We start from the raw sequence: 57,671 nt of genomic DNA on the forward strand, positions 1-57,671 counted from the left end.
CTTAGTTGCTGTTGGGTTAGCGTCTTCTACTGCTTTCTTAACGGCATCTTTTTCTGGTTGAGTTAAGGCTGATGTGTTTTGAACTGGTGTCTTAGCTGCTGGTTCTTGAACGCCCTTAGAATCTGCTTCCTTAACAGTCTTATCGCCTGTTAGGGTTGCTGTTGTTCCATCTGGGAACGTTACAGTTGCTGATCCATCGTTTCCTACTTCAACCTTAGTTGCTGTTGGGTTAGCGTCTTCTACTGCTTTCTTAACGGCATCTTTTTCTGGTTGAGTTAAGGCTGATGTGTTTTGAACTGGTGTCTTAGCTGCTGGTTCTTGAACGCCCTTAGAATCTGCTGCTTTAACAGTTTGTGCTGGTGTCAATTTAGCTGTTGACCCATTTGAGTAAGTTAATGTTGTTGAACCATCATTTCCAACTACTACTGTTGTCGCATCTGGGTTCTTTGTTCTTACTGCTGCTTCTACAGCTTGTTTTTCTGGTGTAGTTAAGGCTGACGTATTCTTAACTGGTGTTACTGTAGGTGCAGTTGGTTTAATTGTAAATACTGAGTCTGCACTTAGAGTATCTGTACTTCCATCCTTATAAGTAACCTTAACATTCGTACCATCTAAAGTAACACTTCCGATCTTGTCACTGAATGTTGGATTGGCATCTTTAACAGCTTTTTCAATAGCACTTGCTTCTGGAACAGTGTTTGATGTAATAGGTGTTGATGGAGCTACTGCAGTATACTTGAATGTTTGTGGTTTCCAAACAAAGCGAATACGTCCAAGAGCACCTTTATCCATGTTTGCACCAACATGCTCGTATGAGGTGTTACCTGCTGCGTCTTCTGCAAATAGATAACGTGTCATACCAGTTCCATCAGTGTAAGATCCATTTGGAATATTTGCTGTTAATTTAATAATAGCTGGATTTGTTTCTGTAGCTGTTGTTTCTGAACCAAATCTATTTGCTTTTAAATATAAAGCACTTTTCGTTTTACCATTTAAATATCCAGTATCTTCTGTTCCTAAACCTGTACGATTATCTTGAGCAAATACTAAATACGCTTTAGAAATTTTCCCTGAGTTATCAGTAATTTTTAGTTCTATATTATTTTCTTCACCAGAATACACATAAATTACTTGATTCTCAGCATCATCGTAAGGAATGTTGAGAACTGGACGAACTGTTTCTTTTACAGTAACTTTAGTTGGAGTTGATGTATTATTTGCAGCATCTGTTGCTGTAACACTAATTTGATCATCAGCATTCAAAGCTGGAACTGTGATTGAAAACACACCATTGTCACCTGCTTTTGCAGAGGCTTTTTGTCCATTTGGAAGCGTCACTTCTACGGTTGAGCCTTCTTCAGCTGTACCAGTAATACTAGTAGCACCTGCCTTAACTGCATTTACAGTTGGTGCTACTGGAGGTGTAACGTCTGCCTGACTGACAGTTTGTGCTGGGGTCAATTTAGCTGTCGAACCATTTGAGTAGGTTAGTGTTGTTGTACCATCTGTACCTACTTCAACCTTAGTTGCACTTGGATTCGCTGTTTCTACAGCTTTCTTAACGGCATCTTTTTCTGGTTGTTCCAGGCTTGATGGATTTTTAACTGGTGTTACTGTAGGTGCAGTTGGTTCAATTGTGAATACTGAGTTTGCTGGAATAACATCTGTACTTCCATCTTTGTAGGTCACTTTAACATTAGTACCATCTAAGGTAACACTTCCAATCTTGTCACTGAACGTTGGATTGGCATCTTTAACAGCTTTTTCAATAGCACTCGCTTCTGGAACAGTGTTTGATGTGATAGGTGTTGATGGAGCTACTGCAGTATACTTGAATGTTTGTGGTTTCCAAACAAAACGAATACGGCCAGGTGCACCTGTATCACCAGCAGCTCCTACGTTATCATAATTTGTATTTCCAGCTAAATCTTCAGCATAGACATAACGAGTTATTCCTGTACCATCTGTGTAAGATCCATTTGGAATATTTGCTGTTAATTTAATGATAGCCGGATTTGTTTCAGTAGCTGTTGTTTCTGAACCAAATCTGTTTGCTTTTAAGTATAAAGCACTCTTCGTTTTACCATTTAGATATCCAGCATCTTCTGTTCCTAAACCTGTACGATTATCTTGAGCAAATACTAGATATGCTTTAGCAATTTTACCTGAGTTATCAGTAATTTTTAGTTCGATATTATTTTCTTCACCTGAATATACATAGATAATTTGGTTAGTTTTATCATCATACGGAATATTTACTACTGGACGAACTGTTTCTTTTACAGTTACAGTTGTAGCATCTGATTTGTTATTTGCAGCATCTGTTGCTGTAACACTAATTTGATCATCAGCACTCAAAGCTGGAACTGTGATTGAAAACTCACCATTGTCACCTGCTTTTGCAGAAGCTTTTTGTCCATTTTGAAGAGTTACTTCTACGGTTGAGCCTGGCTCAGCTGTACCTGTTACTGCTGTAGAGGCTGCTGTCACTGGGTTTACTTTTGGTGCTGCTGGTGGTGTTGTATCTGCTGGTTTTGCTTCTACATTAATTTCTTTCCAACCAACAGGACTTGTGTATTTATCTTCTTTAATGTTTGAAACTACCTTAGCCTTACCTGGTTGGATTTGCTCTTTCATTTCAAGGACAATAGTATCAAAGAAACCATCAGTAGAGTATGACTTAACAACTGCTTTTGATTCGTCTTTTGAAGTCCATGCCCCTGGAATTGAATCGCGTTTAATAGCTACTACACTTCTAGCGTTACCAGCTTTAGGATAATCAAAGTAAGCAATTCCCGCATCATGTGGCACTTTCAAAGTAACTGTAGTAGTTTCTGCAACAATACTTTGTTTATCAGAAGAAGTTTCAGACGGTTGAACAACTGATTCACCAAGTCCAACTTTAACCTCTGTTTCAGCACTTTCTTCACCATTGATCGTTTGGGTAACTGTCAATGTATCTCTTGGAACCAACTGATCTTGCTCAGTGATATTACTGTTTACACCAGTTGGAAGAGTTGCAGACCAAGAACCATCCTCAGCAACAGTCACATTATCAACAATTGTCTTACCAGCAACAGCAATTTTGATTGTTGCGCCTTTTTTACCAATTCCTGAGATGGTATTGTCTGTTGACTTGATACCTGGCTCTGTCATAACACCGCCAACTTGTAATGTTGGAGTGACAGTAGGTCCAGCTGGTGCAAATACATAAGTCAACAACTGCCCACCTGGAGTTAGGGTAACGGTATTGTTTCCTTCGTTATATGAAGGTGCTTTGCTTGCATCGATTCTCTTTAATTTATAACCTTTAGCTTCGACTGCTGCAATTTTGCTGTCTTGGGTGCTAAGGTTAATAACCTCATTTTCATCACCTGGAATCGCACTACTTGCTTCAATTTCATTACCTTTTGCATCAACAAATTTCATGTGGACGATTTGTGGCGCTGTAAACTCAAATCTTTCAATCTGAACGCGTTGCAAGTTAGTACCAGAACCTGTACTTCCTAAGAACGAAAGGGCAAAGGTTGGATTATTTTTAGTCAAGGCATTCTTAGCGTCAGTTGTCATGATGCTAGTGTTAGCATTTTTTAAGTTCGTTGTCCAAGTTTGTGAGCCATAAGTTACTGTAAAGTTTTTATTTTCATCGTATTCAATTTTAAAGTCTACCCATTGGCCACTTGGAGCTGGATTTAGAGCTTTGGCTGCTGAGCTACTTGTCGTTACCCTACCAGCATTATTTGATGAGTAGAATGAACCGAAGGCATTTGTTTTCCAGGCTCTCCCACCATATTGTGGATCGGCTGATGCATTTTGGTTGGCATTTGGGTTAGAAGTGTTGTGCCATGAGTCTAGTTTGAAACCAAAGGCATTTTTGATAGTACCCATACCAATAGAGGCTCCAGATTGACCAATAGTATTTACCTTACCTGTATGGAAGACGAAACCAACTCCATCACCACCTGGTCGGCCATCTGCATCAGTTTTGCCTTCGTATTTATTACCAATATCTACCTTACCAGTGAAGGTAAAAGGTTGTCCAGAGTTAATTTTAAAACGTAGGTAAGCACTACCAACTTGACCTGAAACGTCATCTGTCAACTTAATAGTACCTGTTGATTTATCATAGGATGCAGTTCCACCTTCTTGGAAGAAACTTTCAAAGTTATCTTTGGTTACGATAGCACGAGCAAGGTTAGTTTCATCAATTGAACGTGTTGTACCTTCAGCAACAGCACGTTTGCTTCTGACTTTAGGAGTTGCTGAAGATTCTGTAGTTGCTTCAGATGTTGTTTCAACTGTTGTCTCAGCTGCTTCAGTAACTTCCTTCACACTTGCCACAGCATGAGTCAAACGTTCAACACTTTGGTTGATTTGATCTTGGCTTGCTGAACCGTTCGCAACTAATGCTTCTGCTTCTGCAATTGCAGCTGCTACTTCAGCTTTAACTGAAGCTTCTTGACCATCCAAGTTTTTAGCTTTAGCTTGTGTCAAAACAGCTTCTAGTTGAGATTTGTCAGCTGAAACGACAGTTGTTGCTGAATTTGCTTCTACTGCTTCAGTCGCAACTGGGCTAGTTGCAGCTGGTGCAGCATAGGTAGGTCCTTCAGCATTAGGTTCTGCTTGAGCTGTTCCTACTGTAGCATCCACTTTAGCTTCTGCAGTGTCAGCTTGAACTGTTGGAGTAGCTAGGGCAGCTCCAATCGCAAAGACAAGCGAACAACCAAACAAGAAATGTTTTCCTTTTTTAATCATCCGCCAGTTCTTTTGTTCCGCATTTTTACGATTAAAATACATCAAATGTTCTCCTTTTATGTTTATGTAGTATTATATATACAGCTTTATTATAATCTTTTTACTCAGATAAATCAAATTTATTCTTTCAGTTTATTACATTCCAAATATATACATATAAGTTTTTATAATATCTAAATATAGTTTTTCTCTATTTTGTTAGTTTTTTTCTTAAAAACTTGATGTTCTTTTAAAATCAAAAAGAGCAGAAATTTTCACCACACAACCATATATATTGTATGTTTTATTAGAAACTCTTTCCTTAGCTTCCTAGAATACATTGATTAGCTGCTAGAATTCCAAATTTATACACGGACTTAGATATTTCTTAAGCAGCCTGCTAACAAAAAAGGGCAATTTTATTTTATAGTGAAATGAAATAAAATCTGAACAAATTGACTAGGGAAATCAAATCAATTTCTATCCATATTTTAGAAGCAACAGTGTACTATAATATTTGATTGAAATAAGGTATGAACAATTCGATTAGGAAAGTCAAACTAATTTCTAGAAATATTTTTAGCAGTCGTAGTGTACGATCTTAGATTCAATCTACTATATTATGGATTCAATCCATTATACAAAAAAGATACTTGGTAAAAAGGGCATTACAATAAAAAAACGCATAATACCAGACTTGCAAAAGTCTTGATATTATGCGTTTAATGTTAGAGAGCGCTATTGGCCTTTCTTTTCAAATTAACCTTTGGGCTACCCTCGCCATTTTTTACTTTTATTTTACTTCAAATCCTTCTGCGACTGCATCCGCAAAGTTTTCTTCTACGATGCTTGCACAGTGGTCACAGATAACTGCCTGGTAGCTGCGTTCTGCTGTTGTTAGGTCGATACGACGGCAACGGTCACATACTTCACCTGCAGCGCGTTCTACTGTGAAGGCTACATCTTCGAAGCTAACAGCAGTTTCTGGAGCTGGTCCCTCTGCGATAGTCAATTCAGACACGATCAAAAGTTGTGCTACATTGCTGTTTACTGCTTCGAGTAGAGTTTTCACCACTTCATTTGGGTAAACTGTCAAGTGTGCTTCGAGTGATTTACCGATAACTTTGGCATTACGAGCTTCTTCCAAGGCTTTTTGAGCTTGTCCACGGAAGTCCATGAAGGCTGCCCATGTATCAAAGATTTCTTCTTGGTTAGCAAAAGTTTCTGCTTCTGGCAATTCTGACAATTGAACAAAGTCTTCGGCTTCAAACTCTAGATATGACCAGATTTCTTCCGCAGTGTGAGGAAGGATTGGTGTCAAGAGTTTCGTGATTTTCACAAGAATGTCATAGAAGACAGTCTGCATTTGACGGCGTTCCAATGATTTGGCACCTTCGATGTAGACAACGTCTTTGGCAAAGTCAAGGTAGAAGGCTGACAAGTCAACGTTGATAAAGTTCACTAGTGCTTTATAGATTGTCAAGAATTCAAAGTCAGCATAAGCATCACGAATTGTTTTCACAAGCTGGTTAAAACGAATGGTCATGTACTTATCAACTGAACGAAGTTCTTCGTAAGCTACTGCATCCTCAGCTGGATTAAAGTCAGATGTATTGGCAATCAAGAAACGAAGAGTGTTACGGATCTTACGGTAAGTTTCAGAAACTTGGCTCAAGATGTCCATAGAGATACGCACGTCATTGCTTGAGTCAACACTTGTTACCCAGAGACGCAAGATTTCCGCACCAAATTGTTTCTCAACATCGCTTGGAGCAATGGTATTTCCAAGAGATTTAGACATCTTTTCACCTTTACCGTCAAGGGCAAAACCTTGTGACAAGATTTGTTTGTATGGTGCCACACCATGGTTCGCCACAGATGTGATAAGAGAAGAGTTGAACCAACCACGGTATTGGTCTGAACCTTCAAGGTAGAGGTCAGCTGGGTATTTGAGTTCTGGACGGTTAACCACGACACCATTCCATGATGAACCTGAGTCAAACCATACGTCCATGATGTCTGTTTCTTTCTTGAACTCACCATTTGGTGAACCAGGATGGGTAAATCCTTCAGGCAAGAGGTCTTTGGCATCACGTTCCCACCAGATGATTGAACCATGTTCTTCAAAGAGTTGAGCTACATGCTCAATCGTTTCAGCAGTCATGATTGATGTGCCGTCTTCTGCGTAGAAGATTGGAAGTGGAACACCCCAAGCACGTTGACGAGAGATAACCCAGTCACCACGGTCACGAATCATATTGTACAGACGGACTTTACCCCATTCTGAGTGGAATTTCACTTTTTCGATTTCATCCAAGATATCTTGACGGAATTTTGATACTGAAGCAAACCATTGTGGAACTGCACGCCAGATGATTGGTTTTTTCGTACGCCAGTCAAATGGGTATGAGTGAGAGATTTCTTCTTGAGCAAGAAGTAAATCACCAAGTTTTTCGATAACCGTTGGAACAACCTTATCATAGAATTGGCCTTCAAACTCAGCACCAGCATTAGCCATCATAAGCCCGCGTTCGTTAACTGTCACAGCAACTTCAAGTCCGTTAGCAATACCAACATTATAGTCGTCCTCACCAAAACCAGGGGCTGTATGGACGATACCAGTACCAGAGTCTGTCGTAACGTGGTCACCAAGGATAACAAGTTCATCTACTGCAGTATCCCATGGGTGCTCTGTCACGATGTGGTTCAACTCTGAACCACGGTAAGTATCCAAAACTTGAACATCCGTCCAACCAAATTTTTCAGACAAGCTGTTCAACAATTCAGCAGCAACCACAAACTTACGGGCTTCACCAGCAGGTTGAACCAAAACGTAATCAATATCCGCACCAACAGTCAAACCACGAGAAGCAGTGATAGTAAATGGAGTTGTTGTCCAAACAACGATATAAGTATCAGTGTCTAGGACACCTTTGCCATCTTTGACTTTGTTGGCATAGTAAAGAGAAGTTGATACCAAGTCATGGTATTCAATTTCCGCTTCAGCAAGAGCTGACTCAGATGACCAAGACCAGTAAACTGGCTTAGCACCACGGTAGATGTAGCCCTTGTTAGCCATCTCACCAAAGACACGGATTTGCGCTGCTTCATAATCAGGAGTTAAAGTTACATATGGATTTTCCCAGTCACCAGACACACCCAAACGTTTGAAGTCTTCGCGTTGTTTATCTACTTGAGAAAGAGCGTATTCACGGCAAAGTTTCAAGTATTCAACCAAGTCCATTTCTTTGCGTTTGACACCTTGTTTTGCCAAGACTTGCTCGATTGGCAGACCATGTGTATCCCAACCTGGGATGTATGGTGCGTAAAATCCTGACATAGACTTAGAACGAACAATGATATCTTTTGAAATCTTGTTCATGGCATGTCCTACGTGGATATTTCCGTTAGCGTACGGAGGTCCATCATGAAGAGTGAAGTGAGGTTTCCCTTCATTCAACTCTTGACGACGTTGATACAATTTTGCTTCTTCCCACTCTTTTTGCCAGACTGGCTCTTTGGTTGGAAGGCCTGCACGCATTGGGAAGTCAGTTTTCCCAAGATTTAAAGTTTCTTTGAGTTTCATGATATCTCCTTTTTTATATAGACAAATTAAAAACCACGATTCGCTAAAAAGGACGAAAATCGTGGTACCACCTTTGTTCGGAAAAAGAACTAGTCTTTCTCCCTCTTTTCCCGTAACGTGGGGAACGTCAAATCCTACTAACTTCAGACTTGATAACTTGAGAGGATAATCTCATCAACAGGGATTGTAGGACTTCCACCATCTCCTACTCGCTGGAAATATGTTTGATTAGATCTTGTTCTCAGATTTTACAATTATAAATGTTGAGAAATTGTTATTCTGAATCCTCTTTAGACTCAGAACTCATTTCATTATTTACTAACGAAGATAAGTCAGATAAAGTTGATTCATCCTGTGCTTCCATCAATTCACGATTAGTTGCTTCTATACGTGCTTGGAGCTCAGCAACCTCTTCAGGTGAAAACTGACGAGTCAAATCATTGGCTTCCTCCTCATGAAATGCTGAAATATTTTCCCCCAAAGCCTCTCTAACCACCTCTTTAAAGACCTCATCACTGGTTTGTAAATAAGTTGCTGTTGGACGTAAAATTTCTTCCCAATCAGATGAATCAACGATGGCCAATTGACTTTCAATTGTAGATTTCAAGCGTTGATGGAAGACGCGACTCTTATTCTTCAGTTCTTCTGTCTCAATCGCAACCTTCTTAGCATTATCAGTTGCTTGACGTAAAATTTCATTTGCCTTGTACTTAGCTTCATCAAGCAAACGTTGTGATTCCTGTTCAGCATGATGAATGATATTATGAGAGCGTTCAGTAGCTGCTTGTTTAACTCGCTCAGCAGTATCTTGAGCAATTAAAACAGACTGACTCAATGAATCTTTCATCTCATCAAAATAAGACAAACGCTCTTCTAAATTTCTAATTTGTTGCTCTTTATCATGGTTACTTCGAACCAATGTTTCATAGTCTCGAACTACAATATCGAGAAATTCATCAACTTCTTCAGGATCAAAACCTCTAAACTTAGTACTAAAGCTTTTATCCTTAATCTCTAACGATGTAATTGGCATATTTTCCCCTCACTTACTTAATAATAATTGTATTGTCAATTTCTTCTTATCCCTTTTTGTCTGACCATTTTCTCTCAGAACACTAATCCTTCCAAAACGTCTGACACTTACTAAATCACCAAGCTTAACTTGATAATCAGATTTTTCAACCAGATGGTAATTTACCTGAACATATTTTCTTTCTAATAAACCAGCTGTCTGAGAGCGAGACAATTTCAAAACATTTGACAAGAAAGCATCCAAGCGCATACTCGGAACTAAAACTTCCTTTTCCTGATAATCACTCTCAGCTTCTACCAATTCTTCAAAGGATTTGACTTCAAGTTTGACAGGCAATCGAGCAATCTTTTGAATCCCATCTTGAAAAAGAGAAGTGAATTTTTGGTCCACAATGATTTGAGCTCTATTTTCCGTTACCAATATATCACCAAATAACTTGCGATCGATTCCCAGACGATTCAGAACAGTTCCTAAAATCTTGGAATGAGTCAATTGGTCAAACTTGCTAGAATAAACAATCTCAAGCAAGTCCATTTCAAAATCCATCAAAGTCGGTATGAAATAATCTGGTGCAAGTAGTACACGACTATACTCGCTAGCTACAAAATCATTGCTAGAAAAAACTTTAATCCCTTGATGATTGCCCAATGTCTTTAAAATAAAGACCTGATGAGGGTTGATAAAGGGAGTTAAGATAGGAGCGTAGTGCTCCTCAACCTGCCTGAGCCACTCCAAACCTTTATCAATAAAAGGAATATCCTCGACTGAAAAATGCTGATAGATATCTTTTCTCATGCTAGTATTAAAAGAAAACGGATCAGATAGTTTCCAAGTAAATGAACTAAAAGGACGGCCACCCAAACTGAAAAATCTAAACCACCAATACTTAGTGGTAGACGTCTCAAGGGTTGAAGAATCGGTTTGACTAAATTAGTCAACAAACGACCTGCTCTAGTCTCATAGGCATTTGGAAACCAGGATAAGAGAGCAAACGCTACAAGTATCATAGAATAGATATCTGTAGCGTTTTGAATAAAGCGAACTAGAAATATCATTATCTCACTCGTTTTCTCTTCATATCGAAATCAAACTCTTCACCATGAGTTCCCTCTGGCAAACGAATATCTTCGATGTTAACCACAACGCCTACCGGTGTCAAAAGGTACATGGTATTTGCAACCTTTCTTAATTCACCAGCAAGTACATGACGAGCTCCATCTAAATAGTCTAGACAACGACGCGCTTGTACTTCAGTCATGTATTGGAAATCGATTAAAATACTTTCATTGCCTGCTAGTAAATCAACGATATCCGTTGCATCTTCGTAGCGACGAGGATAACGAACATCAATGGTTACCTTTTCTGTACTACGATGACTCTTCATCGCTAATTCTTGCTGACGAGCATGAAGGCGCGTAATATTTTTTTCCTTTGAATTCACTTGTGAAGGCTGGGGAAGTTGTTGAGCTTGTGGAAGTTCTTCCATGGGGGCAGAAACTGATGTTAGCGTTTTTTCAGGCTTTAATTCAGCAACGTTTGGTGCCACTTCTTCTCCATCTTCAGTGAAATAATCTATAAACTTTTCAAATTTATTTTTTAGTGACATGGTTATTTCCTACTTAAAAAATGCTGTGCCGATTCGAACGAAAGTTGAACCACATTGAATCGCTTCTTTGAAGTCTCGACTCATACCCATACTTAGTTCTGTCATCGGCATATTGGGGAGATGTTTTTCTTGAATGTTTTTTTGCAATTCTTGCGTTTCTTTAAATATCTCTAGTAATTCTTGACTAGTTGCATCAAATGGAGCCATGGTCATCAGTCCCACATACTCAATCTGGTCTAATTCTGAAAGTTCTGGTAAGAGGGCTAACAATTCTTCTTTCGAAAAACCGTGCTTGCTCTCTTCCTTAGAAATATTTACTTGCAAAAAGCACTTAATCTTGTGGTCTGCTCGTTTTTGAATTTCCTGAGCTAGCTTTAAGGAATCTAAAGCATGAAAATAATCCACATAAGAAATCACTTCCTTGACTTTACGTCTCTGTAAGGTTCCAATCAAATGCCAGGTAAGATTCTTATCACTTAGAGCATGATACTTGTCAAGAAATTTATCAACACGGTTCTCACCAATGTGTTGCACTCCTTGCGAAACCAAAGCTGAGGCTGTTTCAACATCTACATATTTGGTCACCGCAATCACAGAAACCGAGTCGTTTTCACGACCAGCTTCCTGAACTGCATTCGATATCTGTTGAAAAACAAGGTTCGTATTTTCTTTTAAATTCATCTTCATTAACGATTTTTAAAGAATGGTGGTGTTTCCAACTCATCTTCATCCGTAGCTGCTGGAACTTCAAAACGTTCCACTGGAGAAACAACTGGCTCTCCTTGACGAACGATAGCATCGCGTCTCAAGTCCCAGTCACCAAAAGCTGATGTCTTTGGAGCTTCTTGACGGCGATAACTTGGAGTTGGAATTTCTGCTGTATCAGCCATATCAAAATTACGATCAAAAGTCTGCGCATGACTAGTTCGAGCAGGTTCGCGGTGTGTTGCTTGGCGCGGTTGAGGAGTTACAACTTTCTCAACTTTATCCTGACGTACTCCTGTCGCAACAACCGTCACGCGGATTTCGTCTTTCATTGTCTCATCAATAGATGTTCCAAGCCAGATGTTAACTCCATGCCCAGCTGCTTGGTTAACAATCTCTGATGCTTCTTCAGCTTCAATCAAAGTCAAGTCCAAACCACCAGTTACGTTAACGATAACATCCTCAGCACCATCGATAGTTGTTTCAAGAAGTGGTGAGTAGATTGCTTTGCGAGCAGCTTCTACAACACGTTCTTCACCGCTGCCGATGCCAATTCCCATAAGGGCGTTACCTTTATTGGCCATAACAGTCTTAACGTCTGCAAAGTCCAAGTTGATCAAACCAGGATTTGTAATCAAATCTGTAATCCCTTGAACACCCTGACGAAGAACGTTATCTGCTTCACTCAATGCTTCAAGAAGTGGAGTCTTCTTGTCAACGATTTCTAGCAAGTTGTTGTTTGAGATAATCAAGAGTGTATCAACATGCTCACGAAGTTCGTTAATCCCTTCGATGGCAAATTGTCCACGTTTGCTTCCTTCAAAACCAAATGGGCGAGTAACAACACCGACTGTCAAAGCACCAAGACTTTTTGCAATACGAGCGATAACTGGTGCAGCACCTGTACCAGATCCTCCACCCATACCAGCAGTGATGAAGACCATATCAGCACCGCTGATTGCTTCTGTCAATACTTCTTCGCTTTCTTCCGCAGCTTTACGACCAACTTCAGGTTGACCTCCTGCACCAAGTCCGCGAGTCAATTTAGGGCCGAGCTGGATAACTGTCTCAGCTTTTGTACTGCTCAAAGCTTGTACATCTGTGTTGGCTGCGATAAATTCAACGCCAGAAACGCCTTCGTCAACCATACGGTTGATGGCATTTCCACCACCACCGCCGACACCGATTACTTTAATTACTGCACCTTGTGCTGCTGCTGTATCAAATGAAAATGTCATATTTATATTCCTCTATTTTATTCGTCAAACATGCTTCCAATCAAGCTACGGAAACGATCTGTTAATTTACCTTTGCTCTTTTCTTCTGATTGAAGAGGAGCTACTGGTTCAACAGATTGGTTTGTTTCAGGCTCAGGTGTTGTCACTGTATTAAATACTGGTCGTGGAGAAACAGGTGAAACAGGTTGAGCTGAACTTCTAAAGTCAAGTGGCTGGTGGCTTAAAGTATGTTCACCTCGAATTGCTCGCTGAGCTAGAACATTCACTTCAGTAAGGCTTCCAGCGAATTCTGACAAGCTAATGACATGGGCAAAAGCAGGATTGCGAATCCCAACTTGATTTGGTACGAATAACTTAACACGGACTCCAAATACTTCTTGGGCCAATTCAACGACACCTGGAAGGAGGGCATTCCCACCAATCAAAGCAATACCTCCTGGCAAGTCTAATAGGTGACGTCTTTCCAAATCTTGCTTAATTTGTTCAAAAATGTGCTTAAGTCTTGCCGAAATAATCTCAGCCAAGTATTCTTCAGTCACTTCAACTGGTTCAACTTCACCGATCACTTCAACTTGGAAAGCTTCCTTGCTAGCTAGTGGTGGATAAGCTTCACCATAGTTCAATTTTAGACCTTCTGCAATTTTCTTAGAAGTCTTAAGAACTTTTGAAATGTCTTTTGTGACATAATCGCCACCCTCTTGGTTGACATTTGTATATTGAAGTTCTTGGTTGCGAATAGTGGCAACAGTCGTTTGACCACCACCCATGTCGATAACAGTCGCACCAAACTCACGTTCACCTTCATTCAAGACAGAGTGAACCATTGCAAGAGGTGAAATAATCACGTTATCGACTTGAATGCCTACACGCTCTACAGTTTTACGAAGATTATGGAGAATCGTACGTGGGCCAGTGTACAAGAGACCGCGCATTTCCAAACGCACCCCCATCATTCCACGAGGATCACGAATTCCTTGGAATCCATCTACGACAAATTCCTCTGGAATAAAGGTGATAACTTCACGGTCTGGAGTCATACTTTTAGTCAAAGCTGATTTAACCACATTTTCAACATCTTGATCTGTAATTTCTCTTGTATCTGATGTCACCGGAATCATGCCTTGAGTTGGCTCAACTTGCAGCAAATTAGCTGGTAAACCAACGTTTACAGACTTGATTGAAATTCCTGCTTTTTCTTCGGCTTGAGAAATCGCAGACTTAATAGCAGTCGCTGCTGCTTCGATGTCAACGATAATCCCATCTTTGACACCTTTACTTTTGGCATTACTTACGCCAATTACATTTACTTCACCATTTACAAGCTCTGCAACCAACACTTTAATAGAGCTAGTTCCGATATCTAAGCCTGTAAAAAAACCATTCCTAGTCATTACACTGCGTCCTCTCTATCTTACCAGTTTCACACTTCTATTTTTAATAGCTACACCAAGGCATAACTACTCACAGAATATTATAACACAAAAAAAACATTCGTGCTCGAATTTTCTAACATTTACGCAAGCTTTTTCTTGAATTTTTATAATTATCCGACGATTTCATCGGTGGGTAAATAAAAAGAAAACGGCTGGGCAAACGCCCCCTTAAAATAAGAAAACGCATAATATCAGATGTTCAAAAAAAACTTGATACTATGCGTTTTATAACGGAAAGATTTACTCAATTTTATCTTCAAATTGAGTTTTTACCTCCTCCGACTTTTATTTGAAAAAAACAGTAAAAAAGCGCAAAAAATCACTTCTTGTCCTATACTATAATTGAATTGAATTTTTTTATTTTGGGCGTTAGAACTGTTTCCTCAGTCCTAGCGCCTTTTCTGTTTGATAAGTCTGCTTGATGGAGAGTAGTTTGTAAATGATTCTAAGAATCTTATGGGTGCAAGCAATGACGGATTTCATCTTATTTTGTCATGAGTTAGCAGGATCTGCCTGCTTAGAGTTTTATTAATCAAAATTTCATATTTTATTTCAAAAATATCCCTATTTTCTATTTAATTGTATTATTCCTTCATTAAAAAATTTAATATAATCAAAAAGATCAATATCTCTTTTTCCTACCAGTATATTTCTATATCCTAGTAGACTTTTCACTTGTATTTTACCATTAATTGTTTCATTAGCTTTTGGAATATGTATGGCAGACTTTATTTCTGGCATCTCCTTACTTACGAACACAACTTTATTTTTATAGGATAATTTATCAAATTCCAATATATCTTCATATGTACATCCATCCCGCTCTATCATGAAAATAAATAAATTGTCCAAATTTACTCTTCTCTTTCTTTCATTCCATTTATCTTTTAATTCTGAAAAATTTTTATAATGTAAACCATGTATCTCTATATCATTACATAAAGCGATCGGATAATCACCTGACCATTCTTTTTCCGCTAGTGGTTGCTCAAAATAGTAAGTCAAATTCTTACAAAACTTAACAAATGAGCTGGGTTCGATAAACAAGTTCACTGTTGGAGACATAAATTTAAGCCCTAATTTATGACTTATTACACCTCCAAGACAGTTAGAGCTTATTATCGTGAAGTCAGAATTTTTTAAATCTAATCTTTTCTTCTTAATCATATTAAATTCTAATGCTTTTAAAAAATATTTTATCATACTATTCTTCCCTCCATACTGATGAACTTGAATACCTTCCTCTTCACGGGTATAGATATTACCCGCGATGTGATTCCTTTTTCAATGACTTTTACTTTTTGCCTTTTAAGGTCGCTTCATGGACAAACACTGCACCAAAAAAGGCCCACACCTACAACAGATAATCGTACATCTTAAGCTCCTTTGGAGTTCATTATCCGCCTCTTTTATTAGACTAGAAAATCATTCTATTGCTTATCTCACTTCTTGTTTATAAAATTCTTTCAAGGCATCTTGCCAAGTTGGGATGACAAATCCTGTAGATTTGGCTTTGGCCAGACTCATCGTTGAGTTTAGGGGACGTTTAGCTTTGGCAGGAAATTGGCTTGAGTCTACTGGCTTGACTTCGACATCTGTATCTTTCAAAATTTCAACCGCAAAGTCATACCAAGTTGTGTCTCCCGTCGCATCATTTGACAAATGATAATAACCAAATTCCTTGCGATTTTCAGCTAGGAAAGTCATGAACTCGGCCAAGGTACGCGTCCAGGTTGGTCTACCATGTTGATCATTTACAACTGTCAAGGTCTTATGAGTTTTAGCAAGATTTTGCATTGTGAAGACGAAGTTTTTGCCGTAATTTCCAAAAACCCAGGCAGTACGGATAATATAGAAGTTTGAAACGTGTTTTTCTACAAGTTCCTCTCCCATACGCTTAGTACGACCATATTCAGTTTGAGGATCTGGTTTGTCATCCACTTCCCACTCCTGTCCAACTGGTTTCTTACCGTCAAAGACATAATCTGTAGAGATGTAGACTAGAGTTGCACCATGCTTTTCGGATGCTTTTGCGACATTTTCTGTCCCTGTCACATTGATGGCGAAGTCCAATTCTTTCCCTTCATCCTCTGCTGCATCAACAGCGGTGTAGGCTGCACAGTGGTAAACTAAAGTAGGTTTCACCTCTTCAAAAACTTTCTCCACCATTTCTGCATCGGTAATATCCATCTCAGCCACATCAACCGCAACATATTCCTCATTACGCTCATCTAATAAATAACGAAGGTCCGTTCCTAATTGGCCATTTGCCCCTGTAATTAAAATCATTTTTCTTCCTTTCAACTGATTCACAATTCTTCGGTATAGCAATAAAAAGCAGAAAGTTTCTGCCTTTTATTTTTCAAGAACCTCTTGTGTTTTAGCGTAGTTGGCTTCAACAGCTTCTTTTTCTCCTTGCCACCATTCTTGGTTATCTCTGTACCATTGAATGGTTTCTTTGAGACCTTGTTCGAAGTTGGTGAATTCTGGTTTCCAGCCCAACTCATCACGGAGCTTGCTTGCGTCAATCGCATAACGAAGGTCATGTCCTGCACGATCAGTCACATGATCATAGGCATCGGCAGGTTGTCCCATTTCCTTAAGGATTAGTTCCAAAACTTCCTTGTTGTTCTTCTCGCCATCAGCACCAATCAAGTAGGTTTCACCGATTTGCCCTTTTGTCAAGATTGTCCATACACCTGAAGAATGGTCATTGGTATGAATCCAGTCACGAACGTTCTTACCTTCACCGTAAAGTTTTGGCTTAATTCCACTTAGGATGTTGGTAATCTGACGTGGGATAAATTTTTCAATGTGTTGATAAGGACCGTAGTTATTTGAACAGTTAGAAATCGTTGCCTTGACTCCAAATGATCGTACCCAGGCTTTGACAATCAAGTCTGAAGCTGCCTTGGTTGAAGAGTAAGGAGAGCTTGGATTGTATTTGGTATCAGCGGTAAATTTCTCACCTGGACCTTCACCATGACCTGGCAAATCCTCACGTAGAGGAAGGTCTCCATAAACTTCATCTGTAGACACATGGTGGAAACGAATATTATATTTACGAGCTGCTTCCAAAAGAGTATAGGTTCCGATAAAGTTAGTATGAATAAACGGCGATGGATCATTGAGTGAATTATCATTGTGACTCTCAGCAGCATAGTGAACGATAGCATCTGCTTGAGCTGCCAACTTGTCTACCAACTCTGCATCCGCAATGTCCCCAACAACTAACTCAACACGATCACCTAAAATTTCCTCAATATTAGCGCGGTTCCCAGCATAAGTCAATTTGTCTAATACTGTCACATGAACATCTGGAAAATTCTTGTAAACATAGTGGACAAAGTTGGAACCGATAAAACCAGCTCCACCTGTCACGATAATTTTTTTGTATTCAGTCATATTAAAACTTCCTTTAGTTAGATAGTATTTCTTGATAACGATTTTTACAAGAATGATTTAGTTGTCTATAATTTCAGTTGTGTTTCAAAATCATGATAGTCGAATCCCTGTTCTTTCATTTTACTAATGAGAATACGATTGTCCTCTGAATCTCTATCTCTACCGTAAATTTGATTGTTTAACTTTCTAATTTGAGCATACTCAAAATAATCCTCTTCCTTAAAGTCATTTAAATAAGGTAAAATAAACTTTTCCATAATTCTATTCGCATCATCAAATCCTAGCCAATCAGGAACATATTTTTCTAGTATTTTTAATAAAAATTTATTAAATACTTCAATAATTCCTTTTTCTTTACAAATAAAATTAAAGAGTTTAATTTGGTCGGACGATATCCCGCCTAAATCTTTTATATTATCATCAGACATAATCATCTCTATATACTCTGATATACTATCCTTGGTATACCATAGAAAAAGATAATGATTGATTCCTTTAAACTTTTTCTCTATTCTTCCCTGAACATCTGAGTGTAGATATTGGTAATAATCTGGATAAAAGTTTAAAAATAAGATAAATTTATTGATAGGAATATCTAAATCAATTATATCTTTAATCTTATCTGACTTTAGTTTACCCTCAATAAAATCTTTAAAAAGTGCTTCATCTTGTTCTAAAACTTTGATTATAACGAATAGATTTAAAAAATTATTTTCCAACTCTTCATTATTCTTTTCAAAAGTCAACGTCCAAACATTTTTAAAGAATTTCTTTTTTAGTGGCATACTCATTCGTGAATAAAAACGATTATAAAAGTAATTATATTCATAATTATTATCTTTACTATCCTCATAAAAATTACGAATGTTAAAATGCGATTTTTTTTGTTCAAAAGACTCAAAAACTCTTTCAAGACCACGAGACATAAAATGTGCCGATTTAGTTAGTAAAGTTTCATAAATTTCCTTTATAAATCCAAGTGTTAATTCTCTTGTAGGTTGATAAATTTGTTGTTCTTTATCAAATGACGGATGAGCGCTCAAATTTCTTTTTAATTTTACTGCTTGAATAGTCGACCACAAATTATCATCAACAATTTCGAAATCCGTACTCTCATGCAATTTACCTAATAAAAAATTTTCCCATGAACTCTTATCATCAGAAGAATTTATTTTTTTATAAACTTCTTCCAATAGTTGCTTAGCATTTGAATCCTCATATTCATCTCGTAATTCTTCGAGTTTATACGTTAAATCATAAAGTATAACTGTATATAGAACAAGGATAGCGGCACGATAATTATGATTCTCATAACAACTGATTACTTCACTAAAATAACTTCTAATTTCTAAATTTTCAATCTGATTAATATCGAATAACGAATACTTCATATTTTACAAATCTTCTTTTTTCAAAGGTTTTACATCCTTAAGTAGTGGATGATTTTTATCAGCTTCTGAAACCTCTGCTTCTGCAAGATTTTCCCATTCAATGCCAAGGCTTGGGTCAGCGTAGTTCACAAAGGCATACTTAGGTTTGAGCTCGAGAGCCCAGTAGTCATTGACCAGATAACTATAAGAAACTGTATCTGATAGGACTTGGAAACCATTGGCCACACCTCTAGGAACAAAGATTCCCTTACTTGCATCAATGACTGTCTGATAGGTATTCCCAAAGGTTTCACCCTCGCGTAGATCAACCCAAGAACCCAGAACTTTCCCTCCATCTGCTACAGAGATGTACTTATCCCAAGGCTCTGCGTGGAGGCCTCGAAGGACATTTTTACGTGAGAAAGATACATTGTTTTGCAATTTTCCTTCTGCAAAGAAAGACTCTGGAAATCCAAGTGGAAGCATTTTTTCCTTTTGGAAATTTTCTTTAAACCAGCCACGATTATCTCCATGAACGGGAATATCGAACTCCAACATACCTGGAATTGCATCAACCTTACGTGCTGCAAGTGCCTTGCCGAAAAAATTATCTGTCATCTATGCTTCTCCAATCAAACGGAGCAGATACTGCCCGTATTCATTTTTCTTAAGTGGTTGGGCTAAGGTCAATACATCTTCGCGACTGATATAACCCATACGGTAAGCAATTTCTTCCAAGTTCGCCACCTGAACATTTTGCATTCGTTGAACTGTCTCGATGTACTGTGACGCCTCTAGCAAACTTTCATGAGTGCCAGTATCCAACCAAGCAAAGCCACGTCCCATAACCTCAACCGATAAATCTCCACGATCTAGGTAAGCCTTGTTGACATCTGTAATTTCCAATTCACCACGCGGGCTTGGTTTTATATTTTTGGCAATTTCTACCACATCATTATCGTAGAAATAGAGACCTGTAACTGCATAATTGGAACGAGGATGCTCTGGCTTTTCTTCGATAGAAATAGCGTTCATATCCTTGTCAAACTCAACAACGCCAAAGCGTTCTGGATCCTTCACATGATAGCCAAACACAGTTGCTCCTGACTCCTTACTAGCTGCCTTTTGTAGCATCTTCGAAAGGCCAGGACCATGATAGATATTGTCACCTAAGATCAGAGCAACACTATCATCGCCAATAAACTCTTCCCCAATGATAAAGGCTTGTGCCAAACCATCTGGACTCGGTTGCTCTGCATAAGAAAGTTTAATCCCAAACTCAGAGCCATCTTGCAAAAGTTCTTTGAAACGAGGCAAATCTTGAGGAGTTGAGATAATCAAAATATCCCTAATCCCAGCCAACATCAATGTTGAAAGTGGGTAGTAAATCATCGGTTTATCATAAACCGGCATCAGTTGTTTTGATGCAGCTCGAGTCAACGGATATAAACGTGTCCCCGAACCACCCGCGAGAATAATACCTTTCATAGTAGGGTACCTTTCTTTGTTGTTTTAGAGTCAATTACTATTAGTTGTGTACTGCTCTAAAAGGAAAATAATCATCACATTTTTTCAAATTATTATCTAAAAATTACAGAAAATTTCTTCTTTATCCATAAAAAATTCACTTATTTCATAGTACATTTAGTATAAAATGAAATAAGTGAATTCTACTTTGTTTATATACAATTAAAAGTCATTTCCTAACGATGTCTCAAATAACTGTGTAAGAGGCATAATTTCACCATTTCTTAGTTTTTCAATACTAAAATACATAGTAACTGGTTTTCCATTATAAATCGCCATCTCTCTAGGATCAATGAAACCCAGTTTTTCATAGAATTCTACAGCATCCTCTAAAGCATGAACTCTTACCCCTTTTATTGGTAACCAACAGTCAATAGTTAAAGATAATCGAAGTGCAAAGGTCACCAAAAGCGAACCAATCCCTCTTTTCTGGCAATCCTTGTGAACACCAAGATAGTCTATACTAATTCCCATCTCTTTACCCTGAGCGATGAAAGAAAATGATACTAGTCTACAAGAAATAAAACCTAGTAATTCAAAATTTTGATTTACAATAGCTAACACATGGCCTGATTCTTCATCGTATTTGTTGTAAATATCCAAAAAAACATCATTCAATTCTTGATATCCACAATCAAAAGCTCTAACATCCTCATCATTTAAAATAGATGATGAAGTACTTATTAATTTCAATTCATCAATAGAATCCAAAACAGGTAATTAGTGCGTCTCCTTACTAAACACTTTCAAACGTTTACTTTTCTCATTCAGTCGTCGTAATCTACGACTCACATCATCAGATAAGTCATACTCACCATTTAAAATAGATAAAATATGTTGTTTTTCTTCATCAGTCTTCTCTTCAGTAAGTACATCTTTAAAAATTACTGCCATTATTCTCACCTCACTTCGATGGTTAAAGTGTTGTTACTTTATTCTATCAAAAACTAGACACAAAAGCTACAATTTCTTATATCAGCATTTTTTAATAATAGTTCATTCTGACAAATCTTCTTTTATCTTTGTGGTTGATATTTCTTTTGTTCTAGGCAAATAAACTACTTCAACACCTTCTTCTTCAAGATAATCAAATTTACCTTTCCAATCATCACCCATCACAAAAGTATCAATATGGTATTCTTTGACATCTGACTTTTTCTGTTCCCAACTAGTTTCAGGGATTACTAGATCTACATATCGAATAGCTTCTACTAAATTTTTTCTGTGTTCATAGTTAAAGTAACATACTTTATTCTTTTCTTTTAAATTAAACTCATCACTTGAAACAACCACAATCAAGTAATCACCTAGTTGTTTAGCACGTTTCAACAGATTGATATGACCATAATGCAATAAATCAAATGTACCATATGTTATAACTCTTTTCATCTAAAGGTCTCCTTATTTATCATTCAAAAAATATAATTATTTCAATCAATAACCCTATTGTTTTTTTATTTTTTCTTCAATCCAATTAGCACACTGTACCGAGGCTTTTCCTCTATCAAAACGAACGTCCTCTAATTCATACAGACGAACTTTTTCATCATAATTACTTCTTTCAAAATCTCTAATAATTTCTATCAACTCATTGTTATGATACGCTCTTGGAAATGGCAATTTATAAAAATTATTATCCAATGGTCTATCGTTCACATATCTTTGATAATCTGGTAAATACAGAAATACTGGACGATTTAATAACATAAAATCAATCGAAGATGACGAATAATCCGTAATCATTACATCTGCACTCATCATCAAATCCTGAGGATTTGAATAGGTTGACACATTTATACAGTTTGTATCCTGCAAATTTATAAAACTAGAATCAACAATTGGATGAAGACGAACTAATATTTTTACATTTTTTCTAAATTTGTTTTGAAAAGCATGTATTAGTTTCGAGTAATCTAAATTATAGGCATCCAACGATCCATCATCTCTGAACGTCGGCATATACAAAACCACCAGTTCGTCTAAATCAATATCAAATAAACTTCTAAATTTTATGTTTGTAGTTTTGATTTTTTCACTTTTAAAAAAATCATCATTTCGAGGTAATCCAAATTCAAGAAACTCCACATCCTCTGTCAGCCAAAAATTATTTTGCATCCCCAAAGTTTGAAAGTGCCGACTTGATACGATACCGTCTGTAATCTTTCCATCATACTTCGCCATTCTAAGATAAGTTTTTTTTAGGCTCCCTGCAACACTTTTTTCAATTAACTTTACCCCATCTGAGCCATGCCAAGTTTGAAGATAAATCTGTCCTTTACGCTTCCAAGGTCGATCAGAACAGCGAATATTATCTACCCAAACTCTAGCTGTTAACCATTCGTAGAAAGAACGATAACTTCCATATTTTACTACACGAACACCTTTTGGGACAGAAATTTCTCTATCTTTTGATATCCATACAAGATCTAGATTATTTTCTCGAGAGACAAGTTCTTCAAGTATATACTTGGGATTATCTCCCAAACCTCTACCACCAAAATTATCAAACACTATTTTATTAGACTGAATAGGTAATAAATTCAACGGTAATGTAGAGACTTTTTTTAATAAATTTTTTATATAAAATTTCATATTTTTTTTATAAATTACTATTATTCATTAGTGGGTTCAAATTTACGGCATAAGACCGTAAATTCAAGAAATAAATATTTTATAGTTTCTGAGTTTCTAATTCTGTTTCCGTATTAGTTAGAGAAAAGAGCAGTAGATTTAGGATCCATAAAAAGTTATGATAAATCGAAATATTGTCCGTAAACCATATCAGCATCTGAAACATTGTCAAGACAAAATATATGAATGATTCTTTATGACCAATTTTTACAAATATACGTTTAGCATTTCTATAAAGGAGAGTATAAAAATAAATAGATAATCCTACAAATCCTATCTCAATGTAAGATTTCAAAATATCATTATGAATCCCCATTGATCCTGTAAGACCATTGATATTTAAAGTCATCCAATTATTATCCATCCATTTTGATGCAAAACCTACCCCTCTCCCCATAAATATAGGTGTAAAGCTATAGGTTGATTCAATTCCCTTCCATAAATCTGTTCTAGCCATCGAATTGATATTATGTTCTTGGATAAATGTATATATAAAACCAGATTTAATACTATAAACATAAAGGAATATTCCTGTTATAAATACTAAGGAAAAGGCATTTAATAAACTTAAAATTTTTCGTTCTTTCCCTAGTTTGCTCACTTTTTTATAATACCAATAAATTACTAAAAATACTGGTATGATAATTAACACACTCAAAAATACGATTCGTTTAAGACTTAAAAAGAGAATAATAAGAGCTATTAAGATCTTACGAAATACTGCAGAAAAACTATTTTCTTTTATAAAATATTGATACAGATAGTACAGAATAAAGAGAGCTGTAATTGGTGCTACCTCATGCATTTCTAGCACCGAACCATTGAAACTATCATCTGTTAACATCAAAATAAATTGACTAAGTCCTCCTTGACTATAGGCAACAATGATACTAGTTAAGTAACTAAGTGATATTGCTGTAAAAGTGTAATCTACTACTTTTTGTCCAAAAAATTGAAAAACAACCATAGCTTGAAAGATAGCTAATAAGCCAAAAATAGTCATACTTGACAATCTACTAAAATACCCACTAAATTGAACTGGATTCATTAGATGTAATAAAACTGAGTAAAAGAAGAGAACAATTGTTGGCATAGCTAATATCTTAGCAAGATATAATAATTTTTTATTAACAAAAATAACCTTTCCGAGACTTACTAATAATAAAATGAATAATACAATAATCAAAATACCAATATAATATTTTGTCATGTATGTTACAGGATACAGATGTTGTCTATCTGTAGCTAATTCTAAATACACTAACAATATATACAATATCGCGATTGGGTTAAATTTAAATTTCACTATTACTTCCTTTTAAATAAATGAGTACGTTCTAAAAAATTTGTTCGTAAACCAATAATTACCCTGTTTTTTGAAGAAAAGATGTACAAAATCAATAAACTAATATAAATAAAAGCTCCGACTATAATTTCAATAATAAGTGTAAGTAGCGATGTAGGTAAAATACTTGAAATAAGAATTAAGACCATATACATTACTGAACCAATAAGAAATAATATCCCAGCATTTATCAGATATTCTCTGATATGTAAATAATTTCTAGCGATCCACGTTTGATAGCAACATAGAACTAACTCTGCAACAATTGTTCCTATAACAGCTCCCATTGCTCCTATCTTCGGAATCAAAATAATATTAATCAAAATATTAACAACGGCTCCATAAAGCAAAGATACCGTATATTCCTTGTCAAAACTTCGTGGAATTAAAAACTGAGTTCGGATGACATTTCCAAAAGCCGAAAATACTAAAGCCGGTGTCATTCCTGCAATAATTTGGCTACTTGTCCTAAATTCTTCACCCCAATAAACAGGAGCAAAGGTTGCAGAAACTCCTGCTAAACCGAAAGCACAGCCCATTGTAATCACTAAAACGATCCACATCGTTTTATCAACATATTCTAAACTTTTTTGTTCATCACCTATACTCAGTAAATGTACTGTTCGAGGCAACATTACAGCTCCAAAGGCTTGAATCAGAGCTTTTGGAATACTAATGATCTTATCTGAATTCTCATAAAAAGCAGTTTCCTTCAAACTACTATACATTCCAAGCATTATTTTATCTAGAAACGAAAAAATACTAACCGCTAAGACGGGGAAAAATAAAATAATAATAGGTTTCATGTGTTTCTTTATTTTTCCAAGACTAGGGCGCACAAAGTTTACTTGTTTTAACAAAAATGGCCATGTAATCAACTGACCAAGCAGGGTACTCCCTGCCATTATAAAGGTATATAAATAGATATCATTAGGGCTTTTTACAAATGTAAAGATAGATATTAAAGTCAATAATTTAACAAATGAATTCCTAGCAACTGTAATACGAAACTCTTCAAGACCATAAAAAAACCAACTAACATCTGTTGCATACGATAAAACATGTAATACTTGGATATAGGCTACAATCTGAAAACTATTCACAAATACTGTTGCATAAATCAAATATGAGACGGTCATAACTAGTGAACACGTTAACTGAACCGCGTAAATATTCGAAAATTCCTGATTCAAATTTTCTCTACTTGTTCGTACCTGTGCTATTGTCCGATTCCCATAATTAGAAATCCCCAACATGGACAGAATCATAAAGTAAAAAGCAATAGAATAGGTAAAAGAATAAACTCCAATTTGCTCTGCACCTAACACACGCGCTAAGTAAGGTGAGGTAATAAACGGTACTATTACAGCTAAGATCTGATATAAGACATTGTAAACAATGTTTTTCTTTAAACTAGGCAAGATTCTCCCCTCTACTGATTCAGTAAGTAACTGTACAAGCTCTCAGATTTATCATTGTAATTTTTTTTATAATTTAATTTATGAAAATCAGAAATTTGACATAATTGCTGGTAACGTTCCTTTGAAAAATCATTATTTAATTCATCAACCATTATATGTGGTGCTGCGTTCGTATAGGTGGGTACAGACTGCCAAACATCCGAATAATGTTCAGCTACAATCGTGAACAGCAAATGAAAAACAAAATAATGTATTGCAATATTCTCTCTACACCAATATTCTACTAGCAACTTCTTCACAGATAGTATTAAAGGGTGATTTGCTGTTGAAGCAATCATCCAGCTTGATGATGAAATATTTTCTTCGATTGAAGATAGACTCTTATACATAAAAAATGGATTTTTTTCAATTAATTCCTTAATTGTACTACCAGTGCAATAAACTGTGGCATCTAACCAAATACCTCCATATTTAGATAAAATCTCAACACGCAAAACATCTGAAAAATTTGCGTTATTTATGATACCTTTATTCCACTTATACAAAATTTCTTCAGGAATTGTTACATACTGTTGAATAGTCTGAGCCGTTAATACTGTAATTTTATAATCTGGAAATTCTCTTTTAACAGACTTATAACATGATTTCACCAAATCTGGAGCATTCTCCATACCTTGAAACCAGCAAATCCAGATTTGCTTGGGAACTTTTTCTGATAAGTATGATTTATCAAAAGGGTTTGAAATTAAAGAACCGTATTTCTTTTTTAGTATTCTGTAGGCCCTATCTTCAAGTTGCACTTCTCGAATAGCCTTACTCCGAATCCACCACAAGGGCCAACGGTTACGTAAGGCGTGAATAACAACAGGAAAAAACGTTCCATTTTTTAAAGATAGTTTTAATTTTTCTATATTCATCGCCATAAAATCTATACACTCCGATTCCGATATTTTAATAAGGTTAAAGCTAAAAGCAACATCGACATATTATACTTAGCTAATACACAGATCAAACGTTTAGGAAAAGGTAAACGATGGATTGGATAGTGATACAAAACTGCTTTTGAGATAGGATCCTTACAAATCTGTCTAATTCTTTGCAAGCGTTTATGAATTCTAGAACTTTTATATAAGGATTCCTGAAAAATACATAAACGAATATTAGCAATTAAAATTCTCTCGATTCTTTCTTCCAAAATTTCTTGATTAGGTAATCCCTTAACTCTTTTTAATTGCTCGTTATACAAGATTTTATCCAACTCAAATCGATCTTCTTTATATTTCATACTTAAAGAACCAAAGTTTTCACGATAGTAGTATAAAATATCTGGGATAACAAGGGCGGATGTTGCTAATTTTAAACAATCAATTTGAAAAATAGCATCTTCTGAAATGAATTCTCTTTCCGAATGAAATAATAGCCCTTTATCCTTAAACAAAGAACGTTTATATACCCCTTTCCACACTGAAACACCTATCTTTCCATCTCCAATAAATTCTGGTGGTGAAGATATTACATCTGGTAAAAGTTCTGTGAAAATTGAATCATTTTTATAAAAAATGGAATCTAGGCTCTGATCAAGTGGTCCTATAATATTTCCTTTATTATCCACTCGATAAAAATTTTCACTATAAATCACGTCTGCATTAAAACGTTGTAAGTATGTATCATAAATTTCAAGCATCTCATATGAGACATAATCATCCGAATCAACAAAGACAATATAATCTCCTGTACAATTTTCAATACCTGTGTTACGTGCAAAACCAAGACCTTCATTGGTTTTATGTATTACTTTTATCCGATGATCTTTTTTCCCCCATTCTTCACAAAGACTTCCAGATGTGTCAGTAGAACCATCGTTTACCAAGATAAGTTCAAAATCTTTAAAAGACTGATTTACAAGAGTATTTAAACATTGAGATAAATAATTCTCTACATTATAAACTGGAACAACTACACTAAATGTAGGCATAAATTCTCTTCCTTTCAGAAATAGTTAAACACTATCTATAGGCCAGTATTCTAGCTGGTACTCCACCTATGATAACATTATCTGGAAACTGCTTAGTGACAACAGCATTCGCTCCAACAACACAACCTGAACCAATGCTGGACCCATCCAAAAAAACAGCTCCAGCACCAATCCAACAATTATGTCCTACTGATATTCCCTTTCGAGATACACCTTGTTCAACAATAAGTTTATTTAAATCACTATAATTATGATTTTCAGCATGAAAACGAACATTCTGACCTGCGATAACATTATCACCAATTGTGATACCTCCAGCAGAACCAAATAAACTATATTCTGAAAAAGATGAGTTCTTACCAACTTTCAAGCCAATCCCCATATTTTTTATAGATCCTGTTCCAATAATTTGAGAATAATCTCCAATCTTCACATTATCTGCAAAATGGATTCCTTCTTTCGACAGTGCATCTATAGACACCTTTTTACCAATTCGAACATTTTTCCCAACAAATAATTTACGCTTTGCTAAGATAGAAACTCCTTGTCCAATGAATAAACGCTTCCCCTTTTGACCAAATCCGATTCCACGTACAAATCCACGAAAGAGTCCAAAACCATAGTTCATACCTCTTTGTAGTATATACGCCATGGGTACATCAGGGTGAATGTCTACTGCTTTTCCAGTAATCTTTTTTATTAAGCTCTCAACTATCATTTATCACTCTTTCATAATACTGAATCACTTCTTTCGAGTGTTCATCTATAGTTTTTAATTTTGTATTTTCTATATCATTTTCTATAACTTTAACTACTAAGTCATTCTGATTTTTAAAAACATGTGTTTCTGGAAGTAAGTCTTTTGATCCAACATTTTCACTCACAAAAACATTTACCCCATAGGATAATGCTTCTACTGTTATCAATCCAAATGTCTCCTTCCACTTACTTGGAACAATAAGAATATCAATATTTTCATAGACACTATCAATCGTTTCCTTGGTAAAATATCCTTTTTGTTCAATGAATGAAGGACATTCTTCATTTGGAAAGTGACCATAAGTTGCAACTTCGTATAACTCTAGGTCTAAAGTTTTAGCAAACTCAATAAAATCAAAATATCCTTTATATTCTTCATCCGGACCAATATAAGCGACTCGAATTTTATCATTTGTAGTTGTCAATCTTTGATGCTGTTTAATTGAACTATTTGTTATAGATAATACTGTACTTTTGGTTGGTTTAATTTCATTTTGCTCATATACATTCTTTGCTAAACTACTATTAAACAAATAACCATCTATCAAATGGAACATCTCATTATAATAGTGTCGAAGCTCACTAAAATCTTGCTCCTCAATAACATCTCGAATAACTAAATTCTTTTTAGATTTTGGATTTTTCCCTAATAGTTTCAAAAGTTTACGAATAGTAGGATAAAATGAAATCTGAAAAAGTCTTAGTTTTTTCACACTTAAAGCATCGGAAGACATAATATTCCATGTTAAGTTTGTATTTTTATCACTATAATCCACCCCATTAAAATAGAAATGAGGTACGGGTGCTAATCCATAATAATCATGGCTCGTAAAAACCACTCTAATATTCAAGTTTTTAGCAATTTCGAGGAATTCTTTATGCAATCCCATAAACGAGTGAATATGTATAATGTCGGGTTGTACTTTTTCTAAAAAAGTACGATAAACATTTTTGTCACAAGATGCCAGGAAAGCAGTTGGATTGGATATACCTCCAAATAAAGCAAGAGGTAAGCTATTAAGCAGTTCATAACACTCAAACTTTCTTGATGATACCTTCTTTATTCCTACTTTTTTTGAAAGCAACCTAATATTTCCAGGATATAGGACAGTCACTTGATGACCTTGAGCAATTTGCTCTAGCATTAAATCCTCAGCATATTTAACCAAACCACCTGTTCGCTGGGGGTGAAATCCTAAAGTATAATGTAATATTTTCATATTTTAAATAAATTCTCGTAGTCTGTAACAATCTTTTCCCAAGTGAAAGCATCCGCAATTCTCTGATTTGATTGTCTATCTAACTCATCAATCATCTTTTCATCAAATTGTTCAACTTCCTCAATCACTTGTGATAGTTCGTCTTTTTTCCAATAGATGGCACTTTGCTCCCCAACTTCGCGGTTAAAACCAACATCAAGTAGTAGGTTCAACTTTGTTGACTCCAAAGCTTCAAGTAACGAAGGATTGGTTCCTCCAACTTCATGTCCATGGAAGTAAGCAAAGGCGTTTTCTCGAATATACTTCAGAAGTTCTTGATCATAGACTGTTCCAACAAATTTCACTCGTGGATCTTTATCAAAGCCAGTACTTGCTAATAACTGATTATAAAATTTATTCTGTTCTACATTTGTGATTAAGACAAAGTCCTTCTTAGAATTAGATGCTAAAAAACCACGTATCATAGACTCATAGTTATTCTCTGGAACAAAACGCCCTACAACTAGGTAATACTCGTTTTCAGAAACATTTTTCTCCTTGAACCAAGCACGCACTTTTTCATCACTGCTATTTAATGTGGAGCGTGTTGTATCTGTCCCATAAGCGATATAGGTTGTCTTAGGTTGATACTGTTTATAATCTTCTTGGACATATTTTTCAATATTCTTACTATCACACACTAAAAGATCTGCATGTTTGACCATAAGACCTTCCGAAATTTTCCAGTAACGACGAACCGGGGCGCTCCACTTAGCACGCAACCACTCATGACCATCTGGATTTACCAGAAGAGTCCCACCTATTGCTTGAATTTTTTTCTTGATTCCATGGATAAAAGGTCCAATGCGACAAGCTAAAATATAAAAGATAGGAGCTTCATCCTTATTTTCTTTAGCAATTTCAATCGCTCTGTTAATTGCAGCGATATCATACGCTATAGCTCGCGCTGGACCAATATTAGGTACATCGACGTTATAACAGATAGCACCGTTATGTTCAAAAACATCCTCAGTAATCCCTGACTTTGCAGAATTTTCACGCATACAAGCTACATAATATTGGATATCCTTATCTTGTTGAAAGGCTGTTAATTTTTCAACAAAGGTTTCAAAGCCCCCATATTTAGCAGGAATCCCTTTTGACCCTACGATATAGACAGTTTTTTTCATGTTACTCCTAATTTATAGATAGAGAGAGCAACGAGACTTACTTCGCTCCATCTCTCATCAACACAACTTTTACAGTTTTTAACAATATTTCAAAATCTTTCCAGATGGTCCAATCATCGATATAAGCCACATCCAGTTTCACGACTTCATCGAAGTTTGTAATTTCACTTCGACCACTAATTTGCCACAAACCTGTAATACCAGGTTTGAAGCTGAGACGACGTTTTTGTTCAGGTGTGTATTTTTCGTACTCATCTACAGTTGGTGGGCGTGTACCGACTAGACTCATGTCTCCAATTAAAACATTCCAAAATTGTGGTAATTCATCCAAACTCGTTTTTCGGATGAATTGTCCGATCTTAGTCACTCGAGGATCGTTATTGATCTTAAACATCCCACCTTGCATGGTATTTTGATCCATCAACTGTTCTTTAATAGCTTCAGCATCGACTCGCATCGAGCGGAATTTATAAAAGGTAAAGTGACGACCATTTTTTCCGATACGAGTTTGTGAAAAGATTGCAGGCCCTCCATCTTTCCGAATCAAGGGAACTAAAAATAGACTAGCAATTCCACAAAGGATCAACCCAACAATAGCACCACAAATGTCGAGGATGCGTTTGGCAATTATGTGACTTGGCTTGTAAAAATTTGTAGAAAATGTCACTACATTCAAACCAGCCATTTCATGAATTTGTTTATCTCGGCCTAAACTTTTATCGAAAGCATTTAAGTTAACTGTGACATCAATCCCCATTGTTTCAAACTGAGAAATAACAGCTCCAATATCATAGTCCTCACTTGGAAGATTGACAAAGACTTCATCCACCACTTCGTGTGTCGCATAGGTCAGTAACTGCTCCTTTGGTACCACAACCACCTTTTCATGGGTGAACTCTGGCATGTCTAAAACGCTTACCGCAACCAATTTCCCCTGAACATCATTAGCTGTTAATAATCGATCCAATACTTTTTCGGTACGTGACATCGCCGTAATCAACAAAATATTACGACTTCCCTTCAAATTATGTTTGAAGATTCTCCAATATTTCTTCACAAAGAAACTGAGTAGATAATTCAAAACACTATACAAGGAAAGCAAGTATACCATCCCTCGCCTTGAAATTACAAACTTTTCCTTCAAGAAAAAACTTGAAAAACTAATCAGCAGAGCATAAAAGATAATATATTTAATTGTTTCTACTAACTCCACATACTGACCACGTTTTAAAAAATCCTTACCGTAACCACTGATATAGAAGGCGACGAAGTGAAGAAAAAACAGAACAAATACTGTATTTAAAACAATGTCAGTTTCTGAAATTGCAATCAGTACATAAGCTAATAAACTAACAAGTATACTCTGCAAGAATGCCAGAGTTACATTGTAGAAACCCCTTCCTTCCATATCGAACTCCCTATCCTATTTTTACCTTTTCCCATAAGAACCGTAAGATCCGTATTTTTCTCGTTTAACATCAAATTTATTTAAAACAACACCCAAAAATGGGATCCCTGTTTGTTCTAACTGAACCTTAGCTTTTTGAACATCTCTTCTTTTTGTTCCACCAGCTTCTGTAACCAAAATCGATGCATCGCATTTTTGCACAATAATTGCTGCATCAATTACAACTCCGATTGGTGCTGTATCAACAATAATATAATCAAAATATTTCCGTAGTGTTTCAATCATCAATTCAAAATTAGCACTTTGAAGAAGAGCTGTTGGATTTGGAGAAGGTGACCCTGATTGGATCATAAATAAGTTATCAATGTTTGTTTCACAAAGACCATGAGATAAGTCTTGCGTTCCAGCAAGATAATCAGTTAAACCTGTGATTCGTTCTCTTGATTTGAATACTCCAGACATGACTGAATTTCGGATATCAGCATCAATCAGGAGTGTCTTGTAGCCTGCACGCGCAAAAGCCAAGGCAATATTTGTAGAAGTTGTCGATTTTCCTTCGCTTGGTTCAACAGAGGAAATCGTTATAACCTTTAAATTATCTCCACTCAACTGTATATTGGTACGTAAAGCATTGTAATATTCTTCTGCTTTTTTGGCAGAATCAAGTTTTTGTTTTGTTAATTCTAACTTCGCCATAAGTTCTCCCTTACTTTAATTTATCAAGATCTGGAATGACTCCAAGAAGTGAGATTTTCATTACATCTTCAATGTCTTCTGGACGTTTGACACGATCATCGAGCAACTCAACTAGTATAACGAGGACAATTACGACTCCTGCCCCTGCTCCAACCCCCATCAAGGTATTGCGACGAATATTTGGTGAGGATGGCCCAGTAGCTGGACGGGCTTCCTCCAAGGTAGTTACGTCAGAAACACGGGTTACAGAAATAATCTTTTGAGCCGCAACTTCTCGAAGAGCATTGGCGATACGGCTTGCTTCTTCTGGTTTAGTGTCAGTGACAGAAATAGATACGATACGTGTGTCTGCAGGGACGGTCACCTGAACCTTTTTAGCCAATGTTTTGGCATTAATCGTTAAGCTAAGATCTGATACGACTTTTTCCAAGACATCTTGGGAAAGGATAATCTCACGATAGTCCTTAACCAAATAGGCTCCCGCTTGTAAATCTTGATTCGTTAACCCAGGTTTATCTCCTTGAGGACGGTTGATAACATAGATACGAGTCGTACTTCTATACTCAGGCTTCACCACGAAACTACTATAAGCGAAGGAAGCAGTTCCTGCTAAGATAGCCACAAGAAGAACGAGCAGTTTCTTTTTCCACAGTCCTTTTAACAACTGAATCACATTAATTTCGATAATTTCTTGTTCTTTCATTATAACTCCTAAATAATTTGATCTTTAATGATTTTTTCGGGATTTAACATAAAGAGTTCCCGAGCTTTACCCAATCCATACTTTTTACTTACGATTTCGTAGGCTTCTTTCATATAAGGTGGACGACTATCCAGATTATGCATATCACTAGCAACTATATGAACCAAGTCTCGCTCCAAGAAATAGCGAGCACGTTTTTTCATGAATTTATAGGTATCTCCAAAAAGTTTTGGTTTAAGGATACTTGAACTATTAACTTGTGTATAGCAACCCATATTAATAAGCTCTTTAACCCTTTTTTCGTTGTTTTCCAAAGCATCGTAACGCTCTATATGAGCTATTACTGGAGTTATTCCTAGCATGAGCACATTGGTTAATGCATTATGGATTTCACGATAAGGGGTGTTCATACTAAATTCGATTAAGGCATAGCGTGTGCCGTTTAATTGTGGAATCTGCTGATTTTCTAGTTTCTTCAAGGCGTCACTAGTGTAATAGATTTCCGCTCCATACAAAATCCTTAAGTCAGGGGCAATCTCCTTAGCCAGCTCCTTGACAACTTTAAAATTCCTTGCAATTTCATCCTCCGGAGTTTCGAACATCCCCTTTCGACGGTGTGATGTCGAAACGATGGTGCGAACTCCTTGAGCGTAGGCTTCTTCAAGAAGGGATTTGCTTTCTGCCCAATCTTGAGGCCCGTCGTCTACATCAAAAACTATGTGCGAATGGATATCAATCATCTTATCTACCTTCCATGATATCTTTGATCTCTGTTTTTAAAGTTTCCAAACTATTAGTATCCACTTCTAACATATATAGACTGCTATCCGGCATGGCATAGGAAGGGAGATCCATACGACCAGTCCCTTTCAGATCTCGAGTGATAACAGTATATTTACCGCCACTTTCCAGTTGAGCATTTACCAAGCTTACCATTGTTTCAGGTGGCATATTTGTTTGCACTGAATCTTGCAAGCTTTGCATAATGCCATCAAAATTCTTCAAAGCTTCTGTTGAGGTTAGTTTCTGAATTATAGCAGAAATGACTTTTTGCTGGTTACGGCCACGATCCCCATCACCGTTTGCTAATGAATAACGCTCGCGCACAAATCCCAGAGCTTGTTCAGAGTCTAGATGAACATTACCAACAGGGAAATGATATTTGCCATGAAGCGATGTAAACTCTTGATCGTTATAAACATCTACCCCACCTAGTAAATCGATCAATTTCAAGAAGGAGGTGAAATTAAGTCGTGCATAGTAATTCAAGTCAATACCATAGAGATTTTCTAAAGTATGGATTGATGCATCCACACCATAAATACCTGCATGGGTCAATTTATCATTTTGATTATTTCCACCATCAGCTATGGGCACATAAGCATCACGAGGAGTCGTTGTCAAGAGAATCTTCTTAGTCTCTTGATTGACAGTCATGATGATATTGACATCCGAACGTGACACTGAGCTGATCGGTCCATAAGTATCAATCCCACTAATGTAAAGGTTAAAGGCCTTGTTTTGAGAAATCTTAGGCGCCTCAACAGTCTTGGTTAATTCCTTAGTGTAAATCTTTTTAATCTTCTTGGCGTGGTCTGGATATTCTTGTTCAATCAGGTTTTCAAAAACACTATTCAAGACAATTGCCTTAGAGTCTCCCGCCAAGAGACTCTTATAAGCCGCAAGATATGAAGAGCTCTCTTCAACAGACAAGTCTTTACTCTGAGTTGCTTTAATATCATCTAGCAACTTTTGGATGTTTTCAGAATCTGTCCCAGTTGGAGCTGTCACACTGGAAAGTTGTGACACATTGCCAATTTCACTATCTGCCAAGACTGCAACACTGATAGAATAACTAGAATAATTGGATGTCGCATTTAATTGATTGGCCAAACTAATGAACTGTTGAACTCCAATCAAGGCTAGTGAGCTGGTCATGATAGATAGCACGAGCATGATTAAAGTAAAAATCTTAGCTTTTCTATTTAAAATCAAAAACAAGGCTACTAGTGCAATGATCACCATAACAGCAGCTAGAAGAAGATTGGCATAACTAACAGCTAAGATATGATATCTGAATATTAAAAACAACAAAAAACAAGCGAGTACTACATATACAAGCAACAAAGTAATATTGAAGCTTTGTTGAAACTTACTCGTTTTACTTTCTTTTGAACGTCTTCCCACCTTACACCTCTATTAAACATTTTATTTTTATTATATCACAAAGTAACACTGGATGCTATTAACACCTGAAATGCAACCGTTTTATTTGACCTTAAAAGCAAAAATATTATATTTTAATCATTAAACACCTCAAAGTTTTTCAAAAAAAAGCTCAAATCTAAAAAAATGGTGCTACAGAAATCGGTATACGAGATCTTGTTGTCTCAGTCCCAGTCCTACAACTCTCCAATAATCTTCTGGATTTCTGAATGCTGTAGCTAGAGAAAAGCTAAAATAACTTTTGAAAGGTCAAAAAGCCCCAAAACTAGTAATTGCCAATTTAGAGACTCATTACATGCAAAAAAGGCTAGGATTTGATCCCGGCCTCTTTTTATCTTATTTGACGTGATTTTCAAGCTCTTTTTGACTCTGTTCGACTGCTTTTTTACGTTCTTGTTCCCATTTGGCTTTAGCTTCGTCAAACTGGGCAATGGTAACCACATCTTTCTGCAGCCTCATGTATTTATAGTTACTTCCAGTTCCTTTGATCCCGACTAGTGAGTATGCTCGTGTAAATGGCGTCACACGTGTCACTGAAGCTCCACCACCATCTGAAGTCACAGGGATTAGAAGAGAACTGTCAATCAACCATGCTTGCGCATCTGCATAGTTTTCATAGCGTTTGGCTACATCTGAGCTTTCTGCATCTGCCGCTTTCAATTTCTGAGTGTATTGATCCATTCCTAGGCCTGTAATCTTGTCAGCATCCTTACTTGGATCAAGTCCCAAAATCTTAAGATAGAAACCATCTTCTGCATTGAAAGGATTGAGGTAAGTCGAAGGATCTTGGTAGTCTGCTGACCATCCATCCAAGTTCAAATCATAGTCATGATCAGCTGGTGTCGGTGCTTGGAAAGTCGCATTGGCATAGTCTTCAGTTGAAACTAAAACTACATCAATCACCACATTTTCAGCTCCAAGTGTGGATTCCACAGATTGTTTGAGTGAATAAAGCTTAGGAAGCAAGGTTTTGTTGACCTGATCCACTGGCAAATCCAAATGAATCGGGAAGGTTACACCTTGAGCCTCTAGTTCTTTTTTAGCTTCTGCAAATTGAGCTTGCGCTTTTTCTTTATTGAAGTAAGCATCTTGGGCATCTTCAAGATTCATATTTGTCCATTGTGTACCATAGTTGACCAGCTTAGATGCAACTGTCTCACCAAAAGTCTTATCTCCTACTTGTACAAAAGTAGGTGGCACAAGTGTGTTACGAAGGGTGTTTTTCGCAGCTTCTTCACCATTAGACTGAGCTGAGTAAGATGTACGATCAAGGGCGAAGTTGATAGCTTGACGGAAGTTTTTATTTGAAACAGCAGCCTGAGTAGCTTGTTTTTGTTCATCGCTGGTCTTAGCTGTGAAATTATAAGACTGACGATTAACGTTAAAGTTATAGTACCAAGAAGTTGCACCTTGCAAGCTATAGACGATATTGTCCTTGTATTTTTCCTTTGTCTTAGCAAAGTTTGAACTATTTGGGTAGACACCTGCAGATGAGTAGGCTCCACTTTCAAAGTTACGAATCGTCATATCTTGGTCAGAACCGTCAACATAGGCCAACTTAACTCTTTCAATAGTCACTTTTTCTTGATCATAGTAATGAGGGTTTTTCATATACTCAAGTGATGATTTAGATGTGAATTCTTTTAGCAAGTATGGACCGCTATAGAGAATACTATCTGCTTTTAACTCACCAAATGCTTTATCTTTAGAAGTCAAGAATTCTTCATTAACTGGGAACAAAATGCTATTTGTGGTCTTAGAATTCCAGAAAGGTTCTGGACGTGTCAAGGTATATTGGACAGTATAGTCATCCAAGGCTTTGACACCGACATTTGAAAAGTCAGTATTTGCGCCTGTCACATAATCATCCAAACCTTTGATTGAGTTTTGAATCAAATCCAGCGCTTGACTCTTATTATCAGCAGCGTATTTGATACCAGTTACAAAGTCCTGAGCTTTGATAGGTGCATATTCCTCCCCATCGGCCGTGAACCACTTGGCATCTTGGCGAAGTTTGTAAGTATAGGTCAAACCATCCTTTGAAACACTCCAATCTTCTGCAAGGGCAGGAACAAGATTTCCGTAGTTGTCATTTTCTAAAAGACCATCTACCAAGTTGGTGATAACATTGGTATTGTCACCTGAATAGTCCAAAAGGTAGTTAAATGTTGTTGGGTCAGCCCCAAAGGTTGAAGAATAGGTCTTGTCATCCGACGCAGACTGGCCACAAGCCGTTAGCAAGATAGCTGCAGCAAGAGTCAAACCTGCTCCTAATAAGCGTTTTTTCATGCCCATGATTTACTTTCTCCTTATATGTTAGGTTTTATAACATGTATATATTTTAACAAATTTTGTACCAAAAGTAAAGTTATTTAATTTTTAGCACTTTCAAACCATAAAAAAACAGAGAACCCCCGTCGCATTTGACAGGCATTCTCTGTTTCTATATTTTATGAAGGCTATTTAACGTGGTTAGCTAGCTCTTTTTGGTATTTGGCGTTTGTTTCAATCTTCTCTTTTTGCCATTTCTTGAGAGCTTCTTCGTATTCTTTAGTAGTTACAATATCATTTTGCAACTCTAAACCTTTGAATACAAACGGATCTCCCTTGATACCAACTTGAGAGTAGGCTTTTGTAAACGGCACTGTGCGACTTACGGTTGGAGAACCGCCTGAAGAAGCAACAGGGATGAGAAGGGCGCTATCTGAAACCCAAGCTTGTGCTTTAGCGTATTTTTCATAGCGTTTGTTGAGGTCTGTTGTTTCAGATGCTGCATCATCCAAGAGTTTCTTGTACTCATCAAGTCCAACTTGAGCCATGACTTCTGGATCTTTTCCTTTTGTGATACCCAAGTGTTTAAGGGCAGAACCCTTCTTAGCATCTAGGATATTGAGGTAGGTCGCTGGGTCTTGATAGTCAGGTCCCCAACCAGTTCCGTTCAAGTCATAGTCCTTTTGAGAAGGAACTTTAGCTTGAGAAGTAATGCTCATCTTTTCATTATCAGTCATTTGAAGAACATCGATGACAACATTTTCAGTTCCAAGCGCTGCTTCGACAGATTGTTTGAGGGAGTTGGTCTGCTGTACAGCGATGACATCTGTTTGTTCAACTGGAATATCCAAGTGAATTGGGAAGGTTACGCCCTTGCTTTGCAATTCTGACTTGGCTTTTTCAAAAGCAGCTTTTGCTTTGTCTGGGTTGTAAAGAGTATCTTTACCGTCTGTCAAAGCAACATCTTTCCATTGATCACCATAGGTGACAAGTTGTTCTTGCGCCAATTCTCCAAAGGTCTTTTCACCTACTTGGACATAGTCAAAAGGCACAAGGCTATTACGGATAATCTTGTCTGCACCTTCTTCACCATTCAACTGAGCCGCATAAGAATGACGGTCAAGCGCGAAATTGATGGCTTGACGGAAGTTCTTGTTGAGAAGCGCTTCTTTTGTTGATGTTTTTTGAGCATCATCAGTCTTAGCTGTCTTATTGTAAGATTGACGGTTTACGTTAAATGTAAGATAATAGCTAGTTGCTTCTTGCGGGCTATAGACAATCTTATCTCCGTATTCTTGCTTGGTTGATTCAAAGTTTGAAGAAGTCGGGAAGAGACGAGCTGTTGTGAATGACCCTGATGCAAAGCTACGAATCAATGACTCTTGGTCAGATCCATCATAGAAAGTAAGCTTGATGTGATCAATCTTAACATTATCTTTATCCCAATAGTTTGGATTCTTTTCGTACTCGATAACTGATTTTGAAGTTAGATTCTTCAAGATATATGGGCCGTTGTAGAGAATAGACGACGGTGTTGGTGTTCCATAATCTTTACCTTGAGAATTTAGGAATTCTTCATTAACTGGAAGCATCGGTGCTGTTGTCACCTTAGAATTCCAAAAGCTTTCTGGTTGATTCAAGGTATATTGAACAGTATAATCGTCAACCGCCTTGATTCCTACTGTTGAAAAGTCGTTACTCTCACCACTAACATATTCTGCCAATCCTTTAATAGAATCTTGGATCAGAGTTAGGCCATCTGACTTACCATCAGCAGCATGCTTCAAACCAGTCACAAAGTCTTGAGCCTTGACCTCGGCGTACTCCTCACCTTCAGAAGTATACCATTTCACACCTTTACGAAGCTTATAAGTGTAAGTCAAACCGTCCTGTGAAACTGACCAATCCTCAGCTAGAGATGGAATCAAATTCCCATACTTGTCATTTTCCAAGAGTCCATCTACAACGTTAGCGATAACGTCTGATGTCGAACTTTTACTAGTAACACTATAGTCCAAAGATGATGGATCGATAGCATATACATATGAGAATGATGTCGGAGCGTCAGCTTTTTTCTCAGTCTTACCACAAGCTGCCAAAAGAAGAGCTGCACTCATCGTAATTCCTGCTACTGCGAGCCACTTTTTCGATTTCATTGGTATTCTCCTTTAAAATACTATTTTCACCATTATACCCTATTTTTCCATAAAAGCAAGGGTTTACAGGGTATTTTTTAGAAAATTCAAACAAATATTTTTTAAAGATTTTCCTACACTTATTTTAGAAAAGAGAGTGGGACAGAAATCGGTAATTCGTTAGAATTCGATTTCGTTGTCCCACCTCCGCACAGTTGAGTAGGGCTGTAAAAGCTGATGAAATCAGCGTAGTAGAGCCCACTCAACCACTGCGTCTTGCTCGGTAGTCCAAAGACAATTGAGAGGCTGGCACTTTTGTCCCAGCCTCTTTTAGGTTTATTTGGCTAATTCGATACAGAAGGCATCCCAGGGAGCTAATGTTAGTTGTTCTATTGTAGCTTTGACATCTGTATTTGCAATCAAGACAGATGTGATTGATTCTTCAACTGCGAACTCTTGCTTTTGGTTGGACAAGTTAGCCACAACTAGGAATCGACAGTCGCCATCTTTACGGATGTAAGCAAAGACTTTTTCAGCCGTTTCAAGGAGTTCAAAATCAGCTCTCACCAACCAGCTATTTTCCTTACGAATGTTTACCAATTTTTGATAAGTATAGAAAATAGAATCTGGGTTTTCCAGTGCTTCCTGAACGTTGATTGCTTCGTAGTTTGGATTAACAGCCAACCAAGGTTGTCCGTCTGAGAAACCAGCATTTTTTGTCTCATCCCACTGCATTGGGGTACGCGCATTGTCACGTCCAATCACACGAATGCTATCCATAATTTGCTCTAGCGGTACACCTTGTTCTAGCGCTTCTTTGGCATAGTTGATAGATTCAATATCTTCTACTTGGTCCAGTGTTTCAAATGGATAGTTAGTCATCCCAATCTCCTCACCTTGGTAGATATAAGGAGTCCCTCTCATGAGATGAAGCAAGATTGCAAAGGCTTTGGCGGATTTTTCACGGTATTCTCGGTCATTTCCCCAGATAGAGACGATGCGTGGAAGGTCATGGTTATTCCAGAAAAGGGAATTCCAGCCATCCTCAACTCCTAATTCTGTCTGCCACTTGTTGAAAATCTCTTTTAATTTCCCTACATTTAGCTCTTTTTGGTAGTGCCACTTAGGTTGTCCTTCCTGATACTGAAGACAGATATGTTCAAATTGGAAGACCATAGACAACTCTTGACCTTCTGGATTCGAATATTTCTTGGCCTCTTCTGGATTTGCTCCCCAAGTCTCCCCTACTGTCAAAAGGTCTTTGCCACCGAAAGTAGCCTGATTCATTTCCTTGAGGTAGGGATGAAGCATGGGACCATTGTTGACAACCTTCTCGTCAGGTATCTTCCCAATCATGTCAATAACGTCCATACGAAATCCACCGATCCCTTTATCAATCCAGAAATTCATCATTTCATAGATTTTTTGGCGTAGTTCTTCATTTTCCCAGTTAAGGTCTGGTTGTTTCTTACTGAAAAAGTGCAGGTAATATTGACCAGCCTTTTCGTCATATTGCCAGGCAGAACCACTGAAAATTGACTCCAATTCGTTAGGTTCATCACGCCAGATATAGTAGTCTCGTTCGGGACTTTGAGGATTTTCACGCGCTTCAATAAACCAAGCATGTTCATCTGAGGTATGATTAACCACCAAGTCCATGATGATACGGATATCACGCTTCTTAGCTTCCGCAATCAGCTCATCCATATCTTCCATGGTTCCAAAGATAGCCGCGATATCTTGATAATTGGCAATATCATAACCATTGTCATCCATGGGGCTATCATAGACTGGAGAAAGCCAGATCGCTGTGATCCCTAACTTAGCTAGATAGTCTAGCTTACTGGTAATCCCAGGTAAATCACCAATCCCATCTCCATTGCTATCCTTAAAACTTTTTGGATAGACCTGATAAACAACTGCATTGTGCCACCATTTTTCTTGCATCTTTTTACCTCTATTTAAAATTGACTTTACTCCATCATAGACCTTTTATCAAAATTATGCAAGCGTTTGCTTTATCTTTTTTTCTCACTTTTGCGACTCTCTAGTTTCTAATCTTCCATTTTTTTTATATAATAGAGCTCAGAGGTAAAAAAATGAAAAAACAAGCTTTTAGTTCTGAACAATATTTGAATCTACAACGCGACCATATCTTGGAGCGCATCAACCAATTTGACGGCAAACTCTATTTAGAGTTTGGGGGTAAGATGTTGGAAGATTTCCACGCTGCTCGTGTCCTTCCTGGATATGAACCAGATAACAAAATCAAACTCTTACAAGAATTGAAGGAGCAAGTTGAGGTTGTTATCGCTATTAACGCTAGCAATATCGAGCACTCAAAAGCTCGTGGAGACTTGGGCATTTCTTATGACCAAGAAGTGCTTCGTTTGATTGATAAATTCAATGAACTCGGTATCTTTGTTGGTTCAGTTGTCATTACTCAATATGCTGGCCAACCGGCAGCGGATGCCTTCCGTAATCAATTAGAGAAAAATGGTATCGACTCTTATCTTCACTACCCTATCAAGGGGTATCCGACAGATATGGATCACATCATTTCTCCTGAAGGTATGGGGAAAAACGACTATATCAAAACTAGCCGTAACTTGATTGTCGTGACTGCTCCTGGGCCTGGTTCAGGTAAGTTGGCAACTTGTATGTCTAATATGTACCACGACCAAATCAATGGTATCAAGTCTGGTTATGCCAAATTTGAAACCTTCCCAGTTTGGAATCTCCCACTTCATCATCCAGTCAACTTAGCTTATGAAGCTGCCACAGCAGACCTAGATGATGTCAACATGATTGACCCATTCCATCTCCAAACTTATGGAGAAACCACGGTCAACTACAACCGTGATATCGAGATTTTCCCTGTTCTTAAGCGCATGCTAGAACGTATCTTGGGTGAATCTCCATATGCATCTCCAACTGACATGGGTGTCAATATGGTTGGTTTTGCAATCACTGATAACGACGCTGCCATTGAAGCATCAAAACAGGAAATTATCCGTCGCTATTACCAGACAGTTCTTGACTTCAAAGCTGAGAAGGTTGGAGAAACTGCTGTGAAGAAGATTGAGCTTCTCATGAATGACCTGGGTATCACACCTGCTGACCGAAAGGTTGCTGTTGCCGCACGTCAAAAAGCAGAAGAAACAGGTGGACCCGCTCTAGCACTTGAATTACCTTCTGGTGAAATCGTCACAGGTAAGAACTCAGAACTCTTTGGCCCTACAGCAGCTGCATTGATCAATGCTATCAAGATGTCCGCTAACATTGATGCTGAAACAAAATTAATTGAACCAGAAGTTGTGAAACCAATTCAAGGTTTGAAAATCAATCACTTGGGTAGCCGTAACCCTCGACTTCATTCTAACGAGATCCTCATCGCCCTTGCTATCACAGCAATGCAGAATTCTGATGCAGATCATGCCATGAAAAAACTCGGAAATCTCAAAGGAAGCGAAGCTCACTCTACGATTATCCTAACAGACGAAGACAAAAATGTTCTTCGTAAACTAGGAATCAATGTAACCTTTGATCCTTACTACCAATACGATCGTTTGTATCGCAAGTAAAATACGACACTCACTCCTCTAAGAGTTGGATCCTTATCGTCCAGCTCTTAGAGTTTTTTTATAGCTTGCAAGTCTTTCACAAGCATATCTTTCAAAAAGAATTCTCATTTTAATAGAAACTGATACTCAATGAAAATCAAAAAGCAAACTAGGAAACTAGCCGCAGGTTGCTCAAAGCACTGCTTTGAGGTTGTAGATGAAACTGACGAAGTCAGCTCAAAACACTGTTTTGAGGTTGTAGATGAAACTGACGAAGTCAGCTCAAAACACTGTTTTGAAGTTGTGGATAGAACTGACGAAGTCAGCTCAAAGCACTGTTTTGAAGTTGTGAATAGAACTGACGAAGTCAGTAACCATACCTACGGCAAGGCTACGTTGACGCGGTTTGAAGAGATTTTCGAAGAGTATGAATCAATCCTCTTCAATCTTGACTTGAACTACCTTGGCTGAGGTTGATCCATTTTCTCTACAATATCAACTTGGTGTAATAAGACTGACTGCGTCACTCTTATCTAAAACCTCAAAGCTATGCTTGGAGACATCTACACAAGAGAACTAGTTTGGTCATTGATTTTCATTGAAGATACAAAAAAAGTGAACAAGACAGCATTCTGTTTTTCAGAAAACTATCTAGTTCACTTTTGCTTATGATTTAAACTTTTAGTTTATTCTACTGTTACTGACTTGGCAAGGTTACGTGGTTTGTCCACATCGAGTCCACGGTGTAGGGTTGCAAAGTAAGCGACCAATTGCGTTGGTACGACCATTGAGATTGGTGATAGGTAAGGGTGTACGGTCGTAAGAACGATATCGTCTGTATCTTTGGCAACATTTTCTTCTGCAATGGTGAGAACCTTAGCTCCACGTGCTGCCACTTCTTGAATATTTCCGCGAGTGTGGTTTGCAAGAACTGGGTCTGACAAGAGGGCCAAGACAGGTGTTCCTTCTTCAATCAAGGCAATAGTTCCGTGCTTGAGCTCTCCAGCCGCAAAACCTTCACACTGGATGTAAGAAATCTCTTTGAGTTTGAGACTAGCTTCCATAGCTACATAGTAATCTTGACCTCGTCCGATGTAAAAGGCATTGCGTGTTGTTTCAAGAAGATCACGGACTTTTGCGTCGATCGTTTCTTTCTCTGAAAGAGTTGATTCGATAGACTGAGCCACGATAGACAATTCATGAACCAAATCAAAGGCTTTGGCTTTTTCATTGCCATTTGCTTCACCAACCGCTTTTGCAAGGAAGGCAAGGGCTGCGATTTGGGCTGTATAAGCCTTAGTTGACGCTACGGCAATTTCAGGACCTGCATGAAGCAACATAGTATGGTTGGCTTCACGTGACAGAGTTGAACCTGGAACGTTTGTCACTGTTAAGCTTGGAATTCCCATTTCATTGGCCTTAACCAAAACCTGACGGCTATCAGCTGTTTCACCAGATTGGCTGATAAATATGAAGAGTGTTTTCTTGCTGAGAAGTGGCATACCATATCCCCACTCAGAGGAGATACCAAGTTCAACTGGCGTATCTGTCAATTCTTCCAACATCTTCTTAGAAGCAAATCCTGCATGGTAAGAAGTCCCAGCTGCTAGAATGTAGATGCGATCTGCGTCTTGAACAGCCTTGATAATAGCTGGATCAACCACTACTTGACCAGCCTCATCTGTGTAGGCTTGGATCAACTTACGCATCACCGTTGGTTGTTCATCAATTTCCTTAAGCATGTAGTAAGGGTATGTTCCCTTACCGATATCTGATAAATCAAGCTCTGCAGTGTAGCTAGCACGCTCACGACGATTGCCATCATAATCTTGAACTTCCACGCTATCAGCCTTGACGATTACCAACTCTTGATCATGAATTTCCATATATTGGTTGGTCTCACGAATCATAGCCATAGCATCTGAGCAGACCATGTTATAGCCTTCCCCAAGACCAATCAAAAGTGGTGATTTATTTTTCGCCACATATATGACCTCAGGATCTTGTGAGTCAACCAAGGCGAAGGCATAAGAACCACGGATAATGTGAAGAGCTTTTTTAAAGGCTTCAAGAACTGAGAGACCTTCTTCTGCAAATTTCCCAATCAAATGAACAGCGATTTCTGTATCTGTTTGTCCCTTGAAGTTGTGTCCTGCAAGGTATTCTTCCTTGATTTCAAGGTAGTTTTCAATCACCCCGTTGTGCACCAAGACAAAACGTCCTGTCTCAGAGCGGTGGGGGTGAGCATTATCTTCTGTTGGTTTTCCGTGAGTCGCCCAACGAGTATGTCCGATACCAGTTGTTCCCTCAACCCCAGCTGTCTTGGCAGACAATTCTGCAATACGACCAACTGCTTTTACCAAATGGTTTTCAGCACCACCTAGAACAAAAATTCCAGCCGAATCATAGCCACGGTATTCGAGTTTTTCAAGTCCTTGAATCAAAATATCAGTTGCATTTGTGTTTCCAACAACACCAACAATTCCACACATAGTATATACGACACAGGCTAGCTGTGCTTTCCCCTTAAAATTGGTATAGTCTAATTCTTCTTTTATAGAATCAGCAAAAACAGTATATACTTGTTTCTTTTACTTGTCAAGAATAAAAATTGGTATAGCGTGATTCTGCCGATTCTATCTACTAAAAATCTATCATATTTCGCCTAAAGCAAGTATTTAAAAAGGGCTCTACTGCCCTTAACAACTACTATTTTGTAGCAAGTTTTTCTGCTTCTACTACTTCTTGAAATGTTTTTTGATAATTTACTTTAATCGTCATTGTCATGTGAGAGTCCTCGTTTCTTTTTGATGAACCTAGTATAAAATCCCTTCCTAAAACATATCTTATATTTTCCTTAGAAAAAACTAAAAGTAACTTTTGACTCAATGAAAACGAAAGAGAAAATTAGAAAGCTAGTCACAGTTTTCTCAAAGCACTGTTCTCAGTTTACCAGATAGACTAAGACCTTGTTTGAAGTGATGTTTAAGTTTATATATTCCGTAAATCAAATCAACATAAGCATTTTTCTAAATCCCTTAGCTACGAATCCCCACTCAAAAAGAGCGTTATCGCTCTTTTACTTAGTATTTAGGAGAAGGTGCTTGCTCCTGTTGAAACGTTTTTTGGTAATTTACTTTAATCGTCATTGTCATGTGAGAGTCCTCGTTTCTTTTTGATGAACCTAGTATAAAATCCCTTCCTAAAACATAGCTTATATTTTCCTTAGAAAAAACTAAAAGTAACTTTCGACTCAATGAAAACGAAAGAGCAAACTAGAAAGCTAGTCACAGCTTTCTCAAAGCACTGCTTTCAGTTTACCAGATAGACTAAGACCTCGTTTGGAACGATGTTTAAGGTTATACATTCAATGAATAATTTATCAGAATCTCTTACCTGAGAATTCCCAGACAAAAAGAGCGTTATCGCTCTTTTACTTAGTATTTAGGAGAAGGTGCTTGCTCCTGTTGAAACGTTTTTTGATAATTTACTTTAATTGTCATTGTCATGTGAGAGTCCTCGTTTCTTTTTGATGACTCAAGTATAGATAACAATCCTAAAAGCAAACTTAAGATTTTCTTAGAGAAAGCTTATACTCAATGAAAATCAAAGAGCAAACTAGGAAGCTAGCCGCAGGTTGCTCAAAACACCGTTTTGAGGTTGTGGATAGAACTGACGAAGTCAGTAACACATATACGGCAAGGCGACGTTGACGTGTTTTGAAGAGATTTTTGAAGAGTATTAATCTAAATGTTCTTTCTTTTCTAGATTTAAGGCAATCATATGCCACTCTGGATCCTCCTGCCAGTTAGACAGTGAACTGATATAACTAGCTACCTTACGTGCTTCCTCAAGAATCGGGAAATCCTCGATAATATCAGCTACTTGAAACTCTGGTAGACCTGACTGTCTGGTTCCAAAAATTTCACCCGAACCACGCATTTTCAAATCTTCCTCTGCAAGGACAAAGCCATTGGTCGTTTCCGTCATGATGCGCATGCGGTCTTTTCCAGAGTCAGTCTTAGGATTGGCAACGAGAACTGCATAGGACTGCTTCTCCCCACGACCGACACGACCTCTGAGCTGATGAAGCTGACTAAGTCCGAAACGGTCAGCATCCATGATAATCATGACGGTCGCATTTGGCACATTGACCCCAACCTCGATAACCGTTGTCGAAACCAGAATATCAGTCTTTCTATCTTTGAACTCCTGCATAATCTGGTCTTTTTCATCGCTCTTCATCTTCCCATGCAAGAGAGCAACTTTTGCTTTTTCTGCAAAATGAGCCGTCAACTCTTCCGATAAAGCGATAGCATTTTTCAAATCCAAGGCTTCAGATTCTTCAATCAAAGGAGAAATAACATAGGCTTGAGACCCTTTTTGAATTTCTCCTTCCAACCAAGTCAAAACCTGTGGCAGTTGCTCATGCTTGATCCAACGTGTCACAATCGGTTTACGTCCAGCTGGCATCTGGTCAATAATGGAAACATCCATATCTCCAAAGGCTGTGATGGCTAAGGTTCGTGGAATGGGAGTTGCCGTCATCATGAGGACATCTGGATTTTCTCCTTTTTCACGTAAAATACGTCTTTGTCCGACTCCAAATCGGTGTTGTTCATCGATGATGATCAAACCGAGTTTAGCATAGTCTACCCCATCTTGAATCAGAGCATGAGTTCCGATAATCACATCGACCTGGCCCTTAGCAATAGTTTCCAAGACCTTGCGTTTTTCTGCAGCTTTCAATGAACCTGTTAGGAGTGCTAGTTTCAAATCAGGAAAGAGACTTTCTAGACTTTCAAAATGTTGCTCTGCAAGAATCTCTGTTGGAACCATGAGAGCGGCCTGATAACCAGCCATTACGGCTGCGTACATCGCTAGACCTGCTACCACTGTTTTCCCACTACCAACATCCCCTTGCAATAGTCGATTCATGTGATGGTCCGACTTCATATCTGTTAGGATTTCTTGCAGGCTTTTTTCTTGGGCTTGTGTCAAAGCAAAGGGTAACTTTTCTTTAACCGCAGTTAGTTTTTCTTGCGACCAATTCAGGACCAATCCACTTCCATCAACCTTATTTTCAGACTTGAGGGTCTGTAATTGCATTTGGAAATAGAAAAGTTCCTCAAACTTGATTCGACGGAGAGCCTGCTTGTATTCTGCCAAATCCTTAGGAAAATGCATAGCACGAACAGCCTGACAGCGAGACATGAGTTTGTATTTGTCTAGCAAGGACTGAGGGAGATTTTCCTCTATCAAGAGATCTAGCCCCTGATCAAAGGCGGTTTTAATGATCTTAACAAGACTTGCTTGACTAACTCCTTGTGCGAGACGATAGACAGGTTGAAGGTCGTCCTCCACTTGAGCTAAAACCTTCATCCCTGTAAGACTAGCCTTGGCGCGATCCCACTTACCAAAAACGGCTAGAGTCGCTCCTAGCTCAATCTTGTCAGCCAGGTAGGGTTGGTTAAAGAAGTTCACTGAAAACACAACTTCTCCCTGCTTGAGACTAAAGCGTAGACGATTGCGCTTAAAACCATAATACTGAACACTAACTGGTGTCACTACCTGACCAGATAGGACAGCCTTTTCACCATCTTCTAGTTCTAGCACCTGCTTGGTCTTAAAATCTTCATAACGGAAAGGAAAGTAGAGCAAGAGATCTTGCAGGTTTTCGATTCCTAGTTTGGCATATTTTTCTGCTGACTTTGGTCCCACGCCAGGCAAGACATGCAAGGGTTGGTGTAAATTCATGCTCCTCTCCTTTCCTTTTTTCTTTTAATGATATTCTCTCGGAACTCGATCACTAAGGAGGCAAACCACCTCATAATTGATGGTTCCTCGGTAAACTGCTACATCTGTTGCAGTAATTTCTTTATCACCGTCTGCACCAATCAAGATAACTTTTGTCCCCAATGGATAAAGCTTAGGCAAACGAATAGTGATTTGATCCATGGATACACGCCCTACGATAGGGCACAATTGTCCATCCACCAGAACTGGGAAATTCTGCATATCTCGTGTCCAACCATCTGCATAACCGATTGGCAAAGTGGCAATGACTTGCTCACCGTCTGCTTGATAAGTTGCTCCGTAACCCATACAAGCACCAGCCTCTACTGTTTTGATATGAACGATGGCTGTTTCCAAAGTTAAGGCTGGTTTTAGTTCATAAGGCAATTCTAAAACTTGTCCGCTTGGATTGAGACCATACATGGAATCTCCCATGCGAACCGCATTGAAAATCGTTTCCGAATGCCATAGAGTCGTTGCTGAGTTACTCGCATGGACTAGTTCTGGTACTTCTTGCAAGTCAGCTAGGATTCCCTTAAAGCATTCTAACTGTTGATTAAAGTAACTATCCAACTCTTCATCAGCAGTTGCAAAGTGGGTAAAGATTCCCTCAACATTTGCTCCATGTTTCTTGAGTAAAGCTTGGGCTTGTGACGCCTCGCTTGCACTTCTAAAACCAATTCGTCCCATACCTGAATCAATTTTAAGGTGAACGGTTAAGCCTGATAAATATGAATCAGTAGCAAGGAGATTCTCAATCCATTCCAATCCAGCCACTGTCAAGGTAATAGCATAGTCCTTAGCCAATGAAAGAGATTCAACCTCAGATACTCCCAAAATGAGAATCTTCTTAGAAATTCCTGCTTGACGAAGCTCGATGGCTTCATCGATATTAGAAACGCAAAAACCATCGACATCATCCTGAATAGCTGTTGCAACAGCTACCGCTCCGTGGCCGTATGCATTGGCTTTCACAACCGCCCATTTAAGAGTATCTTTAGGAATGTGCTCTCCCATTTGTTGGATATTGTAGCGGATAGCACCCAGATCGATGAGGGCCTTGGTTGGTCTATGTGGACTAGTTTTCATAATTTTCCTCCAAAATAACACTAGCTGTCACAAACTGATCTGTATGGCTGATCGATAGCCACACTTTCCCTGAAAACGGGGATTTGCTGAAGTAGGGAGCCCCTCTTTCATTGTTCAAAACTTCCAAGTCCTGAAAACCTAATTTCCCAATTCCCGTTCCCATAGCCTTTGAGAAAGCCTCTTTTGCTGACCAACGCCCAGCCAAATACTCGATCTGCCTACGACCTTTGAGACTGGCAAAGCGCTCCATTTCCTTGTCTGTCAAGACACGCCGTGCAAATCCTTCTCTTTTTTCAACTGCATTTTGTATAGAAGCTAATGCTTCGATATCAATTCCGTGTCCAACTATCATTTTCGTCAAAAGGAGCTGAGATACCCCCAACTCCAGCCTTTTCACTTATTTTGTTAAGGTAGTATAGATTTCTTCTACCAGGGCTACTGTATTTTCCCATCCTAGACATGGGTCTGTAATAGAGCAACCAAAGATTTCTGGTTGATTTTGGCGACCATCTGCTAAGTAGGATTCAATCATGAAACCTCGAACTGTTTTCTTAATCTTTTCATTCCAGTCACGGTTGAGCAGAGCTTGGCGAACAATTCGAACTTGCTCCATATATTGCTTCCCTGAATTATCATGGTTGGTATCAATCATGATAAAGGGATTTTCAAGCCCCATAGACTCGTAACGCCCGATAGCATTTAAGAGAGTTTCATAGTAGAAGTTTGGTTCATTTTTCCCATATTCATTCATAGCTCCACGAAGGATAACGTGAGCTAGGGGATTACCTGAAGTCTCAACTTCTTGTCCATGGTAAAGAAATGTTTGCTTGTTTTGTGCAGCATAGATGGCATTAAACATAACAGACAGATTTCCAGAGGTTGGATTTTTCATACCCACTGGTGCATCAATCCCTGAAGCTACAAAACGATGTTCCTGATCTTCTACTGAACGCGCACCCACTGCATGGTAGCTCACCAAGTCATCAACCAAGACTAGATTGGATGGATAAAGCATTTCATCCGCTGTGGTTAATCCAGTTTCTGTAATAACTCGATAATGAAGCTGACGAACAGCCTGCAAACCATTAATCAAACTTGGTGCTTTAGAAGTATCTGGCTGATGAACTAACCCCTTGTAGCCATCTCCATTGGTACGAGGTTTAGCTGTGTATACACGCATGACCATGAAAATCTTATCCGCAACTTTTTTCTGCAAGTCTGCCAAACGGCGAGCATACTCAAGGACTGCTTCTTCATTGTCAGACGAACAAGGTCCAATGACCAAAAGAATACGGTCATCCTTACCAGATAGAATATCAGCCAGTTCTTGGTCTCGGCTTTCCTTATGTTGCAAGGCTTCTGCAGATAATTGCGTTTCCGCCTTAATCGCTTCAATATCGATTTCTTGACCTTTTTCAATAAATGCCATACTATTCTCCTAGTCTTTGGTAGATTTCACGAACAAGAGACTCAGTATTTTCCCATCCTAGACATGGATCGGTGATAGATTTCCCAAAGACCTCTGGTTCATTTTGACGACCGTCTTCTAGATAAGACTCAATCATGAAACCACGAACATATTTTTTAATCTTTTCATTCCAATCGCGGTTAATCAAGGTCTGACGAACAATGCGAATCTGATCCATATACTGCTTGCCTGAGTTATCATGGTTGGTATCAATGATGATAAATGGATTTTCAAGGCCCATCTTTTCATACTGGGCAATGGTATCCATCAAATTATCATAGTAATAGTTCGGAATGTTTTTCCCGTATTCATTGAGAGCACCACGGAGAATGGCATGCGATAGAGGATTTCCAGTCGTTTCAACTTCTTTCCCTAGGAAAAGGAAACTTTGTTTGTTTTGAGCCGCATAAATACCGTTGAACATGACATTGAGATTTCCAGACGTTGGATTTTTAAAACCTGTCGCAAAATCTGCTCCACTAGCTACAAAACGGTGTTGTTGATCTTCAACCGAACGAGCTCCAACCGCCATATAAGAAATCAAATCATCTACCAAGGGAAGGTTTTCTGGGTACAACATCTCATCCGCTGTCGTCATTCCTGTTTCAGAAATAACACGGTAATGCAGGTGACGAACCGCCTTGATCCCATTGATGAGACTAGGTGCTTCTTTGGCATTTGGTTGGTGAATCAAGCCCTTATAGCCATCACCATTAGTACGTGGTTTAGCAGTGTAGACACGCATGACCATAAAGACGCGGTCTTTTACTTCTTCTTGCAGTTTTGCCAAACGCTTGGCATACTCAAGAACTGCTTCTTCATTGTCAGACGAACACGGACCAATCACTAACAAAATGCGTTGATCTTCACCACGAATAATCGCTTCAAGTTCTTGATCGCGTTGTTGTTTATTGGCAAGTGCTTGTCCTTCTAATTTAGACAAACTACGAACTTCTTCAATATTAATTTTAGGGCTTTTGGCTGTAAATACCATGATTCATCCTCCTTATAAAGCAAACGGACGCCAAGCGAAAATTCACTTTTCACTAGGCATCCGCCTGAAAATTAGTCATTCTTAACGTCGTTTACCATGACAGTTTTTAAATTTCTTACCAGAACCACATGGACACAAGTCATTACGCTTCACTTGGCTAAGATCCAAATCTGCAGGAAGCTCAGTCTGTTGTGCAGCAATATTACGAGCCGCTGTCGTACTGATATGACGCTCTGCTTGTGGACGCTCTTGTTCATGAATTTGTGCTTTCATCATCAAACGAGTCACATCAAACTCAATGGAACCAATCATATCATTAAACATACGGAAACCTTCTGCTTGATACTCAACGACAGGGTTGTTTTGTGCATAACCACGAAGGCCAACAGCATTACGCAACTGATCAAGAGCATCGATATGGTCTGTCCACTTGTTGTCTACAACACGTAGGATCAAGACTTTTTGGAATTCTTTAACAGCTTCCTCATCTCGAAGCTTAGCAACTTGGCTATCGTAGACTTGCAAGGCACGTTGGTAAAGTTCATCTTTGATTGCTTGGTCTGACAAACCTTCTAGGTCTGAAAGTGAAATTGAATCTTCTGGAAGCAAGTTGTATCTTGCAAAATTCAAGATAGCTTCTAGTTTTTCATCTTGTTTAGCACGCGCATGATTATCAACAACACGATTAATAGTGCGTTTAATCATTGCATGAATCTCAGGAGCCAAATCGCGATCAGCAGTGATGACATCGTAACGTTGTGAGTAGATAATCTCACGTTGCTCACGCATGACATCATCGTATTGAAGGACTTGTTTACGTGTGTCGTAGTTGTTTCCTTCAACACGTTTTTGTGCTGCTTCAACCTGACGTGTCAACATACGAGATTTGATTGCTTCGTCTGACATATTGAGACGTTCAAAGACACCCTTCAAGCGCTCTGAACCGAAACGTTTCATCAAATCATCTTCAAGAGAAAGGTAGAATTGAGATTCCCCTGGGTCCCCTTGACGTCCTGAACGTCCACGAAGCTGGTTATCGATACGACGACTTTCATGGCGTTCTGTACCAATGACACAAAGTCCACCAAGTTCACGAACACCTTCACCAAGCTTAATATCAGTACCACGACCGGCCATGTTGGTCGCGATTGTAACTGCACCACGTTGGCCAGCATTCATGATGATTTGAGCTTCTTTGTAGTGGTTTTTGGCATTCAATACTTCGTGAGGAACACCTGCAGCTACCAATTTTTTAGAAATATAATCACTGGTTTCAACAGCAACAGTACCTACCAAGACTGGTTGACCTTTTTGGTAGCGAGCTTTTACATCTTCAACAACAGCCTTAAATTTAGCTTCAAGACTAGCATAAAGTACGTCTGGATGGTCAATACGTTGAACTGGACGGTTTGTTGGGATTGGAATAACACGAATATTATAGATTTCGCGGAACTCCTCTTCCTCTGTCTTACCAGTACCTGTCATCCCTGACAATTTCTTATACATACGGAAGAGGTTTTGGTAGGTAATAGAAGCTGAAGTCTTGGTTTCATCTTGGATTGGCACACCTTCTTTTGCTTCAATAGCTTGGTGCAAACCATCAGAATAACGACGACCTTCCATGGTACGACCGGTAAATTGGTCGACAATCAAGATTTCCTGCTCTTCGCTGACCACATAGTCAATATCAAGAATCATGATGTAGTTAGCACGAAGGGCATTGTCTATAAAGTGAGTCAAGGCTACGTTTTCGATATCGTAGAGATTTTCTAGTTTGAAGTAGCTTTCAGCCTTGTCAATACCAGAATCAGATAGACCAATTGTCTTAGACTGAATATCAATGATATAGTCATCCTTATCCAAAGACTTCACAAAATGGTCAGCCATATGGTAGAGTTGGCTGGTTTCAACTGCATTGGCTCCTGAAACGATCAAAGGAGTACGAGCTTCGTCGATCAAGATTGAGTCAACCTCATCGACCAAGGCGTAGTTGAGTGGACGTTGAACCATATTTTCGGCACGAACGACCATGTTATCACGAAGATAATCGAAACCAATCTCTGAGTTTGTTGAATAAGTGATATCACACTCATAAGCTTCTTTTTTCTCCATTGGAGATTTGGCTGCCAAGTTAATCCCAACTGACAAGCCGAGCCATGAGTACAACTCACCCATCTCAGTCGCGTCACGTTCAGAAAGGTATTCATTGACCGTAACTACGTGAACCCCTTTGCCTGAAAGAGCATTGAGGTATACAGGCATCGTCGCTGTCAAGGTTTTACCTTCACCCGTACGCATCTCAGGAACGTCACCATGGTGAAGAACGATACCACCCATAACCTGAACCTTATATGGGAAGAGACCAAGGACACGCTTAGCTCCCTCGCGTACAACAGCAAACGCCTCATACAAAAGTTGGTCAAGAGTCTCACCATTTTGGTAGCGTTGTTTGAATTCTTCTGTTTTTGCTTGCAATTGCTCGTCAGTTAACACAGCCATTTCATCTTCATATTTTAGGACTTTGTCCGCCATCTTTTCCAGACGACGAATCTCTCCTTTATCATTTTCGATAATTGTTTTTAGTAAATTTGCCATTTTTTTCCTTACTTTAAATTCTGAATATTTTAGAATGTTCTTTTTATTGTAGCATATTTGCCCAATTTTTTCAAGAAATATTCCGTTTTCCCTTAGGACGAAAAAAGGGCTAACCAAGGTGATTAGTTCCCTTAAAATTCCTATTCCGAGGCTAGTTTTCTTCATTAATGCTTCTAGCTAGTTTTTCCATGAAAAATTGACCATCATTTTCTATCAGATACAAGTTTGCCTATTTCTTTCAAGGAAGACTGGATTTTTTCTTTTCCAATCGCAGCTTATTCATAAATTTTAGACAAGCATAGATTTTCCAGTCATTGACTAAGGATAAAAGGACTAAAAGTAGCCAGATCATCCATCTAGCAAGATCCCTTGGTTCTTGTAAAATAAAGTTAAATAAGACTAGCGAAAAAAGAGTGAAAACTAGACTAAACAAGGCTGCTAGAGGCATATAAAACCAATAAAAATAGTAAAAGACAGAAAAGTACTTACTTCCTGGCTGTACCTTCCCTTGCCAACGAAAAAAGTAGAAGTAGGGTGCCAAAATCAAGAATTTTAATAGTTTTTCCATCTCCTTACCTCTCCAACGCGTTCCTTATTTTATTATAGCAAAAAATCTGGAAATATCCTTCCAGATTCTGCTTTTTTATTTACGTTTTCTTGCGATTAGGTGAATAGGTGTTCCTTCAAAGACAAAGGCCTTGCGGATTTGATTTTCCAAGAAACGCAAGTAAGAAAAGTGCATGAGCTCTTCTTCGTTGACAAAGATGACAAAGGTTGGTGGTTTAGTTGCCACTTGGGTCGCATAGAAAATCTTGAGACGTTTTCCTTTGTCTGTCGGTGTTGGGTTGATGGCGATAGCATCCATAATCACATCATTCAAGACAGCTGATGGAATACGGGTATTTTGACTCTCGCTGATTTGCTTAATCATCTCAGGCAACTTGTGGAGACGTTGCTTGGTTAAAGCTGATACAAAGATAATCGGTGCGTAAGGCAAATATTGGAACTGCTCACGGATATCCTCTTCCCAGTTTTTCATGGTGTGGTTATCTTTTTCAAGGGTATCCCACTTATTGACCACGATAATCATTCCTTTACCAGCTTCGTGGGCAAATCCAGCGATACGCTTGTCATACTCACGAATACCTTCCTCGGCATTGAGGACCATCAAAACTACATCTGAACGGTCAATAGCACGCATAGCACGCATAACCGAGTATTTCTCAGTATTTTCATAGACTTTACCTGACTTACGCATACCAGCCGTATCAATCATGGTAAACTCTTGGCCGTCAGCATCTGTAAAGTGGGTATCAATGGCATCACGAGTGGTACCAGCGACAGGGCTGGCAATGACGCGATCTTCTCCCAAAATAGCATTAATCAAGCTAGATTTTCCAACATTTGGACGACCAATCAAGCTGAATTTAATGACATCTGGATTTTCTTCTTCAACTTCATGTGGGAGGTTTTCCACAATAGCATCCAGCACATCCCCTGTCCCGATACCGTGAACAGATGAGATTGGTAGAGGTTCGCCCAATCCAAGAGCATAGAAATCATAGATATC

General features: G+C 38.2%; 44 protein-coding genes (1 of these 44 running past the window's edge). 2 read left to right on the forward strand and 42 right to left on the reverse strand.

Annotation, left to right across the window (positions count from 1 at the left end; all coding sequences use genetic code 11):
* From GEZ89_RS05155 to GEZ89_RS05320, 34 genes are all read right to left on the reverse strand, one after another.
* On the reverse strand, positions 1–4,797 hold a 4,797-nt coding region (locus GEZ89_RS05155), incomplete at its 3' end, for a lectin-like domain-containing protein (protein WP_153225219.1).
* A 730-nt stretch (positions 4,798–5,527) separates the two neighbouring features.
* Positions 5,528–8,320, reverse strand: coding sequence for an isoleucine--tRNA ligase (gene ileS, locus GEZ89_RS05160; RefSeq protein ID WP_153225220.1), 2,793 nt, complete (start codon positions 8,318–8,320; stop codon positions 5,528–5,530).
* Positions 8,321–8,594: 274 nt separating this feature from the next.
* A complete protein-coding gene (locus GEZ89_RS05165) occupies positions 8,595–9,353 on the reverse strand; it encodes a DivIVA domain-containing protein (protein ID WP_075231300.1) in 759 nt (252 codons plus the stop codon).
* A 9-nt stretch (positions 9,354–9,362) separates the two neighbouring features.
* The gene (locus GEZ89_RS05170) at positions 9,363–10,148 is read right to left on the reverse strand and encodes an RNA-binding protein (protein WP_153225221.1); all 786 of its coding nucleotides are present in this window, start codon (positions 10,146–10,148) and stop codon (positions 9,363–9,365) included.
* Positions 10,145–10,408: a YggT family protein gene (locus GEZ89_RS05175; protein ID WP_075231298.1), complete on the reverse strand. Its 264-nt coding sequence runs from the start codon at positions 10,406–10,408 to the stop codon at positions 10,145–10,147. Before GEZ89_RS05175 ends, GEZ89_RS05170 begins: the two co-directional genes overlap by 4 nt.
* Positions 10,408–10,959, reverse strand: a complete 552-nt coding sequence (locus GEZ89_RS05180; RefSeq protein WP_075231297.1) for a cell division protein SepF — start codon at positions 10,957–10,959, stop codon at positions 10,408–10,410. Before GEZ89_RS05180 ends, GEZ89_RS05175 begins: the two co-directional genes overlap by 1 nt.
* 9 nt (positions 10,960–10,968) lie before the next feature.
* Positions 10,969–11,640, reverse strand: a complete 672-nt coding sequence (locus GEZ89_RS05185) for a YggS family pyridoxal phosphate-dependent enzyme (protein WP_075231303.1) — start codon at positions 11,638–11,640, stop codon at positions 10,969–10,971.
* Positions 11,641–11,645: 5 nt separating this feature from the next.
* The gene (ftsZ, locus tag GEZ89_RS05190) at positions 11,646–12,902 is read right to left on the reverse strand and encodes a cell division protein FtsZ (RefSeq protein WP_075231296.1); all 1,257 of its coding nucleotides are present in this window, start codon (positions 12,900–12,902) and stop codon (positions 11,646–11,648) included.
* A 17-nt stretch (positions 12,903–12,919) separates the two neighbouring features.
* Positions 12,920–14,293 carry a cell division protein FtsA gene (gene ftsA, locus GEZ89_RS05195; RefSeq protein WP_153225222.1) on the reverse strand — a complete coding sequence of 458 codons (1,374 nt, stop codon included), beginning with the start codon at positions 14,291–14,293 and terminating at the stop codon, positions 12,920–12,922.
* A gap of 606 nt (positions 14,294–14,899) precedes the next feature.
* The gene (locus GEZ89_RS05200) at positions 14,900–15,538 is read right to left on the reverse strand and encodes a DUF1919 domain-containing protein (RefSeq protein ID WP_075231294.1); all 639 of its coding nucleotides are present in this window, start codon (positions 15,536–15,538) and stop codon (positions 14,900–14,902) included.
* Between the two features lie 234 nt (positions 15,539–15,772).
* On the reverse strand, positions 15,773–16,624 hold the full coding sequence (gene rfbD, locus GEZ89_RS05205; RefSeq protein WP_153225223.1) for a dTDP-4-dehydrorhamnose reductase: 852 nt from the start codon (positions 16,622–16,624) through the stop codon (positions 15,773–15,775).
* Between the two features lie 66 nt (positions 16,625–16,690).
* Positions 16,691–17,740, reverse strand: coding sequence for a dTDP-glucose 4,6-dehydratase (gene rfbB / locus GEZ89_RS05210; RefSeq protein ID WP_153225224.1), 1,050 nt, complete (start codon positions 17,738–17,740; stop codon positions 16,691–16,693).
* Between the two features lie 65 nt (positions 17,741–17,805).
* Complete coding sequence (locus GEZ89_RS05215; protein ID WP_153225225.1) at positions 17,806–19,131, reverse strand: hypothetical protein; 1,326 nt, start codon at positions 19,129–19,131, stop codon at positions 17,806–17,808.
* A gap of 3 nt (positions 19,132–19,134) precedes the next feature.
* The gene (locus tag GEZ89_RS05220) at positions 19,135–19,728 is read right to left on the reverse strand and encodes a dTDP-4-dehydrorhamnose 3,5-epimerase family protein (RefSeq protein ID WP_153225226.1); all 594 of its coding nucleotides are present in this window, start codon (positions 19,726–19,728) and stop codon (positions 19,135–19,137) included.
* Complete coding sequence (gene rfbA, locus GEZ89_RS05225) at positions 19,729–20,598, reverse strand: glucose-1-phosphate thymidylyltransferase RfbA (protein ID WP_153225227.1); 870 nt, start codon at positions 20,596–20,598, stop codon at positions 19,729–19,731.
* 201 nt (positions 20,599–20,799) lie between these two features.
* The gene (locus tag GEZ89_RS05230; protein WP_153225228.1) at positions 20,800–21,348 is read right to left on the reverse strand and encodes a GNAT family N-acetyltransferase; all 549 of its coding nucleotides are present in this window, start codon (positions 21,346–21,348) and stop codon (positions 20,800–20,802) included.
* A 9-nt stretch (positions 21,349–21,357) separates the two neighbouring features.
* Positions 21,358–21,531 (reverse strand): hypothetical protein, encoded by a 174-nt coding sequence (locus GEZ89_RS09565; RefSeq protein ID WP_194251832.1) that lies wholly within the window; start codon positions 21,529–21,531, stop codon positions 21,358–21,360.
* Positions 21,532–21,633: 102 nt separating this feature from the next.
* Positions 21,634–22,026 carry a glycerol-3-phosphate cytidylyltransferase gene (gene tagD, locus GEZ89_RS05235; protein WP_075231289.1) on the reverse strand — a complete coding sequence of 131 codons (393 nt, stop codon included), beginning with the start codon at positions 22,024–22,026 and terminating at the stop codon, positions 21,634–21,636.
* Between the two features lie 54 nt (positions 22,027–22,080).
* Complete coding sequence (locus tag GEZ89_RS05240) at positions 22,081–23,229, reverse strand: CDP-glycerol glycerophosphotransferase family protein (RefSeq protein WP_153225229.1); 1,149 nt, start codon at positions 23,227–23,229, stop codon at positions 22,081–22,083.
* 79 nt (positions 23,230–23,308) lie between these two features.
* A complete protein-coding gene (locus GEZ89_RS05245; RefSeq protein ID WP_261072783.1) occupies positions 23,309–24,574 on the reverse strand; it encodes an O-antigen ligase family protein in 1,266 nt (421 codons plus the stop codon).
* Between the two features lie 2 nt (positions 24,575–24,576).
* Complete coding sequence (locus tag GEZ89_RS05250) at positions 24,577–26,034, reverse strand: oligosaccharide flippase family protein (protein WP_153225230.1); 1,458 nt, start codon at positions 26,032–26,034, stop codon at positions 24,577–24,579.
* A gap of 11 nt (positions 26,035–26,045) precedes the next feature.
* Positions 26,046–26,957, reverse strand: coding sequence for a capsular polysaccharide synthesis protein (locus GEZ89_RS05255; RefSeq protein ID WP_101785388.1), 912 nt, complete (start codon positions 26,955–26,957; stop codon positions 26,046–26,048).
* A gap of 5 nt (positions 26,958–26,962) precedes the next feature.
* Positions 26,963–28,009 (reverse strand): glycosyltransferase family 2 protein, encoded by a 1,047-nt coding sequence (locus tag GEZ89_RS05260; RefSeq protein WP_033680703.1) that lies wholly within the window; start codon positions 28,007–28,009, stop codon positions 26,963–26,965.
* A 31-nt stretch (positions 28,010–28,040) separates the two neighbouring features.
* Complete coding sequence (locus GEZ89_RS05265; RefSeq protein ID WP_033680704.1) at positions 28,041–28,727, reverse strand: acyltransferase; 687 nt, start codon at positions 28,725–28,727, stop codon at positions 28,041–28,043.
* On the reverse strand, positions 28,717–29,988 hold the full coding sequence (locus tag GEZ89_RS05270; RefSeq protein ID WP_153225231.1) for a glycosyltransferase family 4 protein: 1,272 nt from the start codon (positions 29,986–29,988) through the stop codon (positions 28,717–28,719). Before GEZ89_RS05270 ends, GEZ89_RS05265 begins: the two co-directional genes overlap by 11 nt.
* Complete coding sequence (gene cps2T / locus GEZ89_RS05275) at positions 29,985–31,157, reverse strand: beta 1-4 rhamnosyltransferase Cps2T (protein WP_153225232.1); 1,173 nt, start codon at positions 31,155–31,157, stop codon at positions 29,985–29,987. Before cps2T ends, GEZ89_RS05270 begins: the two co-directional genes overlap by 4 nt.
* A gap of 37 nt (positions 31,158–31,194) precedes the next feature.
* Complete coding sequence (locus tag GEZ89_RS05280) at positions 31,195–32,565, reverse strand: sugar transferase (RefSeq protein WP_153225233.1); 1,371 nt, start codon at positions 32,563–32,565, stop codon at positions 31,195–31,197.
* A 21-nt stretch (positions 32,566–32,586) separates the two neighbouring features.
* Positions 32,587–33,261: a tyrosine-protein kinase gene (locus tag GEZ89_RS05285; protein ID WP_075231280.1), complete on the reverse strand. Its 675-nt coding sequence runs from the start codon at positions 33,259–33,261 to the stop codon at positions 32,587–32,589.
* A gap of 10 nt (positions 33,262–33,271) precedes the next feature.
* Positions 33,272–33,964 (reverse strand): CspC family polysaccharide chain length determinant protein, encoded by a 693-nt coding sequence (locus GEZ89_RS05290; protein ID WP_153225234.1) that lies wholly within the window; start codon positions 33,962–33,964, stop codon positions 33,272–33,274.
* Positions 33,965–33,972: 8 nt separating this feature from the next.
* Positions 33,973–34,704, reverse strand: a complete 732-nt coding sequence (cps4B, locus tag GEZ89_RS05295) for a capsular polysaccharide biosynthesis protein Cps4B (protein WP_153225235.1) — start codon at positions 34,702–34,704, stop codon at positions 33,973–33,975.
* A 1-nt stretch (position 34,705) separates the two neighbouring features.
* Positions 34,706–36,151, reverse strand: a complete 1,446-nt coding sequence (locus GEZ89_RS05300) for an LCP family protein (RefSeq protein ID WP_322741489.1) — start codon at positions 36,149–36,151, stop codon at positions 34,706–34,708.
* Between the two features lie 375 nt (positions 36,152–36,526).
* A complete protein-coding gene (locus tag GEZ89_RS05305; protein ID WP_153225236.1) occupies positions 36,527–38,485 on the reverse strand; it encodes a peptide ABC transporter substrate-binding protein in 1,959 nt (652 codons plus the stop codon).
* A 164-nt stretch (positions 38,486–38,649) separates the two neighbouring features.
* Complete coding sequence (locus GEZ89_RS05310) at positions 38,650–40,617, reverse strand: peptide ABC transporter substrate-binding protein (RefSeq protein ID WP_153225237.1); 1,968 nt, start codon at positions 40,615–40,617, stop codon at positions 38,650–38,652.
* 315 nt (positions 40,618–40,932) lie between these two features.
* A complete protein-coding gene (locus tag GEZ89_RS05320) occupies positions 40,933–42,543 on the reverse strand; it encodes a glycoside hydrolase family 13 protein (RefSeq protein WP_153225238.1) in 1,611 nt (536 codons plus the stop codon).
* 152 nt (positions 42,544–42,695) lie between these two features.
* Between GEZ89_RS05320 and GEZ89_RS05325 the strand changes: the two genes are divergently transcribed.
* Both GEZ89_RS05325 and GEZ89_RS09700 read left to right on the forward strand, forming a co-directional pair.
* Complete coding sequence (locus GEZ89_RS05325) at positions 42,696–44,180, forward strand: DUF1846 domain-containing protein (RefSeq protein WP_153225239.1); 1,485 nt, start codon at positions 42,696–42,698, stop codon at positions 44,178–44,180.
* Positions 44,181–44,309: 129 nt separating this feature from the next.
* On the forward strand, positions 44,310–44,630 hold the full coding sequence (locus GEZ89_RS09700) for a hypothetical protein (protein WP_228113868.1): 321 nt from the start codon (positions 44,310–44,312) through the stop codon (positions 44,628–44,630).
* Between the two features lie 215 nt (positions 44,631–44,845).
* On the opposite strand, the gene glmS is transcribed toward GEZ89_RS09700, so the two are convergent.
* The 8 genes from glmS to der form a co-directional block, all read right to left on the reverse strand.
* Positions 44,846–46,651, reverse strand: a complete 1,806-nt coding sequence (gene glmS / locus GEZ89_RS05335) for a glutamine--fructose-6-phosphate transaminase (isomerizing) (RefSeq protein WP_153225240.1) — start codon at positions 46,649–46,651, stop codon at positions 44,846–44,848.
* A gap of 1,249 nt (positions 46,652–47,900) precedes the next feature.
* Positions 47,901–49,916, reverse strand: coding sequence for an ATP-dependent DNA helicase RecG (recG, locus tag GEZ89_RS05340; RefSeq protein WP_153225241.1), 2,016 nt, complete (start codon positions 49,914–49,916; stop codon positions 47,901–47,903).
* Between the two features lie 24 nt (positions 49,917–49,940).
* A complete protein-coding gene (gene alr / locus GEZ89_RS05345; protein ID WP_153225242.1) occupies positions 49,941–51,044 on the reverse strand; it encodes an alanine racemase in 1,104 nt (367 codons plus the stop codon).
* A complete protein-coding gene (gene acpS / locus GEZ89_RS05350) occupies positions 51,034–51,396 on the reverse strand; it encodes a holo-ACP synthase (RefSeq protein ID WP_153225249.1) in 363 nt (120 codons plus the stop codon). Before acpS ends, alr begins: the two co-directional genes overlap by 11 nt.
* 45 nt (positions 51,397–51,441) lie before the next feature.
* The gene (locus GEZ89_RS05355; RefSeq protein ID WP_075228792.1) at positions 51,442–52,473 is read right to left on the reverse strand and encodes a 3-deoxy-7-phosphoheptulonate synthase; all 1,032 of its coding nucleotides are present in this window, start codon (positions 52,471–52,473) and stop codon (positions 51,442–51,444) included.
* Between the two features lies 1 nt (position 52,474).
* Positions 52,475–53,506 carry a 3-deoxy-7-phosphoheptulonate synthase gene (locus tag GEZ89_RS05360; RefSeq protein WP_045762820.1) on the reverse strand — a complete coding sequence of 344 codons (1,032 nt, stop codon included), beginning with the start codon at positions 53,504–53,506 and terminating at the stop codon, positions 52,475–52,477.
* Positions 53,507–53,587: 81 nt separating this feature from the next.
* Complete coding sequence (gene secA, locus GEZ89_RS05365) at positions 53,588–56,101, reverse strand: preprotein translocase subunit SecA (protein WP_153225243.1); 2,514 nt, start codon at positions 56,099–56,101, stop codon at positions 53,588–53,590.
* A 643-nt stretch (positions 56,102–56,744) separates the two neighbouring features.
* Positions 56,745–57,671, reverse strand: the 3' portion of a protein-coding gene (gene der / locus GEZ89_RS05370; RefSeq protein WP_045762664.1) for a ribosome biogenesis GTPase Der. It continues 384 nt past the right edge of the window; the window shows 927 of its 1,311 coding nt (coding positions 385–1,311); its start codon lies beyond the right edge, outside the window; its stop codon occupies positions 56,745–56,747.

Origin of the sequence: Streptococcus mitis, assembly GCF_009496285.1 — a bacterium.
Taxonomy (GTDB): Bacteria; Bacillota; Bacilli; order Lactobacillales; family Streptococcaceae; genus Streptococcus; species Streptococcus mitis_BP.

Excerpts from the sequence above, each read along its gene's own strand:
- GEZ89_RS05290 (WP_153225234.1), bottom strand. The coding sequence starts at position 33,964 with ATGAAAGAACAAGAAATTATCGAAATTAATGTGATTCAGTTGTTAAAA.
- GEZ89_RS05255 (WP_101785388.1), bottom strand. The coding sequence starts at position 26,957 with ATGGCGATGAATATAGAAAAATTAAAACTATCTTTAAAAAATGGAACG.
- ileS (WP_153225220.1), bottom strand. The coding sequence starts at position 8,320 with ATGAAACTCAAAGAAACTTTAAATCTTGGGAAAACTGACTTCCCAATG.
- GEZ89_RS05320 (WP_153225238.1), bottom strand. The coding sequence starts at position 42,543 with ATGCAAGAAAAATGGTGGCACAATGCAGTTGTTTATCAGGTCTATCCA.
- ftsA (WP_153225222.1), bottom strand. The coding sequence starts at position 14,293 with ATGACTAGGAATGGTTTTTTTACAGGCTTAGATATCGGAACTAGCTCT.
- GEZ89_RS05270 (WP_153225231.1), bottom strand. The coding sequence starts at position 29,988 with ATGAAAATATTACATTATACTTTAGGATTTCACCCCCAGCGAACAGGT.
- GEZ89_RS05360 (WP_045762820.1), bottom strand. The coding sequence starts at position 53,506 with ATGGTATTTACAGCCAAAAGCCCTAAAATTAATATTGAAGAAGTTCGT.
- GEZ89_RS05280 (WP_153225233.1), bottom strand. The coding sequence starts at position 32,565 with ATGGAAGGAAGGGGTTTCTACAATGTAACTCTGGCATTCTTGCAGAGT.
- GEZ89_RS05165 (WP_075231300.1), bottom strand. The coding sequence starts at position 9,353 with ATGCCAATTACATCGTTAGAGATTAAGGATAAAAGCTTTAGTACTAAG.
- cps4B (WP_153225235.1), bottom strand. The coding sequence starts at position 34,704 with ATGATTGATATCCATTCGCACATAGTTTTTGATGTAGACGACGGGCCT.
- GEZ89_RS05325 (WP_153225239.1), top strand. The coding sequence starts at position 42,696 with ATGAAAAAACAAGCTTTTAGTTCTGAACAATATTTGAATCTACAACGC.
- alr (WP_153225242.1), bottom strand. The coding sequence starts at position 51,044 with ATGAAAACTAGTCCACATAGACCAACCAAGGCCCTCATCGATCTGGGT.
- GEZ89_RS05285 (WP_075231280.1), bottom strand. The coding sequence starts at position 33,261 with ATGGCGAAGTTAGAATTAACAAAACAAAAACTTGATTCTGCCAAAAAA.
- GEZ89_RS05185 (WP_075231303.1), bottom strand. The coding sequence starts at position 11,640 with ATGAATTTAAAAGAAAATACGAACCTTGTTTTTCAACAGATATCGAAT.
- GEZ89_RS09565 (WP_194251832.1), bottom strand. The coding sequence starts at position 21,531 with ATGGCAGTAATTTTTAAAGATGTACTTACTGAAGAGAAGACTGATGAA.
- rfbD (WP_153225223.1), bottom strand. The coding sequence starts at position 16,624 with ATGATTTTAATTACAGGGGCAAATGGCCAATTAGGAACGGACCTTCGT.
- cps2T (WP_153225232.1), bottom strand. The coding sequence starts at position 31,157 with ATGAAAAAAACTGTCTATATCGTAGGGTCAAAAGGGATTCCTGCTAAA.
- ftsZ (WP_075231296.1), bottom strand. The coding sequence starts at position 12,902 with ATGACATTTTCATTTGATACAGCAGCAGCACAAGGTGCAGTAATTAAA.
- GEZ89_RS05175 (WP_075231298.1), bottom strand. The coding sequence starts at position 10,408 with ATGATATTTCTAGTTCGCTTTATTCAAAACGCTACAGATATCTATTCT.
- secA (WP_153225243.1), bottom strand. The coding sequence starts at position 56,101 with ATGGCAAATTTACTAAAAACAATTATCGAAAATGATAAAGGAGAGATT.
- GEZ89_RS05240 (WP_153225229.1), bottom strand. The coding sequence starts at position 23,229 with ATGAAATTTTATATAAAAAATTTATTAAAAAAAGTCTCTACATTACCG.
- GEZ89_RS05220 (WP_153225226.1), bottom strand. The coding sequence starts at position 19,728 with ATGACAGATAATTTTTTCGGCAAGGCACTTGCAGCACGTAAGGTTGAT.
- GEZ89_RS05200 (WP_075231294.1), bottom strand. The coding sequence starts at position 15,538 with ATGATAAAATATTTTTTAAAAGCATTAGAATTTAATATGATTAAGAAG.
- tagD (WP_075231289.1), bottom strand. The coding sequence starts at position 22,026 with ATGAAAAGAGTTATAACATATGGTACATTTGATTTATTGCATTATGGT.
- recG (WP_153225241.1), bottom strand. The coding sequence starts at position 49,916 with ATGAATTTACACCAACCCTTGCATGTCTTGCCTGGCGTGGGACCAAAG.
- GEZ89_RS05310 (WP_153225237.1), bottom strand. The coding sequence starts at position 40,617 with ATGAAATCGAAAAAGTGGCTCGCAGTAGCAGGAATTACGATGAGTGCA.
- glmS (WP_153225240.1), bottom strand. The coding sequence starts at position 46,651 with ATGTGTGGAATTGTTGGTGTTGTTGGAAACACAAATGCAACTGATATT.
- GEZ89_RS05180 (WP_075231297.1), bottom strand. The coding sequence starts at position 10,959 with ATGTCACTAAAAAATAAATTTGAAAAGTTTATAGATTATTTCACTGAA.
- GEZ89_RS05355 (WP_075228792.1), bottom strand. The coding sequence starts at position 52,473 with ATGGCATTTATTGAAAAAGGTCAAGAAATCGATATTGAAGCGATTAAG.
- GEZ89_RS05215 (WP_153225225.1), bottom strand. The coding sequence starts at position 19,131 with ATGAAGTATTCGTTATTCGATATTAATCAGATTGAAAATTTAGAAATT.
- acpS (WP_153225249.1), bottom strand. The coding sequence starts at position 51,396 with ATGATAGTTGGACACGGAATTGATATCGAAGCATTAGCTTCTATACAA.
- GEZ89_RS05265 (WP_033680704.1), bottom strand. The coding sequence starts at position 28,727 with ATGATAGTTGAGAGCTTAATAAAAAAGATTACTGGAAAAGCAGTAGAC.
- GEZ89_RS05260 (WP_033680703.1), bottom strand. The coding sequence starts at position 28,009 with ATGCCTACATTTAGTGTAGTTGTTCCAGTTTATAATGTAGAGAATTAT.
- GEZ89_RS09700 (WP_228113868.1), top strand. The coding sequence starts at position 44,310 with ATGAAAATCAAAAAGCAAACTAGGAAACTAGCCGCAGGTTGCTCAAAG.
- rfbA (WP_153225227.1), bottom strand. The coding sequence starts at position 20,598 with ATGAAAGGTATTATTCTCGCGGGTGGTTCGGGGACACGTTTATATCCG.
- GEZ89_RS05170 (WP_153225221.1), bottom strand. The coding sequence starts at position 10,148 with ATGAGAAAAGATATCTATCAGCATTTTTCAGTCGAGGATATTCCTTTT.
- GEZ89_RS05305 (WP_153225236.1), bottom strand. The coding sequence starts at position 38,485 with ATGGGCATGAAAAAACGCTTATTAGGAGCAGGTTTGACTCTTGCTGCA.
- rfbB (WP_153225224.1), bottom strand. The coding sequence starts at position 17,740 with ATGACTGAATACAAAAAAATTATCGTGACAGGTGGAGCTGGTTTTATC.